Origin of the sequence: Dokdonia genika (genome assembly GCF_042652845.1) — a bacterium.
Taxonomy (GTDB): Bacteria; Bacteroidota; Bacteroidia; order Flavobacteriales; family Flavobacteriaceae; genus Dokdonia; species Dokdonia donghaensis.
The window spans coordinates 402,679-460,349 of sequence record NZ_JBHSHB010000007.1 but is presented as its reverse complement, the minus strand read 5'-3'; the positions used below and the strand labels follow the sequence as shown (position 1 = coordinate 460,349).

Annotated in this window: 59 protein-coding genes and 1 tRNA gene (2 of these 60 only partly in view); 17 read left to right on the top strand and 43 right to left on the bottom strand. The window is 38.7% G+C overall.

Features of this window, described 5'->3' with window-relative positions:
* Together ACFO5T_RS03065 and ACFO5T_RS03060 are read right to left on the bottom strand one after the other, a co-directional pair.
* Positions 1-374, bottom strand: partial view of a methionine aminotransferase gene (locus tag ACFO5T_RS03065; protein WP_380031934.1) — the 5' end (the start) only. The gene continues 769 nt to the left of window position 1, outside the view; only the first 374 of its 1,143 coding nucleotides appear in the window; it begins with the start codon at positions 372-374; the stop codon falls past the left edge of the window.
* A gap of 74 nt (positions 375-448) precedes the next feature.
* On the bottom strand, positions 449-1,015 hold the full coding sequence (locus ACFO5T_RS03060) for a DUF3109 family protein (RefSeq protein ID WP_380032204.1): 567 nt from the start codon (positions 1,013-1,015) through the stop codon (positions 449-451).
* A gap of 197 nt (positions 1,016-1,212) precedes the next feature.
* Here ACFO5T_RS03060 and ACFO5T_RS03055 point away from each other — a divergent pair, with 197 nt between their 5' ends.
* Complete coding sequence (locus ACFO5T_RS03055; RefSeq protein WP_380031932.1) at positions 1,213-2,712, top strand: M20/M25/M40 family metallo-hydrolase; 1,500 nt, start codon at positions 1,213-1,215, stop codon at positions 2,710-2,712.
* A gap of 83 nt (positions 2,713-2,795) precedes the next feature.
* Here the strand turns inward: ACFO5T_RS03055 and katG are convergent, their stop codons facing one another.
* Positions 2,796-5,012, bottom strand: a complete 2,217-nt coding sequence (katG, locus tag ACFO5T_RS03050) for a catalase/peroxidase HPI (protein WP_380031929.1) — start codon at positions 5,010-5,012, stop codon at positions 2,796-2,798.
* Positions 5,013-5,338: 326 nt separating this feature from the next.
* Here katG and ACFO5T_RS03045 point away from each other — a divergent pair, with 326 nt between their 5' ends.
* Both ACFO5T_RS03045 and ACFO5T_RS03040 read left to right on the top strand, forming a co-directional pair.
* Positions 5,339-5,923, top strand: coding sequence for a MarC family protein (locus ACFO5T_RS03045; protein WP_035325940.1), 585 nt, complete (start codon positions 5,339-5,341; stop codon positions 5,921-5,923).
* 4 nt (positions 5,924-5,927) lie between these two features.
* Positions 5,928-6,125, top strand: coding sequence for a hypothetical protein (locus ACFO5T_RS03040; RefSeq protein WP_375252737.1), 198 nt, complete (start codon positions 5,928-5,930; stop codon positions 6,123-6,125).
* Here ACFO5T_RS03040 and ACFO5T_RS03035 read toward each other — a convergent pair whose 3' ends face one another.
* The 4 genes from ACFO5T_RS03035 to ACFO5T_RS03020 form a co-directional block, all read right to left on the bottom strand.
* A complete protein-coding gene (locus ACFO5T_RS03035; protein WP_038597800.1) occupies positions 6,126-6,419 on the bottom strand; it encodes a hypothetical protein in 294 nt (97 codons plus the stop codon).
* 3 nt (positions 6,420-6,422) lie between these two features.
* Complete coding sequence (locus ACFO5T_RS03030; protein WP_380031925.1) at positions 6,423-8,009, bottom strand: S41 family peptidase; 1,587 nt, start codon at positions 8,007-8,009, stop codon at positions 6,423-6,425.
* On the bottom strand, positions 8,009-8,437 hold the full coding sequence (locus tag ACFO5T_RS03025; protein ID WP_035325946.1) for a deoxycytidylate deaminase: 429 nt from the start codon (positions 8,435-8,437) through the stop codon (positions 8,009-8,011). Before ACFO5T_RS03025 ends, ACFO5T_RS03030 begins: the two co-directional genes overlap by 1 nt.
* A 77-nt stretch (positions 8,438-8,514) precedes the next feature.
* Entirely contained in the window at positions 8,515-9,108 is a 594-nt protein-coding gene (locus ACFO5T_RS03020; RefSeq protein ID WP_380031922.1) for a HupE/UreJ family protein, read from the bottom strand.
* 91 nt (positions 9,109-9,199) lie between these two features.
* On the opposite strand from ACFO5T_RS03020, the gene ACFO5T_RS03015 reads away from it, so the two are divergent.
* A complete protein-coding gene (locus tag ACFO5T_RS03015) occupies positions 9,200-9,628 on the top strand; it encodes a tellurite resistance TerB family protein (protein WP_375252739.1) in 429 nt (142 codons plus the stop codon).
* Between the two features lie 76 nt (positions 9,629-9,704).
* Here the strand turns inward: ACFO5T_RS03015 and ACFO5T_RS03010 are convergent, their stop codons facing one another.
* The 5 genes from ACFO5T_RS03010 to fbp form a co-directional block, all read right to left on the bottom strand.
* On the bottom strand, positions 9,705-11,279 hold the full coding sequence (locus ACFO5T_RS03010) for an ATP-binding protein (RefSeq protein WP_380031919.1): 1,575 nt from the start codon (positions 11,277-11,279) through the stop codon (positions 9,705-9,707).
* A complete protein-coding gene (locus ACFO5T_RS03005) occupies positions 11,272-11,769 on the bottom strand; it encodes a Rab family GTPase (RefSeq protein ID WP_380031917.1) in 498 nt (165 codons plus the stop codon). The genes ACFO5T_RS03010 and ACFO5T_RS03005 overlap by 8 nt, the downstream gene beginning before the upstream one ends.
* Positions 11,756-12,556: a cell envelope biogenesis protein OmpA gene (locus ACFO5T_RS03000; RefSeq protein WP_380031914.1), complete on the bottom strand. Its 801-nt coding sequence runs from the start codon at positions 12,554-12,556 to the stop codon at positions 11,756-11,758. Before ACFO5T_RS03000 ends, ACFO5T_RS03005 begins: the two co-directional genes overlap by 14 nt.
* Positions 12,557-12,577: 21 nt before the next feature.
* Positions 12,578-12,928: a fructose 1,6-bisphosphatase gene (locus ACFO5T_RS02995; protein WP_375252743.1), complete on the bottom strand. Its 351-nt coding sequence runs from the start codon at positions 12,926-12,928 to the stop codon at positions 12,578-12,580.
* Positions 12,929-13,011: 83 nt separating this feature from the next.
* Positions 13,012-14,016 carry a class 1 fructose-bisphosphatase gene (gene fbp, locus ACFO5T_RS02990; protein ID WP_380031911.1) on the bottom strand — a complete coding sequence of 335 codons (1,005 nt, stop codon included), beginning with the start codon at positions 14,014-14,016 and terminating at the stop codon, positions 13,012-13,014.
* 118 nt (positions 14,017-14,134) lie between these two features.
* On the opposite strand from fbp, the gene ACFO5T_RS02985 reads away from it, so the two are divergent.
* The 3 genes from ACFO5T_RS02985 to ACFO5T_RS02975 all read left to right on the top strand — a co-directional run bounded on the left by ACFO5T_RS02985 (position 14,135) and on the right by ACFO5T_RS02975 (position 17,840).
* Positions 14,135-14,623 (top strand): GNAT family N-acetyltransferase, encoded by a 489-nt coding sequence (locus ACFO5T_RS02985; protein WP_035325956.1) that lies wholly within the window; start codon positions 14,135-14,137, stop codon positions 14,621-14,623.
* A gap of 64 nt (positions 14,624-14,687) precedes the next feature.
* A complete protein-coding gene (locus ACFO5T_RS02980) occupies positions 14,688-15,938 on the top strand; it encodes an aspartate kinase (RefSeq protein ID WP_380031909.1) in 1,251 nt (416 codons plus the stop codon).
* 87 nt (positions 15,939-16,025) lie between these two features.
* The gene (locus ACFO5T_RS02975) at positions 16,026-17,840 is read left to right on the top strand and encodes a GNAT family N-acyltransferase (protein WP_380031907.1); all 1,815 of its coding nucleotides are present in this window, start codon (positions 16,026-16,028) and stop codon (positions 17,838-17,840) included.
* Between the two features lie 16 nt (positions 17,841-17,856).
* Here the strand turns inward: ACFO5T_RS02975 and ACFO5T_RS02970 are convergent, their stop codons facing one another.
* The 16 genes from ACFO5T_RS02970 to serS form a co-directional block, all read right to left on the bottom strand.
* A complete protein-coding gene (locus ACFO5T_RS02970; RefSeq protein ID WP_380031905.1) occupies positions 17,857-18,570 on the bottom strand; it encodes a flavodoxin family protein in 714 nt (237 codons plus the stop codon).
* A 102-nt stretch (positions 18,571-18,672) separates the two neighbouring features.
* Positions 18,673-19,164 (bottom strand): GNAT family N-acetyltransferase, encoded by a 492-nt coding sequence (locus ACFO5T_RS02965; protein WP_380031902.1) that lies wholly within the window; start codon positions 19,162-19,164, stop codon positions 18,673-18,675.
* A gap of 43 nt (positions 19,165-19,207) precedes the next feature.
* Entirely contained in the window at positions 19,208-20,632 is a 1,425-nt protein-coding gene (locus tag ACFO5T_RS02960; protein WP_380031900.1) for a pyridoxal phosphate-dependent decarboxylase family protein, read from the bottom strand.
* The gene (locus ACFO5T_RS02955) at positions 20,632-20,961 is read right to left on the bottom strand and encodes an ArsR/SmtB family transcription factor (RefSeq protein ID WP_035325968.1); all 330 of its coding nucleotides are present in this window, start codon (positions 20,959-20,961) and stop codon (positions 20,632-20,634) included. The genes ACFO5T_RS02960 and ACFO5T_RS02955 overlap by 1 nt, the downstream gene beginning before the upstream one ends.
* Positions 20,962-21,052: 91 nt before the next feature.
* Positions 21,053-21,487 (bottom strand): NINE protein, encoded by a 435-nt coding sequence (locus ACFO5T_RS02950; RefSeq protein ID WP_375253537.1) that lies wholly within the window; start codon positions 21,485-21,487, stop codon positions 21,053-21,055.
* A 60-nt stretch (positions 21,488-21,547) separates the two neighbouring features.
* Entirely contained in the window at positions 21,548-21,943 is a 396-nt protein-coding gene (locus tag ACFO5T_RS02945; RefSeq protein WP_380032202.1) for a VOC family protein, read from the bottom strand.
* A gap of 22 nt (positions 21,944-21,965) precedes the next feature.
* The gene (locus ACFO5T_RS02940; RefSeq protein WP_380031898.1) at positions 21,966-22,478 is read right to left on the bottom strand and encodes a DUF4199 domain-containing protein; all 513 of its coding nucleotides are present in this window, start codon (positions 22,476-22,478) and stop codon (positions 21,966-21,968) included.
* A 24-nt stretch (positions 22,479-22,502) separates the two neighbouring features.
* The gene (locus tag ACFO5T_RS02935; RefSeq protein ID WP_380031896.1) at positions 22,503-23,450 is read right to left on the bottom strand and encodes a 2-hydroxyacid dehydrogenase; all 948 of its coding nucleotides are present in this window, start codon (positions 23,448-23,450) and stop codon (positions 22,503-22,505) included.
* Entirely contained in the window at positions 23,450-23,620 is a 171-nt protein-coding gene (locus ACFO5T_RS02930) for a hypothetical protein (protein ID WP_380031894.1), read from the bottom strand. The genes ACFO5T_RS02935 and ACFO5T_RS02930 overlap by 1 nt, the downstream gene beginning before the upstream one ends.
* A gap of 9 nt (positions 23,621-23,629) precedes the next feature.
* Positions 23,630-24,016, bottom strand: coding sequence for a cupin domain-containing protein (locus tag ACFO5T_RS02925; RefSeq protein ID WP_380031892.1), 387 nt, complete (start codon positions 24,014-24,016; stop codon positions 23,630-23,632).
* Between the two features lie 45 nt (positions 24,017-24,061).
* Complete coding sequence (locus tag ACFO5T_RS02920) at positions 24,062-24,490, bottom strand: acyl-CoA thioesterase (protein ID WP_380031890.1); 429 nt, start codon at positions 24,488-24,490, stop codon at positions 24,062-24,064.
* The gene (gene mgtE / locus ACFO5T_RS02915) at positions 24,487-25,836 is read right to left on the bottom strand and encodes a magnesium transporter (RefSeq protein ID WP_380031887.1); all 1,350 of its coding nucleotides are present in this window, start codon (positions 25,834-25,836) and stop codon (positions 24,487-24,489) included. The genes ACFO5T_RS02920 and mgtE overlap by 4 nt, the downstream gene beginning before the upstream one ends.
* 71 nt (positions 25,837-25,907) lie before the next feature.
* Positions 25,908-26,774: a 16S rRNA (adenine(1518)-N(6)/adenine(1519)-N(6))-dimethyltransferase RsmA gene (rsmA, locus tag ACFO5T_RS02910; RefSeq protein ID WP_298349329.1), complete on the bottom strand. Its 867-nt coding sequence runs from the start codon at positions 26,772-26,774 to the stop codon at positions 25,908-25,910.
* A gap of 49 nt (positions 26,775-26,823) precedes the next feature.
* Positions 26,824-27,132, bottom strand: a complete 309-nt coding sequence (locus ACFO5T_RS02905; protein WP_298349332.1) for a DUF4286 family protein — start codon at positions 27,130-27,132, stop codon at positions 26,824-26,826.
* Positions 27,133-27,144: 12 nt separating this feature from the next.
* Positions 27,145-28,938, bottom strand: a complete 1,794-nt coding sequence (locus tag ACFO5T_RS02900) for a tetratricopeptide repeat protein (RefSeq protein ID WP_380031884.1) — start codon at positions 28,936-28,938, stop codon at positions 27,145-27,147.
* 128 nt (positions 28,939-29,066) lie between these two features.
* The gene (gene serS / locus ACFO5T_RS02895; RefSeq protein WP_375252621.1) at positions 29,067-30,338 is read right to left on the bottom strand and encodes a serine--tRNA ligase; all 1,272 of its coding nucleotides are present in this window, start codon (positions 30,336-30,338) and stop codon (positions 29,067-29,069) included.
* Positions 30,339-30,677: 339 nt separating this feature from the next.
* On the opposite strand from serS, the gene ACFO5T_RS02890 reads away from it, so the two are divergent.
* The 3 genes from ACFO5T_RS02890 (at position 30,678) to ACFO5T_RS02880 (ending at position 32,298) form a co-directional block, all read left to right on the top strand.
* A complete protein-coding gene (locus ACFO5T_RS02890; protein WP_380031882.1) occupies positions 30,678-31,280 on the top strand; it encodes a DUF6705 family protein in 603 nt (200 codons plus the stop codon).
* 349 nt (positions 31,281-31,629) lie between these two features.
* On the top strand, positions 31,630-31,764 hold the full coding sequence (locus tag ACFO5T_RS02885; protein ID WP_380031880.1) for a hypothetical protein: 135 nt from the start codon (positions 31,630-31,632) through the stop codon (positions 31,762-31,764).
* Positions 31,765-31,959: 195 nt separating this feature from the next.
* A complete protein-coding gene (locus tag ACFO5T_RS02880; RefSeq protein WP_380031878.1) occupies positions 31,960-32,298 on the top strand; it encodes a hypothetical protein in 339 nt (112 codons plus the stop codon).
* Here ACFO5T_RS02880 and ACFO5T_RS02875 read toward each other — a convergent pair.
* The 5 genes from ACFO5T_RS02875 to ACFO5T_RS02855 all read right to left on the bottom strand — a co-directional run bounded on the left by ACFO5T_RS02875 (position 32,228) and on the right by ACFO5T_RS02855 (position 36,968).
* Positions 32,228-33,652 carry an HTTM domain-containing protein gene (locus tag ACFO5T_RS02875; RefSeq protein ID WP_380031876.1) on the bottom strand — a complete coding sequence of 475 codons (1,425 nt, stop codon included), beginning with the start codon at positions 33,650-33,652 and terminating at the stop codon, positions 32,228-32,230. The genes ACFO5T_RS02880 and ACFO5T_RS02875 overlap by 71 nt on opposite strands.
* A 3-nt stretch (positions 33,653-33,655) precedes the next feature.
* Positions 33,656-34,609: a bifunctional riboflavin kinase/FAD synthetase gene (locus ACFO5T_RS02870; RefSeq protein WP_380031874.1), complete on the bottom strand. Its 954-nt coding sequence runs from the start codon at positions 34,607-34,609 to the stop codon at positions 33,656-33,658.
* Between the two features lie 2 nt (positions 34,610-34,611).
* The gene (gene pth / locus ACFO5T_RS02865) at positions 34,612-35,241 is read right to left on the bottom strand and encodes an aminoacyl-tRNA hydrolase (RefSeq protein WP_298349358.1); all 630 of its coding nucleotides are present in this window, start codon (positions 35,239-35,241) and stop codon (positions 34,612-34,614) included.
* Between the two features lie 129 nt (positions 35,242-35,370).
* Positions 35,371-35,997 carry a 50S ribosomal protein L25/general stress protein Ctc gene (locus ACFO5T_RS02860; protein ID WP_038597859.1) on the bottom strand — a complete coding sequence of 209 codons (627 nt, stop codon included), beginning with the start codon at positions 35,995-35,997 and terminating at the stop codon, positions 35,371-35,373.
* 29 nt (positions 35,998-36,026) lie between these two features.
* Positions 36,027-36,968, bottom strand: coding sequence for a ribose-phosphate pyrophosphokinase (locus ACFO5T_RS02855; RefSeq protein ID WP_038597861.1), 942 nt, complete (start codon positions 36,966-36,968; stop codon positions 36,027-36,029).
* 158 nt (positions 36,969-37,126) lie between these two features.
* Here ACFO5T_RS02855 and ACFO5T_RS02850 point away from each other — a divergent pair.
* Positions 37,127-37,207: transfer RNA gene (locus ACFO5T_RS02850), tRNA-Leu, on the top strand.
* A 34-nt stretch (positions 37,208-37,241) separates the two neighbouring features.
* Here ACFO5T_RS02850 and ACFO5T_RS02845 read toward each other — a convergent pair.
* Both ACFO5T_RS02845 and ACFO5T_RS02840 read right to left on the bottom strand, forming a co-directional pair.
* Positions 37,242-37,631, bottom strand: coding sequence for a DUF2721 domain-containing protein (locus ACFO5T_RS02845; RefSeq protein ID WP_038597911.1), 390 nt, complete (start codon positions 37,629-37,631; stop codon positions 37,242-37,244).
* A gap of 103 nt (positions 37,632-37,734) precedes the next feature.
* Positions 37,735-37,875, bottom strand: a complete 141-nt coding sequence (locus tag ACFO5T_RS02840) for a hypothetical protein (RefSeq protein WP_157496174.1) — start codon at positions 37,873-37,875, stop codon at positions 37,735-37,737.
* A 254-nt stretch (positions 37,876-38,129) separates the two neighbouring features.
* Here ACFO5T_RS02840 and ACFO5T_RS02835 point away from each other — a divergent pair, with 254 nt between their 5' ends.
* The 4 genes from ACFO5T_RS02835 to ACFO5T_RS02820 are packed head-to-tail and all read left to right on the top strand — an operon-like array spanning position 38,130 to position 43,583.
* The gene (locus ACFO5T_RS02835; protein WP_380031870.1) at positions 38,130-38,441 is read left to right on the top strand and encodes a hypothetical protein; all 312 of its coding nucleotides are present in this window, start codon (positions 38,130-38,132) and stop codon (positions 38,439-38,441) included.
* Between the two features lie 41 nt (positions 38,442-38,482).
* Positions 38,483-39,511 carry a ligase-associated DNA damage response exonuclease gene (locus ACFO5T_RS02830; protein ID WP_380031868.1) on the top strand — a complete coding sequence of 343 codons (1,029 nt, stop codon included), beginning with the start codon at positions 38,483-38,485 and terminating at the stop codon, positions 39,509-39,511.
* A complete protein-coding gene (locus tag ACFO5T_RS02825) occupies positions 39,508-41,103 on the top strand; it encodes an ATP-dependent DNA ligase (RefSeq protein WP_375252612.1) in 1,596 nt (531 codons plus the stop codon). The genes ACFO5T_RS02830 and ACFO5T_RS02825 overlap by 4 nt, the downstream gene beginning before the upstream one ends.
* An 8-nt stretch (positions 41,104-41,111) precedes the next feature.
* A complete protein-coding gene (locus ACFO5T_RS02820) occupies positions 41,112-43,583 on the top strand; it encodes a ligase-associated DNA damage response DEXH box helicase (protein WP_380031866.1) in 2,472 nt (823 codons plus the stop codon).
* Between the two features lie 20 nt (positions 43,584-43,603).
* On the opposite strand, the gene ACFO5T_RS02815 is transcribed toward ACFO5T_RS02820, so the two are convergent.
* From ACFO5T_RS02815 to ACFO5T_RS02780, 8 genes are all read right to left on the bottom strand, one after another.
* Positions 43,604-44,506, bottom strand: a complete 903-nt coding sequence (locus tag ACFO5T_RS02815) for a histone deacetylase family protein (protein ID WP_380032200.1) — start codon at positions 44,504-44,506, stop codon at positions 43,604-43,606.
* 73 nt (positions 44,507-44,579) lie between these two features.
* Positions 44,580-46,034 (bottom strand): hypothetical protein, encoded by a 1,455-nt coding sequence (locus ACFO5T_RS02810; protein WP_380031864.1) that lies wholly within the window; start codon positions 46,032-46,034, stop codon positions 44,580-44,582.
* Positions 46,035-46,075: 41 nt separating this feature from the next.
* Positions 46,076-48,199: a Tex family protein gene (locus ACFO5T_RS02805; RefSeq protein ID WP_380031862.1), complete on the bottom strand. Its 2,124-nt coding sequence runs from the start codon at positions 48,197-48,199 to the stop codon at positions 46,076-46,078.
* A gap of 71 nt (positions 48,200-48,270) precedes the next feature.
* The gene (locus tag ACFO5T_RS02800; RefSeq protein WP_380031860.1) at positions 48,271-49,734 is read right to left on the bottom strand and encodes a hypothetical protein; all 1,464 of its coding nucleotides are present in this window, start codon (positions 49,732-49,734) and stop codon (positions 48,271-48,273) included.
* A 2-nt stretch (positions 49,735-49,736) separates the two neighbouring features.
* Positions 49,737-51,167, bottom strand: a complete 1,431-nt coding sequence (locus ACFO5T_RS02795) for a hypothetical protein (RefSeq protein WP_380031858.1) — start codon at positions 51,165-51,167, stop codon at positions 49,737-49,739.
* A 21-nt stretch (positions 51,168-51,188) separates the two neighbouring features.
* Entirely contained in the window at positions 51,189-53,321 is a 2,133-nt protein-coding gene (gene metG / locus ACFO5T_RS02790) for a methionine--tRNA ligase (RefSeq protein WP_380031856.1), read from the bottom strand.
* A 157-nt stretch (positions 53,322-53,478) separates the two neighbouring features.
* Positions 53,479-55,131, bottom strand: coding sequence for a DUF1501 domain-containing protein (locus tag ACFO5T_RS02785; RefSeq protein WP_380031854.1), 1,653 nt, complete (start codon positions 55,129-55,131; stop codon positions 53,479-53,481).
* A 9-nt stretch (positions 55,132-55,140) separates the two neighbouring features.
* Positions 55,141-56,598 carry a DUF1800 domain-containing protein gene (locus tag ACFO5T_RS02780; protein WP_380031852.1) on the bottom strand — a complete coding sequence of 486 codons (1,458 nt, stop codon included), beginning with the start codon at positions 56,596-56,598 and terminating at the stop codon, positions 55,141-55,143.
* A gap of 113 nt (positions 56,599-56,711) precedes the next feature.
* Here ACFO5T_RS02780 and ACFO5T_RS02775 point away from each other — a divergent pair, with 113 nt between their 5' ends.
* Together ACFO5T_RS02775 and ACFO5T_RS02770 are read left to right on the top strand one after the other, a co-directional pair.
* Positions 56,712-57,611 carry a S66 peptidase family protein gene (locus tag ACFO5T_RS02775; protein ID WP_380031850.1) on the top strand — a complete coding sequence of 300 codons (900 nt, stop codon included), beginning with the start codon at positions 56,712-56,714 and terminating at the stop codon, positions 57,609-57,611.
* 7 nt (positions 57,612-57,618) lie between these two features.
* A protein-coding gene (locus tag ACFO5T_RS02770) for a YraN family protein (protein ID WP_013750503.1) crosses the window boundary here: on the top strand, positions 57,619-57,671 show its 5' portion. It continues 307 nt past the right edge of the window; the window shows 53 of its 360 coding nt (coding positions 1-53); its start codon is at positions 57,619-57,621; its stop codon lies beyond the right edge, outside the window.

Genomic DNA, 57,671 nt, shown 5'->3' with positions numbered 1-57,671 from the left:
GGCTCATAACAATCATATGCTGGTTTAAGAACAATTACCTCATCTTCTGGTCTTATAAAAGCAGATACAATGGTATAAATAGCTTGTGTGGCCCCAGCGGTCACAGTTACCTCACTCTCTGGATGATAATCACTGCCGTATAATGTGTTTATCTTATTGGCTATTTGCTCGCGTAGACCATATACACCAGGCATAGGTGCATACTGGTTATACCCATCACTCATAGCCTTAGTTACCAGTTGTTGTAACTTGGGATCACTATCAAACCCAGGAAAACCTTGAGCAAGATTAATAGCTCCTTCTTGATGAGCAAGCTTACTCATCACTGTAAAAATGGTGGTACCTACATCTGGTAGTTTTGAAGTAAAGTGCATTGCAGTCTTTTTTTCTTTATGATGACTAAAGATAAGACAACTATACTACAGATAAGGATACAGGAACCTTACTCTTATTTACCCATTTCTGCAGCAGTAGTTTCTAGCTCTGCATACCATTCTTGGCCAAATTTACGTACGAGCGCATCCTTAGTAAACTTGTAAACAGGTACTTTAAGTTCTTGCCCTAGTGTACAGGCGTCATCACAAATAGGCCAGCGATGATAATTTACTGCCGAAAATGAGCTATACTTTTGTACCCTCACAGGGTATAAATGACAAGAAATAGGTTTTTTCCAGTCTACTTTACCAGCATTATATGCATCTTCTATACCGCAACTTGCCCAGCCTTTATCATTAAAAGTCACATATGCACACTCTGCACCATTTACAAGCGGGGTCTCAAGCTCACCATCACGCACGATTGATGTACCCTGTGCTTCAATAGCGGCGATACCTTCTGGGCGTAAAAAAGGTTTTACCTCCTCATAGATGTCTGCCATAATCTTCACCTCATCTTCCTCCAGTGGTGCGCCAGCCTCTCCAGCTATACAGCACTCACCCTTGCAGGCATTAAGATTACAGACAAAATCTTTTTCGATGATGTCTTCAGAAACGATGGTTTTTTTGAGTTGAAACATAGATGGCAAAGATACTGCCTTGTGCTTAAAACTATAAGACATTTTTCACCCCACCTTCGGTATTTGTCATATGGTTTAATTTGCACTTAGTTTTAGAAACCACACTTTTTACACATTGTCCTATTGTGTATCTTTCTAGAGTGATAAGTACGCTTTCGCGAAAGCGTAAACCTAATGCCAACATATAATTTAAGCCTATGAAAAAGCTCTTGTACATATTATGTCTAGTCCCACTTTTTGCACTATCCCAAAGTAATTATGATGCGGTTATAGATGAACGTCTTAGAGCAACCTTATTACAGCACAAAGATTTTGTAAGCATTCCTAATCTCCCAGAAAGTCCAGAGCTTATGCTCGAAAACATTGCTTGGGTAGAAAAGAAATATGAAGCACTAGGCTTTACAACTACGCGTCTTAAAAGCGAGACATTGCCTATACTACTTGCAGAAAAAGTATACGACCCTGCGCTTAAAACAATTCTCTTTTATGTGCACATAGACGGGCAACCGGTAAATCCCGCAGTCTGGGATCAAGAAGATCCTTTTACCCCTATGTTAAAAAAACAAGACCCATCTGGAACGTGGACATCAATGGGCTGGGAAGCATTAAACCAAAAAATAAATGATGAATGGTGCATATACGGAAGAGCCGCAGCAGATGATAAAGCACCTATCCTTATGTTCATAACCGCATTAGAAATATTACAGGAGCAAGGCAAAACACCAAATTTTAATATCAAAGTAATTTTTGACCCTCAAGAAGAGTATGGCTCTACTGCTCTACTGGGCACTCTTGACACCTATAAAAGCCGCTATGCGGCAGACTATTTTATAGTGATGGATGGCCCTGCGCATAGTTCTAATAAGCCTACACTCACCTTTGGCTGTCGTGGTATAGCCACTTGTGAGATTACGACCTATGGCGCAGCTTTACCACAACATAGTGGTCACTATGGTAATTATGTGCCTAACCCAGTTTTTAGACTATCCCATTTACTCTCAAGTATGAAAGATGATGATGGTAAGGTACTTATAGACGGTTATTATGACGGTATTACCATAAGCCCAGAAGAAGCACTTGTTATGCAGTCTGTGCCATTTACCGCTGCTAGCTTTAATAAAAAACTAGGCTTACACAGTGCCGAAACTGTGGGTAAAAATTATCAAGAAACGCTACAATATCCTACACTTAATGTGAGACAGCTCAACACCTCTTGGACGGGTAAAGGGCTCAAGACCGTAGTACCTAGCACGGCAACGGCACACCTTGATGTGCGTCTTGTACCAGAAATAAATGGGGATGACCAGCTAGATAAAATTAAAAAGCACATAAGCAATGAGGGGTATTTTGTACTAGACAGAATCCCCACCGCTCAGGAGCGACTTACTCACAAGCGCATAGCAACAGTTAAGACCAAAACTCTTGTAAATGCTTTTAGAACAAGTCCGCAGGGAGATTTTGGTATAAAAATGAGGCAGCGATTAACACAAGTTTTTAATGAAGAGCCCGTAACGATACGTATGATGGGTGGCACGGTGCCTATTGTACCGCTTATTAACACCTTAAATCTTCCTACCGTTATCCTGCCTCTTGTTAATATGGATAATAATCAACATAACCCTAATGAGAATATACGCATAGGTAATATGAGACAAGGTATTAAAGTGTGTCTTGGCCTTTTTGAAACCAATTTCTAGCTTGCAAAAAATTCAATAAAAAAGCCGACTTATAATAAGTCGGCTTTTGTTTTTTGTTTCGCTTTCGCGAAAGCGAAATTATATTACTTCACATCAAAACGATCTGCATCCATCACTTTTGCAAAGGCGCTTACAAAGGTGTTTACAAAACGTTCTTCACCATCATTTGCTCCATATACTTCTGCAATAGCTCTTAGCTCTGTGTTTGATCCAAAAATAAGATCTACTCTTGAACCTGTAAACTTCATATCTCCTGTACGTCTATCTGTTCCAGAAAATAATGTATCGTCTGATGATAGTGCTTTCCAAGTATAGGTAAAGTCTAATAGGTTCTCAAAGAAATCATTAGTAAGGGCTCCTACTTTATCTGTAAACACTCCTACTTTAGACCCATCATAATTACAACCTATCACACGCATACCTCCTACTAAGGCAGTCATCTCTGGTATAGAAAGTTCCATAAGATTTGCTCTATCTATAAGAAGCTCTTCTGCAGCTGTTTCCATACCACCTTTCTGGTAATTTCTAAAACCATCTGCTCTAGGCTCTAGGTAACCAAAAGAGTCAATATCTGTTTGTTCTTGACTTGCATCAGTTCGTCCTGGGGTAAAAGGCACCGTTACTTTATGGCCAGCATTGTGAGCAGCACGCTCAACACCTACTCCACCTGCAAGCACAATAAGGTCTGCCATAGATACATCAAACCCGGCATTATCTTGTACATCTTTAAGAGCATTAAGTACTTTTCTTAATTGTTCTGGGTTATTTACTTCCCAGTTATTTTGTGGTGCTAGACGTATACGAGCACCATTTGCTCCACCACGTTTATCACTATTTCTAAATGTAGAAGCTGATGCCCAGGCTACGCTTACCATATCTGAAGCAGATAAATCTGTTGCGTCGATAGCCGTTTTAAGTGTTGCTACTTGGCTATCTGATAAAGTATATCCGTTTGCTTCTGGGATAGGGTCTTGCCATAATAATTCTTCTTTTGGCAATTCTGGTCCTAAGTAACGTGATAATGGTCCCATATCACGGTGTGTCAATTTATACCAAGCTCTTGCAAATGCATCTTCAAATGCTTTATGATCTTTATGGAACTTCTCTGAAATCTTACGATATTCTGGATCCATTTTAAGAGCCATATCTGCTGTAGACATCATTATGCCTTGAGTACCATTTCCTCCTGCAGCTGGTGCTTGTGGTGCATCTGGATTAGATGGTTTCCACTGGTGTGCCCCTGCTGGACTTGTAGTAAGCTCCCAGTCTAAATTAAGTAATACGTCAAAGTACTCTGCATCCCAACGTGTAGGATTAGGTGTCCAGGCTCCTTCAAGACCAGAAGTAATAGTATCATCTAGTACCCCGCTCTTGTATGTATTTTTCCACCCAGTACTCATCTCTTCTAGAGTTGCTCCGTGTGGCTCTGCGCCTACATACTTCTCTGGGTCTGCCGCTCCGTGTGCTTTTCCGAAGGTATGCCCTCCAGCAACGAGTGCCACTGTTTCTTCATCATTCATTGCCATACGGCCAAAGGTCTCTCTGATATCATATGCACTTCCTATAGGGTCTGGCTTACCGCTAGGTCCTTCTGGATTTACATAAATAAGTCCCATATGAGTAGCACCTAGAAATCCTTTGAGCTCTCTATCTCCCTCGTGACGCTCTTTTTCTCCTAGCCACTCATCTTCATAACCCCAGTTAATATCTTGTTCTGGCTCCCATACATCTTCTCTTCCTCCTGAAAAACCAAATGTTTTAAAGCCCATAGACTCTAAAGCTGCATTACCTGCAAGGATAAATAAATCTGCCCAAGAGATGTTTTTACCATATTTCTTTTTAATAGGCCATAAAAGTAAACGTGCCTTATCTAAGTTACCGTTATCTGGCCAACTGTTAAGTGGTGCAAAACGTTGCGATCCAGAGCTAGAACCTCCACGGCCATCACCTATTCTATAAGTACCAGCACTGTGCCAAGCCATACGTATCATAAATGGCCCGTAGTGACCATAATCTGCCGGCCACCAGTCTTGTGAATCTGTCATTAAATCTATAACCTCTTGCTTTAAAGTTGGAAAATCAAGACTATTAAAAGCTGCGGCATAATCAAAATCTTTATCCATAGGGTCGCTACTTGTACCGTTTTGACGCAGGATATTTAATTTTAACTCATTAGGCCACCAGTCTCTATTTGTGGTACCCTTACCGGCTACTAACTGATCAGGATTACCAAGAAATGGACATTTTGCTGCTGCACTGGGATCATTTATGTCCCATACGTTTGTGTGTTTACTACTCATTATTAGGTGTTTTAAGACTTTTACTTTTACCAAAGATATTTAAAGACTTTCTTGACAACTATAGTTTATGATTAATTTATAAAAACAAACTATCAATAATATTTATAGCTAGACAACAAAGTTACTGTCTGATAGGTATTAAAGATAAACCATATAAACTCAACACAAAACTAGTATGTGGTTGGTTTTAAATATCTTGCATAAAAATAATTAAGAATTACGCTTTCGCGAAAGCGTAATTAAAACTTTACAATTTATTCACACCAAAAGTGAAAGATGCAGGCTCTAATATGAAGTATCTTTGCGCCGTCTTAAAAAAAGCACAAATGAAAATAGATTTAAAAGAAATTCTTACGGCTACAATGGTCCTTTTTGCAGTTATCGACATTGTAGGAAGTATCCCTATTGTTTTAAAACTACGTAAGAAAGCAGGTCACATACAGAGTGAGAAAGCGGCGCTAGTTGCTCTTATTGTAATGACCTTATTTGTTTTTGTAGGTGAAAGTATACTAGGCGTTATAGGTATTAATGTATATGAATTTGCTGTTGCGGGATCATTTATTCTCTTTTTTATTGCACTAGAGATGATACTAGGTGTAAGCCTTTTTAAAGATGACGATACGCTTAGTAAAAAGACGGTTTCTGTTTTTCCGCTAGCTTTCCCGCTTATTGCTGGTCCTGGTACTCTTACTTCTCTTCTAGCACTAAGAGCAGAGTATGACCTTATGAACATTCTTATAGCTGTCGTTCTTAACATCTTGCTTGTTTATCTAGTACTTAAAACGTCAAGACACATTGAGCGATTTTTAGGAAAGAACGGTATTGCTATCATACATAAAGTTTTTGGTGTAATTTTGTTAGCCATTGCTGTAAAGTTATTTACTGCAAACATTCAAGAACTTTTCAAATAGACGTATGAAATTTATTATCCCTATAGGTATTTTACTAGCACTAGGTCTTCTTATTTACAATCTCACCTTGCTTGATTTTTCTAACCCTTTACAGGGAGATAGTAGCATTGCACTTATAGGCATAATAGCCTGTGCTTGTGCAATTTTATTACTCTTAATATTGCGTACCTCTCGTAAGATAGCCGAAAAGCACGGTAAGTAATTACATTAGGTAAATGATGTATGGGTTATATATCTCGTATATAATTCCAACTATTAAAGTTAATATAGCTAAGACCGTAAAAGCTATGTGCAACTTTTGATACCATAAATTACGATGTAATTTACGTATGAGTTTTTTATCTTCTAGCTGCTCTATTTGCTCTAGAATGACTGGTGGCTTTAAATAGAAAGGACTTACAGATATGCCGTGACGTATGAGTAGCCCAGCACTATTATCCATCAACCTAAAGATGATGGCAATTATATATACAAAAACGGCTACTACCATTAACATAGTTTATTCTTCTTTTGAAAGAGCAATGACCTTTTTGATCACATCGTCTTCTTGATTAACCATCATCTCAAAAGCATTGTTACCAAAGAGTTGTCCAGCCATAGTAGCTTTGAGATATCTTCTATACAATTCTTTATAATTACTAGCCTTTAACGTAATTTTTCTAAAACGAGCGAAAGATATAAAATCTTCTATTACAGCATCTGTAATGGTAACTTCATTTTTAAACTGCTCCATAGATAGTGAGTTATAGTAAGGCCTATCTTTTTCTAATTGTTCAAAAATAAAGAGGCGCATATAACCAGACCTCAGTACGTAGTTAAGATGTTCAACTTCATAGTCTGTGTTTTTAGGCACAAATACATCTGGAATAATACCACCGCCACCATAAACTATCTTACCCTTTGGGGTTCTAAATTTTAATGAGTCTGCCACTTTAATACTATCTGCACTGCGCAACTCTCCGTTTTCATACCTGTTAAGGTAATCTTCATAATAATCTTTATCTCCTAGCTCATACGGTTTTTGTATTGATCTACCTGTAGGTGTATAATAGCGAGCTATTGTAAGCCTTACCGCACTTCCATCACCCAAATCCATCTCACGCTGTACAAGGCCTTTTCCAAAGGACCTGCGCCCCACTATAATGCCTTTGTCATTATCTTGAAGTGCTCCCGCAACGATTTCACTCGCACTTGCCGAATTTTCATTAATAAGTACAAAAACTTCACCTTCTTCAAAAAGGCCACCGTTATCTGTATAACTATTAGATATCTTACCCGATTTATTTTTAGTAAATAATATGAGCTTATCTTCTTCTAAAAATTCATCTACTACCCCCTCTGCGCTCGAGATATAGCCTCCTGGATTATCTCTTAAATCTAGAGCAATACTAGTTGCACCTTGATTTTTTAAAACCGTAAGTGCATCTACAAACTCTTTATGAGTAGACTCTGCAAAACGATTAATTTTTACATATCCTAAATCATCAGTAAGCATATAACTACCTATAACGCTAGAGATAGGTACACGGTCTCTGTTAAAATTAAAGGTAAGCAAGTCTTCTTCTCCTGGTCTTTTTATCTTAATCTCAATAGGTGTGCGTACTTTTCCTTTAAGAATACGAGATAATGAATCATCTGTAATAGTGTTTTGAGATAAATCTATTCCATCTGCATATACAATACGATCACCTCCTTTTACTCCAGCTCTAGCACTTGGACCTCCCTTTATAGCTTGTATGACTGCAATAGAGTCATTATATGGATAAAAACTAACCCCTATACCTACAAAATCGCCTTTCATATTTTCTTCTACAGCTCGGTACTCATCTGGTGGTATATAACTTGAGTGAGGATCTAGATTATCTAAAATACCGTTTACAGTAACATCTACTATACTATCTGTATTTATGGCATCTACATACTCATAATCTATGTAATCAATAAGTTTATTAAGTTTTTCTTTTTTTGAGTTTGATGCAAAGAGCGCAGTATCGTTATAACCAAAGTCTAACATACTCCCTAGTAAAATCCCTAGAGCAATGCCTAAACCAAATAGTATGGGTATGTACTTGCGCTTTATTTTCATTATGAGTCTATATCTTGAAGGTGCACTATCTCAACGCCAGCTTTTTCTAAAAATTTTACTCCTGTAAGATCTTTATAAGCGCTATGGTAAACCACACGTTTTATACCTGCTTGATGAACTAATTTACTACAATCTTTACAAGGGCTCAGTGTGATATATAAAGTTGCACCGTGGCAAGATTGAGTTGAGCTTGCTACCTTTAGTATAGCATTTGCCTCAGCGTGTAAAACGTACCACTTTGTATTATTTTCTTCATCTTCACATACATTTTCAAACCCTGTGGGTGTGCCATTATAACCGTCTGAGATAATCATCTTATCCTTAACGATTATTGCCCCTACTTGCTTGCGATTACAATACGATAGTTTTCCCCACTCCCGAGCCATTCTTAGGTATGCTATATCGTATTTATGCTGTTTTGACCCCATTGTATATTTTGTAATTATGAGTGCGCTTTCGCGAAAGCGTACTAAAAACCCTTTACGCTCCTAAAGTACTATTTTTACTAGAAATTAATACTTGATAATGCATTTTGAAATACTGGTATGGTAACCCCTATTACAATAGAAGATATAACCATCACCCAGTCACGTAATGAAAACCTAAAAATAGATTGTCCTATAAAACTTACTATTAATACAACGAGTACTATAATAATCTGAGCACTCTCTATACCTAAAGTGTACTCTAGTAACGGAAGTAACTTGCTATCTGAACTTGCGGTCATCATCTTAAAATAGGTAGAAAACCCGAGGCCGTGTATAAGCCCAAAGAATAATGCTGCAAAGAGATGTATCCCTAATTTAAGATTTCTATTTTTCTTACCAGCTGTAAAAATATTATATAACGCAGTAATGAGTATAGTTACGGGTATGAGTACCTCTACCAGGGAGCTATTTACACGTATAATCCCATAGGCAGACATTGCTAGTGTGAGCGTATGCCCTATAGTAAATATGGTGACTAGGGTAAAGAGTTTTTTCCAGTTTGAAATGAGGTAGGGTACAGTGAGTACAATTAAAAAGAGAATGTGGTCGTAAGCTTTCCAATCTAACACGTGGAAGAGGCCTTCTTTAAAATAAAACAAGAATGAATCCATCTAAAAAAATTAGGGGTTTTTATCAAATGTACAAATTATAAATCTTGATTAAATGGCTATCTTTGAGTCTTACTTTTAATACATAAGAAATATGTCTTTTGCAGATTTATATGATAGCGGTTTCCGCCAAAGAAATGAAGATCACTTTGCAGCTATAGTGCGTGTCGCTATGGATGACGGTGTTATCTCAGATAAAGAAAAAGCGTTTTTAGATAGACTTGCTCGTAACCTCTCTATCTCTGCAGAGGATTATGAAATCATTCTTAAAGATTATATGTCTCACCCTATCAATCCCCCTACAACTTATGATAGAAGATTAGAGCGCTTATATGATCTTACTCGTATGGTACACATAGATCACGAGTTTGAAGAAGAAGAGCCTTTACTAGAACGTCTTGCTATAGGTTTAGGATTTTCAACAAATAATGCTAGCTACGTTGTACATAAAGCACTTACTCTTGTTAAGGAACAAGCAGATCTTGAAACTTTTCAAGAGGAGATTAAAAATATGAATCGCTAATACTAGCTTTTCCAAATTAAAAAAGGTCAAGATGTAAATTATCTTAACCTTTTTTAATTTATTGCTTACTGCAATTCTACTCCTCTTCTTCAGAGAGTTCTAGTACTTTATCCTTACGCTTATACCTACTTAAAAGTCGTTCTATCGTAGTAAACAACAAATCTGGATCTACAGGTTTTGTAAGATAAGCATTCATACCAGCCTCCTTTGCAGCGTCTTGCTCCTCTTGAGAAGTTCTTGCAGTAAGAGCTATAATAGGTAGTTTACTAATTTTTTTATTACTACTATTTCTAATTTGTACAGCGGCATCAAGACCATCCATAATAGGCATAGTTAAGTCAAGTATAACCAAGTCATATGGAAATCTATCTAGGTACTCTAAGACCCTTTCTCCATTTTTTGCAATGTCAATACTATAGGCTCCATAGTCAGAAAATAACCTTAACATTAATAATTGGTTTACTTCTACATCCTCTCCTAGTAGTACACGCGGTCTTTTTGCGCTTTTGAAGTCTTTTTTCTTTCTCTTTACTTTCTTCTCTTTGTTCTCTTTCTTCTGATTATGAGAAACTCCCATATTTACTGTAAAACTAAAGGTTGACCCTTCTCCTTCTGCACTCTTAACCTCTAGATCACTCTCTAACAAGTCTGTGAGTTGTTTTACAATACTGAGACCCAAACCAGACCCTCCAAAAAGACCTCGCTTTTCTAACTGCGTAAAGCTGTCAAAAATACTATCTAACTTTTCTTTGGGTATACCTATACCTGTATCTGTAACCTCAAACGTAACTGGAATACGACGTGCATTTAATGAGGACGTAGTAACCCTAAACTTAATTCCACCTTGATGCGTGTATTTTAACGCATTCTCTAAAAGATTTACAATAACTTGATTTATACGTAAATGATCTCCCACTAAGAAACGTGGTATCTTAGAACTTAATTCAAAATCAAATGACAGTCTTTTATCATCTGTACGTATTTCATATGTTTTTGCAAGCTTTTCTACAAACTCTCTAAAATCAAAACGTCGATTTTTAATATCTAACTTTCCAGCTTCAATTTTTGAGATGTCCATTAGGTCATCTAGTATAGTCACAAGATTTTTTGAACTATCTTTTATAATATGTAATACATCAAGTTGCTCTCTTGTGATCTCAGTATTTTCTAATACAGATATAAAGCCCACAATACTATTAAGAGGCGTACGTATCTCGTGGCTTACATTTGCCAAGAATTTATTTTTAAAACTGCGTTGTATCTCTAGTTGCTGGTTAAGTTCTTGAGATATATTAAAGTTTATGATAGACTCATTGCGCACCTGCTTTATTTGATGCACCGTCTTATAATGATCTGTAAGATCGTTTAAAATGAGAACAAGACTCTCATCATCTTCTTGTAGATAGGTTTTTATATCTATAAAGTAATGGCGACTTAACACTTCCATCTGTACACAGAAGAAAGTTTCTTTTTGAAGGTTTTCTTCAAAAACAGTACTTAATGCATAAAAGAACGGATGAAAATCCGTGATATTAGAATTTTTTTTTAAGTCAAAAAGATTATTGTCAGAGTCTATAACCTCTAGTTCCTTATTGACTACGACTACTTGCGTAGTTCTATTTATAAAATCTTGTCTGAGGTTATCAAGCATTTTCTAACAATTGGGCTGCCACGTCCTTAAACAGCTGTTCAACATTTTCGCCAGTTTTGGCACTTGAAAGATAACTATGTTGAACTTCTTGCTCCTTTAGAGCTTGCTTTATTTCTTCAGCATCGACTAAATCCACTTTATTCCCGATTATGTGCACAGGAACATTAGGGTGCTTTTCTTTTAGGTGGGCTAGATTATATTTTAAGTCACTGTAAGTAACAGGCCTTGATGCATCAAAAACATATACAAAGCTAGAAGCTCCCATAAGGTATGATGGCCTGTACTTAGTAAAATCATCTGTACCCTCAACATCCCATATAATAAGGGTAACCTTGTTACTTGTATCAACAACTACTTCCTTTTTCATTATGTGAACACCTATGGTCACGACATAATTATCTGAGAAAGTATTTTCTACAAACCTGCGAAGAAGTGACGATTTACCCACACCAAAATGTCCTAACAATACAATTTTTTTAGATACGCTCATCAGTAAAAAATTCTTTTAATTTTTTTGCAAATATAATATTATCATCAAGGTCTTCCTTATTTACTACGTATTGAGCAAAGTCTAGCAAGACATCTTCCAGTTTATCTTTAAACTTATCATCATATATACCACTTATAATCACGGCAATATAATAGTTTGAAAAATTTTGAAGGTGTATAGTAAATAGTTGGTAATCTATACGCTCTAGCTCCATCTCACCCTTTTCAAAAGCATCTTCTGCAAAGCTTTTTATTGCAGTGAGCATACCAGCCATCATATCTTCATCCATAGTCTGGCTCTTAGCATAATTTGCTTTGAGTATTCCAGAACCTTTTTCAACTACAAGTACTTGTTCAATATACGCCTTATATTCTTCTTTAAGCATCATTGCAGCCGTTGGCCTTTCTTTTGACTTAGACTTAAAAAAATTTTTGAAAGAAAATGTTGCGTTTATTTTTTCACTTATCGAGTCGTTTAGCCGAGCAATCTCTGCTTGAACATACTTTTTTATCATTTTCCCCATTACTGGGAAAAGAGCCTCAGCCACGGCATCTTGAGATTTTTTAATCTCAGTCTTTAAGGTTTCAGTAATTACTGGCCCGAGAGTCTCTGGCATTGTGGTAACAAATTGCTGCAAACGTTCGTCCAGTAAAGGATCTATACGGTCAGATAAGTTTTTCTGACTATTTTCTAATGCTTTAATCTTCTTATAAACGTCTTTTTCAGGCTCTTTCTCATTTGTGAGTAAAAGTTCCTTTAAAATTTCGAGACGTTCATCTGTTGTCATTTAAAGATGTTACCTATTCTATTACTCTTTAATATTTTCGCCTAAGCGTATAAGAAGATCTCCTAGACTAGCACGGCTCACCTTTTTATTATCTAGATCTTCTGTTTTATCATTAAGTGACTGTTCAAGATCAGATATGCGTATGTTAACATCAGTACTGAGGTTATCTACAGCTGTCATAATCTCCTTACGAGCCTCATCTACATAAGCAAGCATCTCTTCTCGCTTTTGTGCGATATCAGATTTTAATGCTTCAAACTCGTGATTATACTCTTGTATATTCTCTCCAAAAATAAGGTTCTTAATTGCCTCAATTTTTGAGTTTGCCACATCTTCTGTTTGCTGGTTTTCTGCTTTTGTATTTTTAGCCATAATAGGGTTAAGCCTTATTGTTGTATATCAAATATAAAAAAAATACACTTTGTTTAACCCTTAATAATGCCTTATGTTAACTTTTAGTCGTTATTCATAAAACTTTCGGCTTTTTCGACCATTAATCTGCTCCCGCAAAAGAAGGGAACACGCTCGTGTAGCTCTGTAGGCTTTAAGTCTAAAATACGTGTGTAACCATCACTAGCTTTACCTCCTGCCTGCTCTGCTATAAAAGCCATAGGATTGCACTCATAAAGAAGGCGCAATTTTCCATTTGTAGCTTTTGAACTTTTTGGGTACATATATATACCACCTTTTATCATATTTCTATGTATATCAGACACTAATGACCCTATATATCGTGATGTATAGGGGCGTCCCTCGGCTTCTTCTTGACAGTATTTTATATACTTCTTCACACCATCCGGAAAGTGTACATAGTTACCCTCATTTACAGAATAGATATTACCCATCTCTGGAAACTGCATATTAGGGTGCGATAAGTAAAAAGTACCTATTGCAGGGTTGAGAGTAAATCCATTTACTCCGTGACCTGTTGTGTAGACAATCATAGTAGAGGTACCATATACAATATAACCAGCAGCTACTTGCTCTCTCCCTGGTTGTAAAAAATCTTCTATAGTCACAGGAGTACCTGGTGGCGTCACCCTTCTATATATTGAAAAAATAGTTCCTACAGACACATTTACATCTATGTTTGAAGATCCGTCTAGGGGATCCATAAGTAAGATATATTTATTGTTATTGTCACCATTTTGACCTTCTAGGGAGATAAAATCATCATTTTCTTCGCTGGCGATACCACATAAAATATTACGATTAGTAAGCGTTCTTATGAAGGTGTCATTTGCCATTACATCCAGCTTTTGCTGGTCTTCACCCTGTATGTTAGTCTCTCCTACGGCACCTACTATATCTACTAGTCCTGCCTTATTCACCTCGTGGTTTACAACCTTTGCTGCCAGCCTTATTGAGTTTATTAAGCGAGATAGCTCTCCAGATGAGTACTGAAATTCTGCTTGGTTTTCAATTATAAATTCGCCTAGAGTTTGATTTTTACGTGACACTTTAGTGTTTTTAAAATTTATGTAAATGTAATTCTAAAATGCACTTACGACAACGTTTTCGCACAAGAATAGTTACGGTAATTATATACCTTAGCTTTTTAAGAATAACAAGAAGCTTATGAACCTCGCTATCAAAAAGGCAACTCCAGAAGATATGCCCGCTGTATTATCTCTCATTAATGAACTGGCAGTTTTTGAGAAAGAACCAGATGCTGTAAAGATTAACGAAGACATTTTAATAGAAAATGGATTTGGTGACAACCCCCTTTTTTATTGTTTTGTAGCCAAAGAAAATGACACCGTTATCGGTATGGCGCTATGTTATTATCGCTTTTCTACCTGGGACGGAAAATCACTACACCTAGAAGACCTTGTGGTAAGAGAGGAATATCGAGGCAAAGGAGTAGGTAAAAAATTATATGACCAAGTAATGACTTTTGGTAAAGAAAATGGAGTTAAAAGGGTTGAATGGGTCGTACTAGACTGGAATAAAAACGCCATTGCCTTTTATGAAAAAAGTGGCGCTCAATTCCTCAAAGACTGGTATCTAGTACAGATGGACGAAGGGCGTTTACATAAATACATTAAAACCATAACGCCATCTTAGTAATGTAATGTGGTAATCACGCTTTCGCGAAAGCGCACTTAAACACAACACAACACTTTTTAATATGCAGGTATTTAAATTTGGGGGAGCCTCTGTAAAGGATGCAGCTGGGATAAAGAATATTGCCACCGTTCTTAATGAAACTGGAGTGACAGAAAAACTTGTAGTCATCTCTGCAATGGGGAAAACCACAAATGCGATGGAGGCAATTGTAAATGCCTATTTTAACGATAAAACTTTACTGCCTGAACATCTCAAAGCCACAGTAGACTATCACACGCAGATAGCCAGCGACCTATTTACACCTGGGCATACTATTTTTACATCTATAAAAGCATTATTTGAAGAGTTAAAAGGCTTTCTCGCTTGGAACAAATCTCCAAAATATGATTTTGTATACGACCAGATTGTTTCTTATGGTGAATTACTGTCTACCACAATTGTAAGTACATTTCTCACAGATCAAGGAGTAAGAAACACTTGGCTAGATGCTAGAACTATTTTAAAAACAGATAATAGTTACCGAGACGGGCGCATAGACTGGGACAAAACGCAACTTGCCATAAAAGAATCTGTAGACCCCACAGCGCTATCCATCACTCAGGGGTTTATAGCCTCAGACAGTAATAACTTCACCACCACTTTGGGCAGGGAAGGGTCTGACTATACGGGAGGTATTTTTGCCTACTGCCTCAATGCTCGTAGTCTTACCATTTGGAAAGATGTCCCTGGAGTTTTAAATGGTGATCCTCGTGTGTTTAACAATACAGAGCTCTTGCACCAGATACCCTATGAGGAAGCGATAGAGCTTGCTTTTTATGGCGCATCAGTTATTCACCCTAAAACCCTACAACCACTACAGCGCAAAGAGATACCATTATATGTGAAGTCTTTTTTAAATCCAAAAAACCCAGGCACAATGGTAAGCGCAGTCGCATCGCTAGTACCAGAAGTACCCTGCTATATTGTAAAGAAAAGCCAGGTATTAATATCATTATCATCTCTTGACTTTTCATTTATGGTAGAAGATAATATTGCAGAGATATTTCAACTATTAGCATTATACAAGCTTAAAGTAGATCTTATACAGAACTCTGCCATAAGCTTCTCTCTTTGTGTAGATAATAAGTTTAACGGCTTAGAAAAGCTTGTAAATCAACTCAAAGGAAAATTTAAAGTAACCGTTACGCCTAATGTACATCTTTACACTATTAGGCATTTTAACCAGAACGCTTTAGATAACTTTCAAGAAGGTAAAGAGGTACTTCTCAAGCAAGTGACACAAAATACAGTGCAACTTGTGACACAAAACTAATGTGGTCTTGTCCATAGGTTAAACAAAATTTAATTACAGCACCCCTATTTGTTATATTTGCCTTCTTAATAAACTACCAATAATTGTATGGGTCTAGTCACCGCAAAAGAAGTTGCTCGCGCTATCAATGTCGATAAATTCGGTTTTGTAGGCACTTTTATTGGGTGGTCATTAATGAAGGTTCTAAAAATCTCTACGGCAAATAAAATCTATGATCGCAATAAGCACCTAGGCGATCTCGAGTTTCTCAATGCACTACTAGACGAGTTTAAGATTAAATTTGAAATCCCAGAAGAAGACCTTAAGAGACTCCCAAAGAGTGGCGCTTACATTACGATATCAAATCACCCACTAGGGGGCATAGACGGAATATTACTGCTCAAACTTATGCTTGAGCAGCGTCCAGATTTTAAAATCATAGCAAATTTTTTATTACACCGTATCGAGCCACTTAAGCCTTATGTGATGCCTGTAAATCCTTTTGAAAATAAAAAGGACGTAAAATCTAGTATTGCAGGTTTTAAAAGCGCCATCTCACACCTGCGAGACGGTCACCCTCTAGGTGTATTTCCTGCAGGAGAGGTATCTACCTATAAAGATGATAAGCTCATTATAGACAAGCCGTGGGAAGAAGCAGCAATGAAGCTTATTAAAAAAGCAGAGGTTCCGGTTGTCCCTATTTATTTTCACGCAAAAAACAGCAGGCTTTTTTATCAACTATCACGACTAAGCGACACACTACGTACCGCAAAGTTGCCTAGCGAACTTCTAACTCAAAAGCATAGAGTCATAAAAGTACGTATAGGTAATCCTATTAAAGTTGCTGCACAAAAGGAGCACGAGTCACTGGCAGATTTTACAGAGTTCTTACGCAAGAAAACATATATGCTTGCAAACTCTTTTGAAAAAAACAGCTTACTTAAAGATATCCCGCAAAAGCTTAAGGTCACAAAAGAACCTAAAAAGATCGTAACCGAAATAAGTAGTGATCTCATAGAAGATGAAATTTTACGCTTGCGCGAAAAAGACCGTCGTTTACTACAAAGTAAAAACTACGAAGTCTACCTAGCCCCTGCTCAAGAGATACCTAACATCTTACGTGAGATAGGCCGTTTGAGAGAGATCACATTTAGAGCCATTGGTGAAGGAACAAATGAAGCCATAGACCTCGATAAATTTGACAGGTATTATTACCATATGTTTTTATGGGATAATAAAGAAAACACTCTTGCCGGAGCATACAGAATGGGGCTAGGGTCAAAAATTTATAAAGAATATGGAATTGATGGTTTTTACCTTCAAGATCTTTTTCGTTTTGAACCTGAGCTTCACAAAATGATGAGCGAGAGTATAGAGATGGGACGCGCTTTTATCACAAAAGAGTATCAACAAAAGCCTATGCCACTTTTTCTATTGTGGAAAGGTATTGTACACACCACACTTCGCTTTCCAGAACACAAATATCTCATAGGTGGTGTAAGTATCTCAAACCAGTTTTCTAACTTCTCAAAATCTCTTATGATAGAGTTTATGAAGTCCCATTATTATGATCCTTACGTGGCACAGTATATACGCCCAAAAAAGGAGTGGAAAGTAAAACTTAAAGATGCAGATAAAGAATTTGTTTTTGATGAAAGTAAAGCAGATCTCAACAAGTTTGATAAGCTTATAGAAGAGGTAGAACCAGGTTCTTTACGTCTCCCTGTTCTTATTAAAAAATATATAAAACAAAATGCAAAGGTTATAGCCTTTAATGTAGACCCCCTCTTTAACAATGCTATAGATGGCTTGATGTACATACGCATATCAGATCTTCCAGAAAACACTGTAAAACCTGTTATGGAAGAGTTTCAAGCAGAGCTAGAAAAAAAGTACGGGCAACGCACCCCAGAAGAGGAGTAGGCCCGTACAAGAGTCTCTATCTATATTCTGGATTTTCAAAATTCCATCTTGTCCCATCATCCCAATCACCTCTAGAATTACCATAAGCAGGGTATCCACCCTGATCCTTAAGCATTTTTGCAAGATGCAGTAAGTTATATGTCATAAAGGTGGTATTACGATTTGTAAAGTCATTATTCTTTGCACCACTTTCCTCATCATTATAGCTAGCACCTGGTCCTGCCTCACCTATCCACCCACAATCTGCTTGAGGAGGAATACTGTAACCTATATGTTGCAAAGCATAGAGTGTTCCCATAGCAACGTGCTTTATACCATCCTCATTACCAGTAATAATACAACCACCTACTTTACCGTAAAAATAGTATTGCCCTTTTTCATTACGGTTACCACTCTCTCCATACAAGCGTTCAATCAGTTTTGTCGCTACAGAAGATTTTTCTCCCAGCCATATAGGGCTACCTATTACAAGAATATCTGCTTCTTCTATTTTTTTTAAAATAGCCGGCCACTCATCTTTATGCTCACCGTGTTCTGTCATATCGTGATATACACCATAAGCAACGTCGTGATCTACAAAGCGTAGATGCTCTACAGCGACCCCTTTAGATTTCATAATATCCATTGATACATCCATAAGAGCTCGAGTATGGCTCATACGTGGTGTCTTTTTAAGAGTACAGTTAATGTACAAAGCTTTTAATGCCGAGAAGTCGTTTGTATTTTTCATATGGTAGATTTTGTCCTATAAGTTACTCATTACTTACAAATCCATTGATAATGAATTCTTAACCCCTCACCAAAACACCATTCTAGAGAATCTCCTATTCCCTTATACTACATAAAACAGCTCACTCCTCCTCTCAAAAAGCACATTGTCGTGCCATATACCATCTCTCATCGCTAACTTCTCACGTACACCCACTATTCTAAAACCACATTTTTGAAATAAAGCGATACTAGCTTCATTTCGAGCAAAGATTTTGGCTTGTAAAGTCCAGAATCCCGCTCGCTCACTTTCCTTTATTATGGCCATAAGTAATGCTCGTCCTATCCCTTTGCCCCTGGCAATTTTAGAAATATATAAGGTAACCTCTGCTACACCCTTATAAACTTCACGGGTAGAAAATGGAGTGAGTGCTACCCAACCTAGTATAACCTCTTCTTTAATTGCTACAAATCTACACTGCTTTAAAAACTTAACATCCCAACTTACCCAGTCTGGGACTATAGTCTCAAAAGTTGCCATACCTGTATCTAACCCATCTTGATAAATCTGAGCGCAATGGGTGTAATCCTCTTTTAATAATGGTCTAATGATCACTGTATAAAACTTTTCAACATCTCAATCTCTTATAAAGATGCTCTTAAAAACTGGCAGCTGCAATAGCTCGTATTTTTTTTAGTAAACCATCCGTATGCGCTCCTGTAGTAAAAGGATTCATAAACGTAGTGCGTAAGTAATACTCACCACGTAGCGTGGTAGCTACTATATAAAACTCTCCATCTTCTAGAAGAACTCTTCTTATACGCTTATTTACTTCATTAACACCCTCTTGATTAGAAGGTTTATATCTAAAGCAAACAATATTTGACACCGGTTCAAGAGCAATTTCAAAATCTTGCTGGCCAGCTATGAGATCGCTAAATTGCTGTGCAGCATCATAAAGTGTCGTTACAAAATCGTCAAAAAACTGTAAACCATATGCATTTATAATAGCATAAAAGCGCACACTCATCATACTCTTTGTGCACTCAAAGGTTCTCTTTGCCATATTAAACCAGTCTGCATCATCATTTTTCTCCCATAGGTATTGCGCTTTTTGCTCAAAGGTGGCATAGCTATCTGTGCTATTTTTAAAAATAACGGCTGTAGTGATGGCGCTAGTTCCCATCATTTTGTGACCATCTATAATAATAGAATCTGCGTTATGGGCTCCATTAAGAAGGTGCTTATACTTTTTAGAAAATATGGCCGCACCGCCGTGTGCAGCATCTATATGAAACCATATTTTTTTTGCTTTCGCGAAAGCGTAAACCTCATCCAAATCATCATAAACTCCCGTACTCGTACTTGGCGCACTGCCTACAATTGCAATTACCTCAAAACCATTTTTTATCGCCGAAGTATAATACGACTCTAAAGCATCTGTCTGTATCTGGTAATTATCGCCTGCTGGTACTTTTATGATTCCGTCACTTCCTAGTCCCATTATACGAGCGGCTCTATCTACACAATAATGTGCCTCTTCTGAAACCATAATGGCTAGTTTCTTACTGTGACCTTCATTCCACACATCATCTGTAGCCTTAGCCCTGCGTGCTGCAAGAAGCGCAGTGAGGTTTGCAAGGGTACCTCCAGAGGTGAGAAATCCATCTCCGTTTGTGTAGCCTATGGCCCTACAAAAGGTGTCTATAACGAGGCGCTCTATTGCCGTGGCAGCAGCTCCCATCTCATATACTGCCATCCCATTATTAAGTTGTGCGCTCAATAATGTTGCAAGAGCAGACACTGGTACAGTGGGTGCAACTTGATGGCCAATATATTTAGGGTGATGCGTGTGTATAGATCGCTCTAGTACTTCTTTAAAAAAGTCTGAAGTGCTATGTGATGTTGAGAGATACTGTTGCCAAAATGTGTACTCATCTTTTGGCTCTGTCCATCTAAGCACTTTATCTGAACCATCCGTTGTTGTAGTATGTAGATAGTTTGCTAGCAAACTAACAAGTTGCTCTCCTTCACTTTTAAAGAGCGCACTATCATAAGCTTTATGCAATAGTGAAGTGCTCATTACTTATCTGCCATTTTTGATTTTGTAAGCTCAAAAAAGTCATTAAACAAGGTCTGTAGTTGCCCCCATTTACGTGCATCTATACTGTAGTATTGCGCTTTCCCTTTAAACTGACTTTTTAAAACTCCGGTTCTCTTTATAACCTGCAGGTGTTGAGAGGTTGTAGGCTGTGATAATCGTATCTTATCTGATATATCTTGACACAAACAGCCATCACAATCTCCTATGTATTCTATAATAGCCACTCTTGCAGGATTAGAAAGAATCTTTGCAACATCTGCAATTTGATTTGCTCTCATAGAGTGTATATGTCTCTTTGTAACTCCCATAATACGTTTTATTTGAATATGTAATATCGCAATATTACATTAAAACAGAAAATAAAAAAAGCTCAGTCTTAAACTGAGCTTTTAAATTATACTAGAACCAAGGTTTTCTACCCACTTGGTATGTGTTATAAAATTCTTCGTCAGATTTTGTGAGATAAATAATCCCCTCTATAAGTCCTACTAGGCCTACAGCCCAAACTAAAAGCACGCCTATACCTACACAAGAAAGTACTATTCCCACAACACTTAGTACAAGCATTATGATACCCTCTTTCTGGTATCCTAAGATAAATTTATGTACTCCAAATGCTCCAAGAAAAATTGCTAAAATTCCTGCAAGTATTTTTTTACTTTCTGTACTTCCTGTCACTTTATCCCACTCTTCTTTTGCGCTTTGGCCAAACTCTTTTGCAGTCTCCTTAGCATCTTCTGCAAAGTCATTTACAGCATCTTTTGCATCGTCTGCCATACGTTTGCCATCATTTTCGGGCTTGTCGCCTGGTATTTTGTTGTCTTCTGTACTCATATTATTGGTTGTTAGTTTGTTGCCCTTAAAACTACAAAAAAGATGTACGTGATTATCGTGCTAATTATCTTTTTCAAAAACGCTGTCTATAGGCTCCCAGAGTTCAATTTTATTTCCTTCTGGATCTAGTATCCAGCCAAATTTACCATAGCTATACTCCTCTACCTCTCCTACTACAGTGACACCTTCTGCCTTAAGTACTTTAAGTAACTCTATCAGATTATCTACCCTAAAATTAAACATAAACTGTTTCTTGCTGGGAGAGAAGTATTCTGTATCCGCATTCATAGGGCTCCATTGTGTAGAGCACTTATTACCATTTTCATCACGCCACCAGAATGTCCAGCCGTATTGATCTGTAGGAATGCCTAAATGCTTTTTATACCAACTCTTTTGAGCATCTGGATCTTCACTCTTAAAAAACATCCCGCCTATGCCTGTTACTCTTTTCATAATTAAAGTATTATCGTATGATGAACTATTTTTTCTTTAAAATCACAGCGGCAAGTAAGCTCACCACAAAACCAAGCATAAACGTCATTACAAACATCATTAATCCAGCTATAAATGACATTTGAGTACCACTATAATCCTCATACATCTCTCGCTGGCGAGCAAGTTGATCTATCGCAGCTTGATTATTAGACTGCTCTGCTAGATCTCTAGCATAGTCATTATACTCAAGAAAAAAAGATGGATTTACAAATAAAGTATACAATATATCTGCAAGTGCTACACCTAAACCGCCTAAAGCAGCAATAATAATTCCCGTTTTCAAAGCGCTACCAAAAGAGATTTTACCCGCATTAACCGTGTCACGCTGGTAAGCCACCCCAAAATACACCATCGCTGCTGTCATACCCATAACTCCCCAACCTACGAGTTCTTGCGTACCGTAATCTAGGCTCTTACCTAAATAAAGCGCGAGTGTAAACCCTAGGAGACCTAAAAAGAATGCAATCGCACCAAATTTCTTTATCACTAAACTCATATACTTATCTTTTAAAACATCAATTTAAGAAAAACGCTGCAGTATCTTATCTACTATGGTTTGCGCTAGCTTTATTTTACTCTCAACCGTCCACCCTGCAATGTGTGGCGTGAGGAGTACATTATCTTGCTCTATAAGATATTGTAAGGGTTCTGGTAAGTTTGAATTTCCGTCTGTGGTAAATAAATTCTCAAAAGATAATTTTTCATACTCAAGCACATCCAGTCCAGCTCCTAGTACTTTTTTTGCTTTCATAGCTGCTACAAGATCCTTTGTCACAACAGATTTCCCTCTTGCGGTATTTATGAGATAAAATGGTTTTGCAAAAGTATCTATAAAAGCAGCATCTACCATTTTATCTGTTTGTGGAGTCCAAGGCGTGTGTAAACTCACAACATCAACCTCTTTTTGAAATTGGCTCAGTGACACCTGCGTAGCATTGCTATCACCCACCTTTTCTTTTATATCATAACAAAGCACTTTACAGTCAAAACCCTGCAGTTTTCTAGCAAAAGCTTTCCCCATATTACCATAGCCTATGATCCCCACGGTCTTTCCTTCTAGCTCAACACCCCGATTAGGTTCCCGGTTCCAGTGACCCACTTTTACCTGTGCATCTGCTCTATTTAAATTATTAAAAAGACTGAGCAGCATCCCTAGAGATTGCTCCCCTACGGCATTGCGGTTACCCTCTGGCGCACTAATGAGATAAATGCCCTTACTCTCAGCATAAGGGATATCTATACTCTCTAGGCCTGCGCCTACGCGAGCAATAAATTTAAGGTGAGGAGCAGCATCTATAAACTGCTTATCTATTTTAAAACGACTGCGTATTACAATACCCTCATAATCTGCGATGATCGCCTCTGTCTCTTCTTTTGAGATAGTAACATTTTCAACATTAGTATGGCCTGCTTCTTCAAGTTGCTTTACCAGTAGCGGGTGGTTATTATCTAGGTGGAGTATTTTCATTACTTAATTTTATTTTTTCTCACAGGAATCCAACCTAAAAAGAGACCTAATCCTATTGCCATCATTAAACCAGTTACAAAACCTATGCCTCCAGATGTGTCATCAAATGCATATAATATTATCCCCGCAATGGCCATAACAATAATTCCTACTATCTTGGTCTTATTCATATTTCTCTTTTAAATTTTAGGATAATCTGTTTGAGTTTTGGCGTCTATTACTTCTCCTGTGTGAGCCGTACTTAATTTTTCAAAAAGCAGTAGGTGTACTTCTTCTCCATCTTTGGTAGTTGGGCAATGTTCTACGCCTTTAGGTACAACTATGATTTCACCTTGATGTACCGTTTCAGACCATTCTTTATCTGAGTTTCCGCTTTCGCGAAAGCGCATTTCTAACACCCCTTTTTGCACAAAAAACAACTCGTCTTCATCCTTATGACTGTGCCATACAAACTCACCCGAAACCTTTGCTAAAAGTACTTGCATATCATCTACCGTAGCAACCTGGTGCGGATGCCATTGCTTATCAAATTTGGTGAATATCTCGTGGATATTAATGGGTTTCATATGTGTTTCTTATGATATAAAGATACACATAAGGACCTCTTTATACTACGCAAATAATTGGGCTACCTCCACCGGTACTCGCATAGGTCGTCCTTGGGGCATTTTGAGCAAGCACCAGTTTGTAACTGCATTCACCAGTACTTTTTCTTCTCCCTTGCGTTTTATAGTGGTATGTCGCTGCGAGGTCACGCCAGAGATTTGAACCACCGTAGTTGTTACGACAATCTCGTCATCTTTAAATGCCTGGCCGTGATACTTTATATGGTGATCCATCACCACCCAAGCCATTTTATTGATGCCTAGTCGCTCTTCGGCTGGGTCTTCGTCTTTAAAATAGTCTCTCGTTACGTGGTTCCAATGTTTTGATGCAGCAATTTGCACCCAGTCTAAGTAAACGACATTGTTTACGTGATTGAGCACATCTATAGCAGATGCTGGTACGGTGAGGTGATATTCATAGCTTTTCTGGCTCAAATACCTAGTATAAGTTTTGCGATATAGAGGTAAATAAGTATTCCAAATATATCATTACTTGTAGTAATAAACGGCCCAGTTGCAATCGCAGGATCAATCCCTCTTTTATGTAAAAACAACGGAATAAACGTACCTATAATCCCGGCAACAATGATTACAACAAATAGCGAAATTGATATAGACGTCGCATAGTCTACCGCACTTTCTGATATCCACACGTAAAAGAACAATACAATGGCCAGCGCAGCACCGTTAAGCATTGCGAGCAGCATTTCCTTAATTAATCTGTTACCTATGCTTCCTTTTACATCATCATTTGCAAGACCTTGTACAATAATCGCACTAGATTGCACCCCTACATTTCCAGCCATTGCAGCAATAAGCGGTGTAAATAGTAAAAGAATAACGTGATCATTTAACACCTCTTCAAAACCGCCCATAATAGCCGCAGCTCCTACACCACCTAGTAATCCTAAAAATAGCCAAGGCAATCTCGCACGAGTGAGTTGTAGTATGCTATCATCTGCCTCTACATCTTGAGAGATACCTGCTGCCATCTGGTAATCTTTTTCGGCCTCTTCTTTTATAAAATCTACAATATCATCTATTGTAATACGTCCTTGCAGCACACGCTTATCATCTACAACAGGTATAGCCTCTAGGTCATACTTTTGCATCACCTTTGCAACATCTTCTGCTGGGTCATTTACATTTACAGAGTCTACTTTAGGTATATAGATTTCAGATATTTTTGTTCTCGTATCTGAGGTAAGAAGGTCTTTGAGCGATAGTCTCCCTATGAGTTCATTTTCTTTTGTTACCACGTAGATAGAGTGTACTCGAGTCACCTCTTCTGCCTGGCGGCGCATCTCACGCACACACCCTGCCACTGTCCAGGTTTCTTTTACCTTGATAAGCTCCTTTGCCATAAGACCACCAGCACTATTCTCATCATATTGCAGCATCTCACGTATGTCTGCTCTATGTTCTTCATCTTCTATCTGGTTTATGACTGCTAGCTGTATATCATCATCTAGCTCACCTATCATATCTACCGCATCATCGGTATCCATTTCTTCTACCTCATCTGCAATTTCGGCAGGAGTTAGGTTTTCTAGAAGTTTTTCTCGCACATCTTCATCTAGCTCCATAAGAGCTTCAGAAGTTTGCTCACTATCTAAGAGAAGTACTAGGTAGGCAGCCTCATCTGCATCTACCTCATCAAGGATCTCTGCAATATCTGCGTGGTGAAGATCTGTAAGCAATTCTTTGAGGGCTACCTCATCTTGAACAGCTACGTGTGCTTGTATCTGGTCTATGAGATTGCTTGTGAGTTGAAATTGCATAGGTTTGTTTTTACTAGTAGTACAAATATAGGAAAACCCCTTGCGCAGAGTAATTACAATGCCTAGAGATTTTACTGCTCTTGTATATCTTTTGTGATTGCTGCTGTAAGTTCTATAAAGCCTTGTACAGAGATTTGCTCTGGGCGTTTATTGAGAATTTCGCTTTCGCGAAAGCGGTCACTTAACCCCATACCCTTAAGACTGTTTCTCAACGTCTTTCGGCGCTGCTGAAATGCCATTTTTACAACCTTAAATAACATCTCTTCTGTGCAACCTATGTCTTTAAAGTTTTCTTTTCGCTTTAAGCGCAAAACTCCACTATCTACTTTAGGTGGCGGAATAAAAACAGTGGGAGGTACCGTAAATAAGTATTCTGCATCATAAAATGCTTGTGCTAGCACAGATAAAATGCCGTAGGTCTTGCTCCCGTGATCTGCACAAATGCGCGCAGCAACTTCTTTTTGAAACATACCTGTAAACTCTGGGATGCGCTCTTTATGCTCAATAGTTTTAAAAACTATTTGCGTACTAATGTTATATGGAAAGTTTCCCGTAATTGCTAGTGGCTCGCCAGGGTAAATAGTGTCTAGGTCGTACTTTAAAAAATCGGCTTCTAGTACGGTAAATTTCTCATCATTGAGCTTATGCTCTAGCGTAAACGAGCTTCTTAAATACTCAATAGACTCCGTATCTAGATCCATCACCGTGAGTTGTGCAGGTTTTGCGAGAATATACTTGGTGAGTACTCCCGTACCAGGCCCTATCTCTAAGATGTGTTTATAGCCTTCTAATGTGAGCGTGTCCCCAATATCTCTTGCCACAGACTCGTCACCTAAGAAGTGTTGCCCCAAGTGCTTTTTTGCCTTCACCCCTTGATCGCGATGACCACGGTTTGCGTGCGGCTTTTCAAATTTTCTCTTCTTTTGTTGTTTTGACATCGTAGTGGGGCTAGTGAGTAAGCGTTACTTGTATTTCCTTGCCTGAAAACTAGTGCTGCGAGATTACCTCAAGCTCTGTTCTAAAAGCGACAAATTTACCCGCAAACTTGTTAATAGACGCTTGCATTCTTTCTTGATCCTCGGCATAGTAGGCATCAAGGTGCTGCTGGCTAGGGCAACCATATTGTACAGAGTAGGTTACTCCACCCATCTCTTCTTCGGCGCGTACTTTTGTCATAAGTGCTTTTTCAAACTTTCCGGTTGCAATTACTTCTGGTATGTGTACTTCTTGCATCCAGGTAAGCCATTCTTTCTCAACAGACTCTTCTATGTTTATGGTAACGTTATATATAAGCATTTTCTATGTTTTCTAATTAATTGCATCTCCTCTCAAATTCCTAAATCGCTTCTGCGCCTCTACATAATAGATACTATCTGCAAGGTCAAAAATGATGCGCTCATAATTATTTTTTGCCTTTTCTGGCTCATTGAGTGGTCCTTCGTATAATCTTGCTAGACGATAATAAGCATCATCTGCCAGTACGCCATCGCTATAATACTCAATGATGGTGAGGTAATTTTTTTCGGCTTTTTTGAAATCTTTCTTAGCTTCAAGAAGTTTTGCTTGAGATAGTAGTGCCTCATCTTCTATCTTTTCTCCCTTATGAACCTCTAGTATATCATCATATAGCGTGATTGCCTCTTCGGTCTTGTTTTGATATGCACGCAGGCTTGCCGTAGCATACTTTTTGAGCGCCGTTTGCAAGCTATCATCCATAGAGTTATCGCGTATCACGAGTAGCAACTCTAAGGCATCATTTGCAATGAGTTGTGTGGCTCCTGCTTTAAGTACATTGAGCTGAGCCTCTGCCCAGTCAAAATCTGCCTTATAGTAACTCGTCTGTGCCACTTTAAATCGTGCCTCTTGTGAGATGACATTATTTTTAATCTTGTTCTGGATCTGTGAGTAATAGATAAGTGCCTGGTTAAACTTCTCTTTGAGCACGAGTACATCTGCAAGCTCCATCTTGAGTCGCGCTTCGTCAAATCTTCTTAACGGTGACTTAAGTGATTTTTTAAGATACGTAATCGCGGCATCTGGCTGCTCCATATTAAAAGCTAAATAATGCGCATAATCTATCTGTAGCGGTATGGTAAATGGTGTTTGACCATACTCTTCAAGAATTGCTTCATACCTGTTTTTTATAGCCTCTTGCGCAGCTGCAGTGCTAGCACTAGCGATGTCTATCTTTATAAGTTTCTGTTCGGCTTCTAGCTTTACATCTTCATTTGCGATGTTTTCTTTTAAAAATAGTAAGATCTCTCTAGCATCTTCTAGCTCACCTTCTTCTATCGCAATATCTGCAAGGTTTTCTAAACCTTCATACCTACCGTCTGTACGGCGGTAAATAGCTTTTTCTTGAGCAAAGGCTTTGTTATACTGCTTTTGCTGGATAAATAGCCAACTAAGCAAATCATTATAAAGTACGTTTTGCTCAGACTGTAATCGCTTTAGTAATGTTTTTCTAAAAATGATATTTGCATCATTAAGCGGGTCATCATTTATATAAATTGAGAAATTGCGTTGTGCCACCTGCACATACTTCCCACTTCTATTTATAAGATCTAGATACGCATCAAACATCTTTTGCACTTCGCCTAGCTCCCCATATAGTTTTGCTAGCTGTATATTAAAATTTGCACTAGGGTTACTCTCCATACCCACCTCATAGGTACGCACGGCTTCTTCTAGCAAGCTATGTTGTTGCAAGGTGCGAGCGGCGCGATAAGGATTCATTGTACCTTTTGCTACGCCTTCAATTACCTGATCATAATAACTTCTGGCTATAGAGTCTTGCTCTTGCAGCTGGTGGTTATACCCTAACTCTACTAGTAAAAACCCTTTATCTCTCGTGGTTTTAAGATTTTGACTTATCACCTCTTCGGCTTTATTATACTGCTCTAGTTGCTGGTAACTTTTTATGAGCCCAGCGAGTAGCACACTGTTTCCGCGTTGTTTTACTAGGGCTTTTTTGTAAGAGATAATGGCTTTTTGATACTCGCCTTGGTCTGCATAATTGCGCGCTAGCTGTTCTGATTGCGCTTTCGCGAAAGCGGAAACCAGCAACACCATAACAACTTGTAGTAACAAACTCTTCTTCATAGCCTAAAGATAACGAAAAACGTGCCATAGCATTGCTGCAGCACGTTTCTATATTATAATAGTGTTCCATTACAAAGGCTACACTCCTTCTCATTAAAGAAATGGCTTTGCGTGGAAAGTGATTTTTTTTAATCTATCATATCAAAACCACAGTACGGCACAAGTGCCTTAGGGATTTTTATCCCTTCTGGAGTTTGGCAATTTTCTAAAATCCCTGCGAGTACACGTGGTAATGCAAGGGCACTACCGTTAAGTGTGTGTGCAAGCTTGTTTTGTCCATCTTGGTCTTTAAAACGAAGTTTTAAACGATTTGCCTGAAAGGTCAAAAAATTAGACACAGAGCTTATCTCTAGCCAGCGATCTTGTGCTGTACTAAATAGTTCAAAATCATACGTAAGGTGACTGGTAAACCCAAGATCACCACCACAAAGACGTAAGATTCTGTATGGCAATTCTAGTTCTTGCAAGATTGTCTTTACGTGATCTACCATCCCGTCTAGCGCCGCAGCACTCTTATCTGGGTGCTCGATACGCACAATCTCTACTTTATCAAACTGGTGCAACCTGTTAAGCCCACGTACGTGCGCCCCATAAGACCCTGCCTCTCTTCTAAAACAAGGTGTGTACCCAGTACAAGTAATAGGCAACTCACTATGACTGCGCAAATCACCGCGGAACATATTAGTCACCGGCACCTCTGCCGTAGGGATTAAATATAAGTCGTCTTCTGTCACGTGATACATTTGCCCTTCCTTATCTGGAAGTTGCCCTGTACCAAAACCAGAAGCCTCATTTACAAGGTGTGGCACCTGGTACTCTGTATAGCCTGCTGCTGTATTTTTATCTAAAAAATAAGAGATAAGCGCGCGCTGTAAGCGAGCTCCTTTACCTTTATATACCGGAAAACCTGCTCCTGTAATTTTTGTACCTAGCTCAAAGTCTATAATGTCATACTTTTTTGCAAGCTCCCAGTGTGGTAGCGCCGCATCGTGTAGTACTGGGATGTCTCCTTCTCTAAAGATCTCCTCATTATCCTCATCACTATTACCTTCTGGCACGCTATCGTGAGGCACGTTAGGTAGTTGATATAGTAAATTTTGAAGCTCTTCTGTAGCCGTATTAAGCTGCTCCTGTAGTGTTTTAGACTGCTCTTTGAGACCGGCTGTTTTCTCCTTTAAGAGATTTGCCTTTTGAGCCTCTCCGCTCTTAAAAAGCATCCCAATTTCTTTAGAAAACTTATTACTATCTGCAAGTACTTCATCTAACTGTGACTGGGAATTACGACGTAACTCATCTGCAGCAATTACTTGATCTAGCAAGGTTGCGGCGTCTATGTTTCTTTTAGATAACGCTTTCGCGAAAGCTTCTTTGTTTTCTCTAATGTGTGCTACTTCTAGCATAGTAAATGGGTTTTAAAAACGAAAGGGTAAATTTAAGGAAATGCCCGCAAGTAAAAGGAAAGCCACCACCTAGTTTTTACAAGCAGCTAGAGAAATTTTAAAAATATAGCCCGTTTTACGGAAATCCGTAAAATTGTAGCCGCGAGTGGTTGTAATTTTACAGTCATTCATCAATCAAAAAACCGAGCAGTATTTCTTACTCCCGTTATCTATAGTTGGGTATAGAGCTACTCGCATCTACAAACGAGTCTTGTGAATAGTCTGAAAACCACAGCTACTTTTTTAATATTTACAATACTATCATCTTGCCAAGAAGGAAGAAAATAGGAAATCTCAATTATGGATATTGGTAAACACCTCTCATATATCATTGCATTTGCTTGCTTAGCATTAAGCTGTAAAGCACAAATTACGCCCTTGTGGCAGGCAAATCCAGATGCTCCTGACGGTTCATATTTTAAAGATCTAGATAATGATTTAGATAATTTTGAAGGAGTGTGGGAATCAGATAACAATGGCACTATCTTAACTTTAGATTTACGAAAGGTAGAAAACATTGAAAATGGAACTTTCAATAAATCTGAGGATATTCTTGTTGGAGAATATAAATACGTTGAAGATGGTCAAACTATAATGGATTACCTCCCTTTACTTGACGATCCAACTATTATCGGACATAAGCACTATGTATCAGGTAATACATTAATGGCAAATTACCACAGACCTCCTTGCAATAATTGCCAGCCAGATGATAGAAGATTGATGCTTTTCTGGATTGATCCAGAAAAACGTAATCTTAGAAGTTCATCTGTATTAAGACGTTTTCAAGAAAATGGGGTTGAAAAATTAGAAATGCGGCATTATCTTACCTATGGCGAGGGGAGTGACCAAGATTTAATTCCTAGAATACCGTATCAAACCTACATTATGACCTTGCAATAACAAATATGTCTTATAAAACAAAAAAAATAAACCTTTTGTTTTATGCTTGCTCACTTTTATCATTCATAATATTCTGTTTACCAATAGAATATAAAATGAGTGTCTACACGCCTAACATATTAGGCTGGATTCTCGTGATTTTATTTATTCCATTTTCAATAATCACTTTTTTCTTTTTATTAGTAAAAGATTTGAGGAGTAACAACATTAAAAGAATTATTCTAAGGTTACTTTTCACAGTAACTATAATAATTCTAGTTTTTCTTTATTGGGAATATAAAAGTTAAACAACTGATAATCAAAACCGCTCTGGGGAGCGGTTTTGATTATTTTTATAAAAAAGACTCAAATGAAATTAATACTAGTACTACTCCTCATTACCACTACGTTTACAAATGCTCAAAACCAACCTGTAAAAATAGAAGCAACAGAGCAGGATCAAAAGCTAGTGTTTATTAGGAATTACAAGAGTTTATCGCAATAATGCCTAGGGCATACATCTTAAACCAATAACTCTGCTATAACACAAGAGGTAACACTTACACTCACGCAGCGAAAAGGTTTACGTGGCTATACCAGACCAATCACAAAAAAGGTTGCTCCTGGAGACAAAATAAAACTTGCATCATTTAGCATCGCAGGCGCTTACAATTATAAATATGGCACGAGCTGGAAGGAAGTGCCTAACATCAAAGAACAACAGGTCAAAAAAGAGATCATTGCTGCCAGAACTAAAGGCAAAGTATTAAGAGATCTCTCAAAGATTAATACAGGTATTGTGATTTTTGATAATACAGATTGCCCTCGCTGCCAGCGATCTACCGCATATTTACTAGATAATGATGTGCCATTTAAGCTTCTCAATATAACAGACAATAAAAAGAACCATAAATTAATGTGGGACCTGCTAGAGGCACAAGGTGTAACTGGTACGATTAACACTCCTGTTATCTTAGTGGAGGGCGAACTCTCGTGGAGTCACGAAGATCTTCCTGCTTTTCTAAAGAGCCTACATTAGGAAAAAATGGTTTGTCATTGAGATAATCCTCACTATCTAGCACCCAGCTATTATGCTCAAACCATTGCCAGCTCACGCTCGCAATGTCTACCTTAGGGTCAATCAATAATTTAGAACGGCGTCCATTAATGCGCACTCTACAACGCACATAGATAGCCACATCTTCTCCTTGAGCAGCCCTAAGACGTTTTATGTGCTGTGCAAATTGCCAAATCACATCTGGCTTAGAGCGTATGTTGCGCTGTTGGTTTTTAGTAAGATATTCTTTGTGGTCTAGCGGAGTACGTTTTCCTGTTACCTTGTCTTCTATCGTAAACTTTACGGTACCGCTTTTAGAACGCAACATCATACGCCAGCTTAAGCGATGTCCTTCTTCACTCCACAACACATTATCTGATATAAAATGCTGGCGCAATGGCAAACCTATTTGAAAGATAAAATACACGGCAAACACCGCTAGAAGGGCTCCTTTATACTTAGGTACTACAACCTCATTACCTGTGTTTTCATAATAGGGTTTCCACCTTTTTAAGAAAATACGGTGTATGGTTTTTGGCTCAAAAAAGAACACGGTAAATGCCAGTGACATATAAGGGAAAATCCCAATTTGAAACACAAACGAGTTAAAGAGATGAAAGAAAATAGAGATAAAAAATGCCCACTTGCGCGTCTTTTTCCAAAGCAATGCTGGGATGATTAATCCGTCAAAAAGAATTCCTACGTAGGCAATCACCCAGTGTGTCCACTTTTGTTGCAATACGGCACCCACGAGCCAGTAATCTTTCTTACCGCGCATTAATATTTCTGGCACCGTAGCATCTAGCCAGTCTGGATATATTTTGGCAATAGAGGCGTAAGTATAGACAATCCACAGCTGTAATATTATAAATAGTGTGACCCATCGTGGCATAGAGATGTCTCTTACGCTTTCGCGAAAGCGTGCATCTAGTGAGAAAGATCTGTGCGCAGGCAGTATAGCCATAATCCAGAGCAATAACATCAAGAGATAGTAGTGGTTATTATATGCTGTTTTTTGCATAAAATATACCGTGCTCCACATAATCGCATAGCCTACAATCGCCACACGATATTTAAAGCCTAGCATTACCATCACCCCAAAAATGCCCATTAACCCAAACCAAGCATACATTTGTGGTCCAGGGCCCGGAAAGGTTTGTAAAAAGTCAAAGCCTATGAAGTTAAATGTAAAATCTGGCGCAACAAGTATGCGACGTACCCAGCCAGTAATGAGTGCTCCCCAAGCCTCACAAGTAATAAGAAAACCAAAAAACACTCTAAAAACTATGAGTGCGCTGTTATCTATTCTTGTAAAGAGTAGCTTGTTAATTCCCATTTGTTAAGCGTTTTGAGAATTTGATTCTTCTAGTGATGCTATAAATTTACGAGAAAACGCTTCGTCAGTTTTCATCGCTGCGACAAGTTCATCTATAGTGTCAAAGGTTTTTTCTTCTCTTATACGTTCTAGTAGTTGTATCTCCAGCTGTTGCCCATAAAGGTCTTCATCAAAATCAAAGAAGTAGGTCTCTATAGTTTGCTTCTTTCCTCCTACCGTAGGGTTTGTACCTATATTCATCATCCCATATACTGGTTTACCGTTTATGATTGCTTTTGCTACATAAACGCCTTGTGCAGGGATGAGTTTATAATCTTCGGCTATTTCTAGGTTTGCAGTGGGGTAGCCTATGGTTCTACCTAGGCTTTTACCTTTTACCACAACTCCATTAAGCATAAAAGGCGCACTGAGGTAACTGTTTGCTAGCGCCACATTACCACTTACTAGTGCCTTGCGCACTTTAGTAGAGCTTATGGCTACATCTTCTAGTTCTTGTTTTGAGATTTCCTCTACCTCAAAGCCCAGCGTTTTTCCAAAAAGCTTGAGATCTTCAATATTTGCATTACGATTACGGCCAAAACGGTGGTCATACCCTATAATCACTTTTTTTGCATTAAGGCTGTTTACCAGTATTTCTTCTACAAAAGTCTCTGCGTGATAACGAGAGAAATCTAGTGTAAAAGGGTGTATTACCAGGTGATCAAGGTCTAAACTCTCAAGCAGTTGCTCACGCTCTGCAATGGTGTTTATAAGCTTGAGCGAAGTGTCTTTTTGTAACACCATACGCGGGTGCGGAAAAAAAGTAAGTACGCACGACTCCCATCCATTTGCGCGGGCGCTCTCATTTATTCTGTTTATAATCTTTCTGTGACCTAGGTGCAAGCCATCAAAGGTGCCTATGGTCACCACGGTTCCTTTTTGAGAGGTAAATGTATGTGCGCTGTTATGAGTTTTCACTACTATTTTCCGTTGTACGCGTTCATTGTATTATTTATCCCAGCTTTCACAAACGAGGCTATGACCTCGCTGGCTTTGTCTAGTCGTTCTGGTAGTGCTGCATTCTCATCTGCCGTCCACTCACCTAGCACATAATCTACCTGTCTTCCTTTTGAAAACTGATCACTTATCCCAAAACGGAATCTATTATACTTAGTGGTATTGAGTTGTGCCTGCGTATCTTTGAGACCGTTGTGCCCTCCGTCTGAGCCTTTGGTTTTTACACGTATGGTTCCAAACTCTAGGTTAAGATCATCTGTGATAACTAGTAGGTTTTCTACAGGGACTTTTTCTTGTTGTAGCCAGTAGCGTATGGCTTTACCACTTAGATTCATAAAGGTATTAGGCTTCAGCAGTATAACTGTTTTACCTTTTACTCTAGTGCGTGCGATGTCACCTAGCTTTTCGGTTTCAAAGGTGGTTTCTTGCGCTTTCGCGAAAGCGTCTACTACTTTAAAACCTATATTGTGACGTGTGTTTTCATATTTGGGACCAATGTTACCCAAACCAACGATGAGAAATTTTTTCATAGGGTCTACTGCTGCTTCATCTTCTTTAGATTTATTAAAAAGTCTTCCAAAAAAAGCGAGCATAGTTAGGAGTTTTAATGGGTGTATCGTAGAGATTGTTACACAAAGTACCACTCATTTTAATACTGTATAAAAATAAAAAAAGCATCTCGAAGAACGAGATGCTTTTGTATTTATAATTTATGAGATAAATTAATCTTCCTTAACAGCAGCTACATCGCTAGTCTCTGTTGCAGGAACATCATCCTCATCCTCATCCTCATCGTCAACAACGGCAGTACGTGAAGTTCTCACTTGACATACAACTGTGTTGTCTGGGTGCATTATTGTAATGTTTTCTTGTGGAAGCTCTCCTATGTAAAGCTTGTTTCCAATCTTAAGGTTTGTAATATCTGCCTCAAGAAAATCTGGAAGATCTTTAGGAAGTGCTTTCACACGTAGTACACGGTTTGTTTTACGTAAAACACCACCATTACGAACACCTTTAGAGTTACCTGTAAAGTGTACTGGGATGTTCATAGTTACTTCTTTACCTTCAAAAATCTGGTAGAAGTCTATGTGTAAGATACGATCAGTTACCGGGTGAAACTGTATGTCTTGTAAGATAGCTTGTACGGTTACACCGTCTAGCTCTATCTCTACAGTGTGCGCGTCTGGAGTGTAAACCAAATTTTTAAACGCTAGTTCTGGTGCGCTGAAATGTATTGGCTCGTCCCCTCCGTATACTACGCAAGGTACCAGTCCAGCATTACGTAAGGCTTTTGTAGCTTTCTTGCCTACGCTTTCTCTTTTAGATCCTTGGATCGAAACTGATTTCATTGTTAAATAATTATAGTTAAAAAAATATATTACATAATAAACTTAGATGCGATACTTGTGTTACTGTTAACACGGTGCATTACATCTGCAAAAAGTGGGGCGCAAGTTAATACCTTTACCTTATCACTTTTATGGTCTCTCGGGATTGAATCTGTTACGATCAATTCTGCCAGTTGACTATTTTCTATTTTATCATAAGCGTTACCACTTAAGATGGCGTGTGTACATATTGCACGTACGCTTAATGCTCCTTTTTCCATCATTAGGTCTGCAGCCTTTGTAAGTGTTCCGGCAGTATCTACCATATCATCTACAAGTACTACGTGCTGTCCTTCTACACTACCTATGAGCTCCATATGTGAGATAACATTTGCCTTTGCACGTTGCTTGTAACAAATAACTACGTCACTCTCCATTGCTTTACTATATGCATAAGCTCTCTTACTACCTCCCATATCTGGAGATGCGATGGTAAGATTTTCTAATCCTAACCCTTTTAAATAAGGAAGGAAAATTGTACTTGCAAATAGATGATCTACTGGCTTCTCAAAAAATCCTTGTATTTGATCTGCGTGTAAATCCATTGTGATAATACGTGTAGCACCTGCTGTTTCTAGTAGGCTTGCCATAAGCTTTGCAGCAATAGGCACACGTGGCTTATCCTTACGATCTTGTCGCGCCCACCCAAAATAAGGTATCACGGCAGTAATGTGTCTTGCACTTGCACGCTTTGCAGCGTCTAGCATCAATAACATTTCCATCATATTATCTGATGATGGCATCGTACTCCCTATAATAAAAACACGTGATCCACGTACAGACTCTTCAAAAGAAGGCTGAAACTCACCGTCGCTATATGTTGATGTGATTACGTTTCCTAATGGTTGCCCAAAAGCTTTTGCAATCTTTTCAGCCAGTGGCTTGCTTTGTTGACAAGCAAAAATCTTCGGTTGCGGTGCGGTAGCAGTCATTTATAATGAGTTACGGTTGTTATGTTTCCTCTAAGGAGGTGCAAAAATAGTAATTAAAAATGAGTGCAGCAGTACAAAAAGCGTGCTTTTGTGGTGGGTAGATAAAAATATTCTTTAATTTTGTGCTCTCTAAACAACTCAAGCGGTTGTTTCCACTAGCCGAAATGGCGGAATTGGTAGACGCGCGCGACTCAAACTCGCGTTCCTTTGGAGTGTGGGTTCGATTCCCACTTTCGGTACAAGAAAGCCTTTATCTCACAGATAGGGGCTTTTTTATTGCTCCATATCTTTAAGTTGTATACTTAACGCCTTTGTAGACAACTGCACCTCTACAAGTGACAAAATAAGGGAGGTCATAAGAGCAACCAGACTTACAGCAAACACTAAGTTTGCCCAGAAGGTGACACCTATATAAATAAGAAACATCGTTATCACCGCTAGTAAAAAGCTTACAATCGCCACCGCCTGCATATTTTTAATGATAGATAGACGCTTTCTTAGCTTAGTTACTTGAAGCCGCACGTCTTCAGAGCCTGTCTCTTGGTAAGAGGCGTGCAAGTTTCTAATAAGTGCAGCAATAGCGAGATAGCGAGCGTTATATGCAAGCATTGTTAAAGAGATTGCAGGAAACAGAAGAGCCGGTATACTTAAGGTAAGATTCATATAGAAGTTGCTTATCGTAAAGCTACGAGATTGCACTACAACATAAAAACCCTAGACTTCTTAAAAATCTAGGGCTTTTAAAGCTAATTCAAATAATATATATCTAGTGACGGTCTGCAAATGTGAAAGCAGGATTTCTGAACTTTTTCATATGCAGTAATCTACCGTATCTTTCAAGATTGCGCTTTATATTTTCGGTTGCCTGGTCATAATTAGACGGGCGATTTTTTACTGATGTGTTCATACTGTTTTGCTTTTTGATTTACATAAGAGACACGTTCTTTTTTTGAATGTTACAAATCTGATGCCAAAAGTTATTTATGTAATAAAAAAGAAGCACCTACAGTCACTTGCCTTTCACAAACCATTAACTAGCAGTCACAAAACCAGGTTAATAAAGAAAAGAAAAGCTATGCGCCTTCCTATCTTTATGATAGAAGAAGAGCAACTTCTTCAAAACAATTGATAAAGAAAAGCTTATAACATAACACTACTATTATGAAAACCATCATATTATTACTTACAACAGTCATCTCTTTTACAATGCTCTCACCAGAGATTAGTATAGCCAAAAAAGAAGTACTTACAGAAACGCTCACTTTTGATGCTTACGAGGGAGGTTACTTCTTCTTTACAAACGAGCAACAAGAACCTCTCATTCTTGTGAGCGATTCACAAGCAAGCATCTCACTTAAAAAGCTACGGACAAATGAAGTAACAGGCGAGAAGTTTAAAGTTAAGTACAAGAGCACTGCGACAGAAGGTGAGACCTCAAACCAAGGACTGCTTCTACACGTGATACTTGACTAATACATCATCTCCCTTATCTTTACTAAAAACCCAACAAACTGTTGAAAAAGCCACTTCTAGAATTTACAGATAAGGGCATCTATTGCCCGCCCGCAAAGGTCTATCTGGACCCGTGGAAACCTGTAGATAAAGCCCTCATCACGCACGGCCACGCAGACCATAGTCGGTGGGGACATAAACAGTACATCACTCACGAGAGCAATGTGCCTATTATTTCTCATAGGTTGGGAGATATCAATGTTTCTGGGGTACGCTTTCGCGAAAGCGTAAACATCAACAATGTAAAATTTACCTTTCATCCCGCTGGTCACATTCCTGGGTCTAGTCAGATACGTGTAGAACACAAGGGCGAAGTGTGGGTATTTACAGGAGATTATAAGACTGAAGTAGATGGTATCTCTCAACCCTACGAACCCGTAAAATGCAACACTTTCATTACCGAATGTACCTTTGGACTCCCAGCATTCAAGTGGACTCCACAAGCCGAAGTAATGCACGACATAAATACTTGGTGGGCGCAAAACAAAGCCGACGGAAAGTGTTCTGTACTTTTTGCTTACAGCTTAGGTAAAGCACAACGATTATTAAAGCACCTTGACCCGAGTATAGGAAAGATACTCACACACGGCGCTATCGAAAAAATGACCGAAGTACTGCGCCCTATGATCGATATGCCAGCAACAGAATTAATCACTAGAGATACCAAAAAAGAAGATTTTAAAGGAAGTATCGTCCTAGCACCACCAGCCACTCACGGCAGTACGTGGATACGCAAGATGGTGCCATATGTAACTGCAAGTGCTAGCGGCTGGATGGCTTTTAGAGGAGCACGTAGACGTAGGGCAATAGACAAAGGTTTTGTATTAAGCGATCACTGTGACTGGCCTAGTTTACTAGAAAGTATAGAAGCTACAGGTGCAGAAAAAATTATCTGTACACACGGATATACAGATATATTCTCGCGCTATTTACGCGGTCTGGGTTATGATGCTCGTACAGAAGAAACGCAATATGAAGGCGAACTAGCAGAAGGAGATGCAAAAAAAGAGGAGGAGGAAACTAGCGTATGAAACTATTTGCAACACTCATAAAGACACTCGATTCCACAAATAAGACCAACGAAAAGGTTAAAGCACTTGCGCATTATTTTAAAGAAGCGCCAGATAAAGACAAGGTCTGGACGATTGCCATCTTATCGCACCGTCGCCCTCCAAGACCCGTAAACACAACCTTACTTAGGGAATGGGCGAGCGAACTATCAAACATCCCATTATGGCTTTTTGAAGAAAGTTATCACATCGTGGGCGACCTCGCAGAAACGATTGCACTTGTAGTTCCCGCAGCAACAGCATCTTCAGAGAAGTCGCTTACTCAGTTTCTGGAAGAGATGATTTCGCTTAAGCGAAAAACGGATGAAGAGAAAAAGGAATACCTATTTGATAACTGGGCAAATCTCAACTATTATGAACGTTTTGTATTTACAAAGCTTATTACCGGAGGATTTAGAATAGGCGTGAGTCAGAAGTTGATGACTCGTGCATTATCACAAGCAACAGATATTGAAGAAGACGTGCTTGCTTATAAACTAATGGGCGACTGGAAACCGCAGACGGTCACCTTTCACGATCTGGTTATCGAAGAAGATGCAAGTCAAGAATTTTCAAGGCCGTATCCATTTTACCTTGCCTATGCAGTTGAAAATGAACCTTCGTCGCTGGGTGATGTGACAGACTTTCTTGCCGAACATAAATGGGACGGTATACGCTCACAAACCATCTTTCGTAATGGAGAGATTTTTATCTGGAGTCGCGGTGAAGAGCTAGTGACAGATAAGTACCCAGAACTAGAGATTCTCAAAGAACACATACCAGACGGAACCGTCATCGATGGTGAGTTACTGCCTTTTTATGATGGGCAGATTGGTACATTTAATGATTTGCAAGCACGTATAGGGCGTAAGACGGTGAGCAAGAAAATGCTCAAAGAAGTGCCTGTGATTATCAAGGCTTATGACATTTTAGAATGGGAAGGAAAAGACTTGCGTGAGACCGCTTTCGCGAAAAGGAGAATAATACTCGAATCGTTATATCGCAATATCACAGATAAAGGTCTGCCTATAGGTATTTCTGAGACAATGGAGTTTGATAGTTGGGATGCGATGGCACAAGAAAGAGACCGCAGTAGAGAGATGCGCTCTGAAGGATTAATGATTAAGCGCAAAGACAGCCCCTATCGCGTAGGTAGAAAAAAAGGCGACTGGTGGAAATGGAAAGTAGATCCGCTCACCATTGATGCTGTGCTCACCTATGCAATGCGTGGTCACGGTAGACGAAGTAATTTATTTACAGATTACACCTTTGGTTTATGGAATGAAGATAAAACCGAGCTCGTTACTTTTGCAAAAGCCTACTCGGGTCTCACAGATGCCGAGTTTAGAAAAGTAGATAACTGGATTAAAAAAAACACGTTAGAACGTTTTGGCCCAGTGAGATCTGTAACGCCTCATCACGTGTTTGAGATTGCCTTTGAAGGTATAGCGTTATCCAAAAGACATAAAAGTGGTATAGCCACGCGTTTTCCAAGGATGCTACGCTGGCGACACGATAAGAAGATAGAAGATGCAAATACACTGGAGGATTTGAAAGGGATGATTCCTAAATAATATATTTATTGAATAATAAAGAACTACTCGATATCGCAAATAACTGGTTCCAGTCACAAGACTGGAACCCTTTTCCTTTTCAAAAACAAACGTGGAAGGCGTTTCTTGCGGGTAAAAATGGATTGCTTAATGCGCCTACGGGTAGTGGTAAGACGTATGCACTTTGGTTTCCGGTGGTTCTTAATTACATCAAACGAAATCCTGATTACAAAACCAAACATAAAAAAGGACTAAAGGCTATTTGGATCACTCCGCTGCGCTCGCTTTCTAATGAGATTGAACTTTCGGCTTCTCGTATCACACAAGATCTCGGCACACAGATGACGGTGGATATACGCAATGGAGATACTTCACAATCTGAGCGTGCTAAACAAAAACGTTCTATGCCAGACTTGCTCATCACCACACCCGAGAGCTTGATGCTTTTGATTGCTTCCAAAGGATATCAAAAGGTTTTTAAAAATTGTTCGGCTATAATTATTGATGAGTGGCACGAATTACTGGGCACAAAAAGAGGTGTACAAATGGAACTCGCCTTGAGCCGATTGAAAACTGTCGCTTCAGATATGCGTATCTGGGGAATTTCGGCAACGATAGGTAATCTTGAGCAAGCGCGAGAAGTACTGCTGGGTTATGAGAGTGACGCTTTTCGCGAAAGCGTAATTATCAAAGCAAACATCAACAAAAAAATTACTGTCAAGTCTATCATTCCAGACGAGATGGAAACCTTTCCTTGGCGTGGTCATTTGGGATTGCACTTGCTAGAGTACGTAGTGCCAATTATCAACAACAGCAAGACGACCTTACTGTTTACAAACACGCGCAGCCAGTGTGAAATCTGGTTTCAGCGTATTCTTGCGGCACATCCTGAGTATGCGGGAGAGATTGCAATGCACCACGGGAGTATTAATAAAGAGACGCGTACGTGGGTTGAGGGCGCCATTCGGAACGGCTCTCTCAAGGCGGTAGTTTGTACTTCTAGCCTTGATCTCGGAGTAGACTTTGCGCCTGTTGAAACCATCATCCAAATAGGCGGCCCGAAGGGTGTCGCTCGCTTTTTGCAACGTGCTGGGCGATCTGGTCACAGCCCTGGCAAGGAGAGTGTGATTTACTTTTTGCCTACACACGCCATTGAACTGGTAGAAGCCTCTGCCTTGCAACGCGCTGTAAAGGAAAACACGGTAGAAGATAGAATTCCGTATCTCAATAGTTTTGACGTACTCGTACAATATCTCGTGACGCTAGCCGTGTCTGATGGATTTTTACCCGAAGATATATGGCCCGAGATACAGACTACGTTTTGCTTTCAAGCAATGACAAAAGAGCAATGGGAATGGTGCCTTAATTTTATGACAATGGGTGCGCAATCCCTGCAAGCTTATGATGAGTACAAGAAGGTTGAGATTCTTGAGGACGGCAAATTTAAAGTGAATTCTCGTATGGTGGCAATGCGTCATCGCCTGCAAATAGGGACGATTGTGAGCGATGCAAATCTTGTAGTCAAATATCATAAAGGCGGTTACATAGGCACTATTGAGGAGTTTTTCATCAGTAAGTTAACGCGTGGTGATGTGTTTACTTTTGCAGGTCGCAACCTCGAGTTTATCCGTATTAAAAATATGGAAGTACACGTGCGTAACAGCTCAAAGAAAACTAATAAAGTCCCCTCGTGGATGGGCGGTAGGCTCACTTTAAGCAGCCAGATGTCGCAGCTGCTACGAGAGGAACTTTATACTGGGAATTCGCTTTCGCGAAAGCGGTCTCTAGAGATTAATGCGCTAGAGCACATTTTTAGACAGCAAAAGGTAGAGAGCATCATCCCAAGTGATGAGCAACTGCTCATTGAGACCTTTAAAACACGCGATGGTTATCATCACGTTTTTTACCCTTTTGAAGGTCGTTTTGTGCACGAGGCTATGGGAAGTTTACTTGGGTATCGCCTTAGTTTGCTAGACCCTATCACCTTCTCTCTCGCCTTTAACGACTACGGTTTTGAGCTACTTTCAGACCAACCTATAGACATACAGCAGCTACTAGATAACGACCTATTTACGACGGCATATATGCACGCCGACTTGCAAAACAGCCTCAATGCTACAGAGATGGCTAGGCGAAAATTTAGAGACATCGCAGTGATCTCTGGGCTTGTTTTTACAGGCTTCCCAAACAAGCAAATCAAGCAAAAACACCTACAAAGTAGTAGTCAGCTGTTTTTTGATGTGTTCCGTGATTATGAGGCCGATAATTTATTATTTCAGCAAGCATTTACAGAGACTTTTGAGCATCAACTAGAAGAAGGTCGATTGCAGCAAGCGCTTGAGCGTATAGAGACGCAAGAAATTGTCTGGATGGATTGCGAGCAACCTACGCCTTTATCTTTTCCAATAATTACAGACCGCTTACGCGAAAAATTGAGCAGCGAAAAACTAGCCGACAGGATCAAGAAAATGACTGCAAAGTTGATGCGGAAAAAGAAATAATAGCCTTATGAAAGATTGTACTAGAAGTAAATATCTTGTGCTGTTCTAAAAGTATTTGCGTGTGCGTCAATTATCACTTTTATGTCTGGAGAATAGCCACCGCCCATACTACATTGTACGGGAATTTTTAAATCGTGACAGGTTTGCAAAACAAACCGATCGCGCTCTTTACAGCCATCTATGCTACACCCCAATTTACCCAATTTATCACTCGCCAAAATATCGACTCCGCATAGGTAGAAGATAAAATCTGGTTGTTGTTCTTTAATCAGAGTTGGTAATGTTTTTTTGAGTATAGTGAGGTACTCCGCATCGCCTGTATCGGTCTCTAATGCAATATCAAAATCTGAGATTTCTTTTCTAAAAGGATAGTTTGCCTTACCGTGCATAGAAAACGTAAACACCGAATCGTCACCCGCAAAAATCTCTGCCGTTCCGTTACCTTGATGAACATCGAGGTCTACAATAAGAATCTTTTTTGCAAACTCATTTGCTTGTAAATACCGCGCAGCAATCGCCTGATCATTGAGAAGACAAAACGCCTCTCCGTGATCTGTATAAGCGTGGTGTGTACCGCCAGCAATATTCATTGCAATACCATTTTCTAGCGCGTAGTGACACCCATCAATGGTGCCTTGAGTGATGATTAATTCGCGATCAACAAGTTCTTGTGAGAGCGGAAAACCCGTTTTTCGCTGTGCTCTTGGGTCAATATTAAGTGCTTTGAGATTATCTACATATTCTGTAGTATGACATCGTACTATATGCTCGTGAGCTACCTGTGCAGGCTCAAAAAAGTTATCCTCTTTACACGTCCCTTCATACACTAACTGCTTAGGAAGCAAATCATACTTCTCCATTGGGAAGCGGTGACCTTCTGGAAGTGGGTGTTTGTAGATGGGGTGGTGGGCGATTTTGAGCATCTCCTGCAGATCCGGTTTAGGCAAATTAGGTTTTAGTAAACTTTAATCTGAATTGATTTAAAACAGTCTACGACTATTTATTTTCAAACTTATAAAGTGTGTATAATTTCTTATTGGTCTCATAATTTCCAAAAAGTACAAAGTCTTCGACGAGATATACGTCATCTGCTCTTTTAAGCCAATCCTCAGAAAGAATTTCTATTTCGTCAAATACATTGAAAGGCAACTCACCTTCTATATGTTGAAACTCGATATCAAAAAGACTTTCAATACGAGTGGAACCAGTAGATCCATAAGACCCATAGGCAAGAGACGCAGGATTAAAGCTCATTACAACTCCTCCAGCAGAAGCAATAGCGATACCACCCATAGCTCCCATCATACCAAAACCACCCCCACCGCCTTGAGAACGTACACCGCCTATAATCGCCCTATATCCATTATTTGATTTAAAAAGGGCAATACCGTTCTTATCTGATGCTATTTTCCTCAAAAATTTAGAAGCTTTTTCAAGTTTTCTAGTGGAGCCAAAATTATAAACAGAACCTTCTTGTAAAATTGGCCCGTTTTTAAAGGTTATCTCTTCATCTTTAGATAGACTATACTCATTGAATACTTCTTGTGTTTCTAAATCTTTAAAAACAAGGTTCATATTTTTACGATTTGAAACAATTTGCGCGAGGATATTGCCAGAAATAAAAGAGTTTGTTTTTACAGAATTAGCGTCACCAATTACAGCTTTTCTTACGATTGTTACCTTAGGTAAGAGGTCAGGTAGTTGGAAGTCAAGGATGGCAGTATATTGATGATTTTCGTCTAGTGTCCAGTAAAAGCCATTCTCGTGAGCAAACATTTTATTTTGTTCAGTCGCAACATCGAGTGTATTAGGAAGTTTATTTTCTACTTTACTTACATTTATAAAGCTGTCCATCCCACCGCCTTCTTCGATCAATTTATAAAGATTGAATGTTCTTAATTTATTGCGCTTCATTTCATCTTCCAGAGTCATTTCTTCTGAAGTAACTTTACCATCAAGTGTGAATGTCCATTTATTTAAGATACTGGTATTCTTAAAAATGCTAAATACATAGCATATCCCGTCGCGATTATACGATTGAAGATATTTTTGGTCAGACATATCCAAGTCATACTCCATCTCCTCAGTTTTCTCATTGTCAAAATCATAGAGTATGCTTGCAAATTTATTTCCTCTGGTATTTTTCTGGATGAGACGCACTTTACCTCCTGCCGAGGCTTGACCAATAATTTCTTTATACTTTCTTTTTACGCCTTTAGACGTTAATTGGGCAATTTGCTTAAGATCCTCATCATATTGAAAGCCATAGGTTGTTTTTGGCTCTTCCATAAAGAGTGATAGAACTCCTGATTCATCATTTTTTATGAGATGAACATTATTCATAAATCCAGAAGTGGTTTTAACACCATCAAGTGATATTTCAAGGTATTTTTCTTGAGCAAATGAAGAAAAGCAGAGCATACAAAGAACTGCGGAGAAAATTTTGTTCATAAAGAGCGGTTTTTATGTTTTAATATTTCTAATTGATAATTTTATTTTTCCAATTTGAGTTGTATCCGCTTCCGCGATATATCGACTTCCAGCACCTTTACAATCACCTGTTGTTGTAAACTCACGTGTGAATTAACGTCAGACACAAATCCATCGGCTAGATTTGAAATGTGAATGAGACCACTTTCTTTAATGCCTATATCTACAAAGGCTCCAAAAGCAGTTACATTATTTACAATCCCCGGTAATAATTGTCCAGATTGTACATCTTCTATCGTTCGAATATTTTGATTGAAGGTAAATACTTTTGCTTTTTCTCGTATATCAAGACCCGGTTTTTCGAGTTCGCTTACGATGTCTGTGAGTGTTGGGAGCCCTACCTCATTGGTCACATATCTCTCAAGGTCTACAGACTTCAAAAGGGTTGTGTTTCCTATCATTGCGGCGACAGATACTTTTTGATCTTTGGCTATGCTTGCAACCAACTTATATCTTTCTGGATGTACAGACGAATTATCCAGCGGATTTTCGGCACCTGTGATTCTTAAAAAGCCTGCGGCTTGTACAAATGCTTTTCCTCCCAAACGTGGTACCTTTTTAATCTCCTGACGTGTTTTGAAGGGTCCTTCGCTTTCGCGAAAGCGTACTACACCTTCAGCCAGTTTTGGTCCAATACCTGACACATAGCTCAACAGCGGAGCACTTGCTGTATTTATATTCACACCCACGGCATTTACACAGTTTTCTACCGTCTGATCTAGTGATTTTTGAAGTGCAGTCTGGTCTACATCGTGCTGATATTGCCCTACGCCAATTGACTTTGCATCTATCTTCACCAGCTCTGCCAACGGATCTTGCAACCTACGACCGATAGAAACCGCGCCACGAACTGTCACATCATAATTAGGGAACTCATCACGGGCAATCTTGCTTGCACTGTAAATAGAAGCTCCTGCCTCGCTCACTACAAAAACCTCCATCGCATTCTTAAAATGGATGCGCTTTACGAGTCTTTCGGTCTCGCGGGAAGCGGTACCATTCCCGATGGCGATTGCTTCAATTTTATAAGCATCTGTAAGACTTGAGATCTTTTTTATAGCGCCTTTGTCATCGTTTTTTGGAGCGTGTGGATAGATGGTTTCATTATGTAACAACTGTCCCTGTGCATCTAGGCACACCAGTTTACAACCTGTTCTAAAACCTGGGTCTAGCGCAAGAATACGCTTCTCACCTAGCGGCGAACCAAGGAGTAATTGCTTTAAGTTTTTTGCAAAAACCTGAATAGCAGTTTCGTCAGCTGTTTTCTTTGCTTCAGATAGCGTTTCATTTGAAAGTGCAGGGAATAATAATCGCTTGTAAGCATCTTTTATAGCAAGCTCAATTTGTGTGGCGCTGTCGCCACGAGAGCGTATGAGTCTGCTTTCTATTTTATCAAGCGCTCGCTCATCGTCAATGACAACTTTCACACGGATGTAACCTTCATTTTCGGCTCTTAAAATGGCAAGTAGTCTGTGTGACGGACAGCGACTTAAAGACTCAGACCAATCAAAATAATCACGGAATTTCTGAGCTTTCTCATCGTTTGCCATTTTTTTAACCACCTTCGTCTCTATGGTGGCAAAACGTTTTAACTGCTCACGTATATTATTACGTATATCTGCACGCTCGTTAATCCACTCGGCTATAATGTGACGTGCTCCTTCTAGTGCACTTTGTGCATCTAGTACTTCGCTATTGGTATATCGATGCGCTAGTCCTTCTGGGTCTTGCGCATTTTGAGACATAATGATTTTGGCTAGTGGTTCTAGTCCGTTTACACGTGCTGTCTCGGCCTTCGTTTTACGCTTTTTCTTGTAAGGCAAATACAAGTCTTCTAGGGTAGTAAGATCTTGCGTTTTTTCAATCTTATCTTGGAGTTCGCTGCTAAGGACGTCTTGCTCTTCTAGTGATTTAAGAATTGATTTTTTACGCTTTTCTAAAGTCTCAAACTGCTCTTTAAGCTCGATAATCTTCCCAATCTCTACCTCATCTAGCCCACCCGTCGCTTCCTTACGGTAGCGCGCTATAAATGGGAGTGTGCAGTCTTCAGAAAGAAGTTGTAAAGTTGCTTTTACTACTTTTTCTGGAAGTTTCGATTGTTGAATTATGAATTGAAATTTACTCATTACTGCTGGACTTAGAATACGAACTTTACCACTTACACTTCTATTTTAAAAAATAAATCACTTCAAAACATCTAAAAATCAAAACTGGTTACAACAAGTTTTTTCGATTCATTATCTAACCAGCCGTAAAAAATCTCCCTATCTTTTGCAAATAGTAATGACCCTTCTTGATCGCTCCGTTCATCTATGAATTTTTTAATTTTTTCAAAAACATCGACATTCGCCGACTGCTCTAGAAAATTTAAATCACCGTCCAGAAATACTTCTGCATAAAGGGATTTCGTAGTCAGCCAACTATTAAAAGTAACATCTAGTAAGCTACCAGAAGAGGAAAAGCCTCGGCTAGTATTAGATATGCTCGCATTTGTTATGAAACCCTTTGGATCAATACCGCCTATTTTTATTTCAAAAACACCTTTATTTTCGAATACACTTATTCCATTTTTTATTGCCGATATTTTTTTTAGAAATTTCGGAAAAGATTTAATTGATTCTTTGATTCTTCCACTGGAATCGTAAGCATCTTCAAACATAAACTTTTCAATGGGTTTCAAATCATCGCCTATACCAAACTTAACTTTTTTGAGATCTGCACCTGTTTTTAAGTCCTTCACTGAAACCACAAACTCCTCTTTTGACGAATTAAATTGGAAAAGCCTGTCTCCAGAAATAAAGGAGTTACTTTTTGAGAAAATATCATCCTCTTTTAACTTAGGCTTTTCAATCATTCGAATATTGCATTCAAGGGCAGAAAAGTTTAAATCAATCAAATAAGTGTAGTTTTTATTTTTATCTAAACTTATAACAAATCCATTCTCATTCGAATAAAGTTTATTAGTAAGAGAAGCAATTGCAATAGCATTTGGCACATTGCTGTTTATAGGTCTTACTTTTACATAAGAGCTATTAAAAGAGCTAAAGTCTGATGCATTTGACATTATGTTGTAAAGTCTTGTTTTAGTACCTCTATCATTTTGAAAATCTCCTTCTAACTCAAAAGACTGAGCAATAAATTCTCCGCTTGAGTCAGACCTATAAATCTTCAATAAATTACTATTCTTTTTAATGGTGACGAGAAAGAACTTATCCTTTTGAGAATATGAACCTATATAGTCTTCGTTCTTAAAAATTTGCTCTGATTCATACTGAGAAGTTATGCCTCGTTCAAAATCATAGAGTACACTTGCTATATTGAACTTTTTAGAACTTTTATAATAGATCCTTGCTTTCTTTTCTTCAATGGTGTGCCCTATAATTTTTGTATATTTCCTAGGTAAATTTATACTCGATATTGAAGTTAATAAGTTGGATTTTTCATCTAATAAAATTCCATCACTAGTCTTCCCTTTATTTAAGACTAGAACCGCTCCATCATCCTGATCAATGTAGTGAGAATTTTCGATATTAACTTTCTCCACATCATCTTCCAAAGGAATTTCAAATAGAACTTCCTGACCAACACAGAAATTGGATACTAGTATAAATAAAATTAGTATCAAATTGATCTTCAAGTCTTTATAAGTAATACATCCCATAATTAATTTTTAAATACTCGTATTTCTAGTCTTTTAGTGTCGGGATTTATACGACTCAAATAAAACTCTCTATTGATGATATTTAGAACTTCTAAACCATTGTAATTATTTGTATTGAGATAATTTCTAATCCTTTTTAACAAACCACTTTCTTCGCGTGCCTCAGATATGTGATTAAAAGATGGATCTAAAACCATTTTAGAATATACTCTTTCTATTCTTGAAAAGTCTAAAAAATCATTATCAAAAGTATTGGACTTAGGTATTTTTCTTATTGTTGCTCCAAAACCCAAACCAGTAGGTACAGTTATACATTCCATTCTGTATTCTCCAGAATCACCTTTTAAGGACCCAATAGAAGCTGTGTAATTATCACCACTACGCTCAACATAAATTGCGGGTTTAGAATTGACAATTTCTTTTAAATATTCTTTTCTTGAAATAATCTCCTGCTGATTTTTATTTCTCTTATTCTTACTAATTAATTGTACATTATTAAAAAATATATCCTTTGTTTTATAAGTTCCTATCTTTTGAGAATTTGTGAGATTAACTATTGAAAAATTAATTTCTTTAAATGAAGATTTGATAAATAGATTATTTTCAAATAGAAAAGAGTTTGAATCCGTGAATGAAGATTCTTCATTGAGACTATTTTTTGATATTATCTTATAACTAGTCTTTTCTTTCTCTTTATTTAATTCGAGTATGTATGTGAAATTTGTTGAATTATCAACAGTAATTATTAATGTGCCATTTTTTCTATAAATTTTTACTTTGTCATTAGATGACCGCATCGACATAGGGTAATCTTGACTTATTATATCTGTTTGAAAGGTTCCAGCACCAGCTTTAATGAACTGGTATAAGTTACTAATAGAACGAAGTCCTTCGGAAAAATCAATCGATGAGAAATCGTAATAATTCGATTCTTGTGTTCCATCAGTATTTAGCTTGTGCAAGATAAGTGTTGAAGAATTCTTTTTAATTGTTAAAATGTAGTGCGAGTGATCGTTAGAAAAGCTGTTAAGTATTACTTCAGATTTTAATCTTAGGTCAAATTGCTCTAGTGATACATTTTGATCATTAAAATTAAAGTACAAATAAAACCATTTTTCGTTATAAGAATTTAAAAATAAAGTATGTCCGTTTTTATGGGGTGCGTGACCCACAATTTGTCCATACTTATTCTTAAGCTTCTCATAAACAAATGGTTTTCCAAATGCAGTTGAAGTTAATTCATAGTTATACGCAAATAGGTCATTTTTAATTAGAAAAATACTCACTAAACTAGAGTCCTTTTTAATATTGTAAGTATCGAAATAGCGAACATCATCTATTTCAAAATCATTTATATCAAGCGTGTTTATAATTTCTTGAGATTGTACTAAACTTGAAATTAAAAGGACAAACGTGAGAATTATTTTTTTCATAATCTGATTTATCAAGACCTCCTAACTTATCATATTCCCATTCCCAACTCCGCCAGAATTGTCAGGATTCACAAACACTAACTTCCCACTAGTATCCTCTGTCATTAAAATCATCCCTTGACTCTCTACGCCACGTAGTGCTCTAGGAGCTAGGTTTACGAGTACGGTTACTTGTTTCCCTATTACTTCTTCTGGAGTAAAGCTTTCTGCGATACCAGAAACGATGGTACGCACATCAATACCTGTATCTACTTTTAAGATGAGGAGTTTCTTCGTTTTCTTCATCTTCTCTGCTTCGATAATGGTACCTACTCGCATATCGAGTTTTGTAAAATCGTCAAAGGTAATTGTGTCCTTTTGTGGCTCTACGACTGCGTTTTCGGCAGCGGCTTCTGCTTCATTTGCAGCTTTGCTTGCTTCTAGCTTATCTAGCTGTACTTGTATCTGACTATCTTCTATTTTTGAGAAGAGTAATTGAGATTTATTAATGGTATGACCTGCAGATAAAGGCATCTCACTTGTAGTTTTACGTACATTCATAGATACCTCATCTCCTTCGATGCTGTCGAAAGGTTCTTCTGACTTTTTATAAAGGTTTAAATCTTTATCAAGATTTAAAATCCCTTTAAGCTTTGAACTCGTAAAAGGTAAGAAAGGCTCACTAAGACTTGCTAGTGCAGCTGCAATTTGTAAGGCTACATACATTACTGTTTTAGTGCGTTCTACATCTGTTTTGATTGTCTTCCACGGCTCTTCGTCTGCTAAGTATTTGTTTCCTAGACGAGCGAGGTTCATAAATTCTGTTTGACTTTCGCGAAAGCGGTATTTTTCTATACTGCTACCTATCACTGCTGGATATGCAGCCATCTCTGCAAGAGTCTGTTTATCAAGCTCATTAAGTACTCCTGGGGTAGGGACAACACCATCATAATATTTGTGCGTAAGTACGGTAACTCTGTTAATGAAGTTTCCGAAAATTGCTACGAGTTCGCTATTATTTCTAGTCTGGAAATCCTTCCAAGTAAAGTCGTTGTCCTTAGATTCTGGTGCGTTTGCAGTAAGTACATAACGCAACACATCCTGCTGATCTGGAAATTCTTCAAGATACTCGTGTAACCATACTGCCCAGTTTTTTGAAGTAGAAAGCTTGCGCCCTTCAAGATTCAAGAACTCGTTTGCAGGCACGTTATCTGGTAAAATATACTCGCCGTGACCTTTGAGCATCGCCGGGAAAATCAAACAGTGAAAAACGATATTATCCTTCCCAATAAAGTGAAGTAGCTTTGTGTTTTCATCCTTCCAGTACGGCTCCCAGTCTTTGCCTTCACGTGCTGCCCACTCCTTTGTAGAAGAGATGTAACCTATAGGCGCATCAAACCAAACGTACAATACCTTGCCCTCTGCTCCTTCTACGGGTACTGGAATTCCCCAGTCTAGATCACGAGTTACGGCACGTGGACGTAGTCCATCATCTATCCAAGATTTACACTGCCCGTACACATTAGTTTTCCAGTCTTTTTTATGTCCTTTTATGATCCACTCCTTAAAGAAGTCATTGTATTGATCTAGTGGTAAAAACCAGTGCTTTGTTTCCTTAAGTGTAGGTACAGCTCCTGTTATGGCACTCTTTGGGTTGATAAGATCTGTTGCGTTGTGGGAGGTACCACAGTTTTCACACTGGTCTCCGTAAGCCTCCTCATAACCGCACTTAGGGCAAGTACCCGTCACAAAACGGTCTGCAAGAAACTGGTTTGCCTCTGCATCATACAGTTGCTCGTTTGTTTCTTCTATAAACTTATCTTGGTCGTACATATTCTTAAAAAACTCAGATGCTGTATCGTGGTGAATTTTTGCAGAGGTACGTGAGTAGTTATCAAAGGTGATCCCAAAATCTTCAAAAGATTTTTTGATTATCGCATTGTACTTATCTACCACATCTTGAGGAGTTACACCCTCTTTTTTTGCTTTGATGGTGATAGGCACACCGTGCTCATCACTTCCACATATAAAAGCAACATCTGCTCCTTGCATACGCTGGTAACGCGCATAAATATCTGCCGGAACATACACTCCTGCAAGGTGGCCTATGTGTATAGGTCCGTTAGTATACGGCAATGCCGCTGTAATTGTATATCGTTGTGGATTCTGAGACATATTGTGTTCTTTAAGAAGCGACAAAAATAAAGAAAAACAAGCTAGTACCTACAGCTTTTACAAGCCAGGTAACAATAGCTGCAACTTGAGATGATGCAAAGTAGAGAGGGATTTATTACGCTTTCGCGAATGCGGACTCACAACTACATAAAACTGCTTATTTTACAAGAATACTCTTACTGTATTTTTTACCCGAAAACTGAATCTGATAGATGTATTGTCCCGTAAACAATCGCTTATTAATGCGTTCTTTAACATTAAACTTTTGTGGTCCTTCGTACATAAAGTCATTTACCACTGTACCCACTTCTTGCCCTAGTAAATTGTATAAGGTAACGGTCACCTTTGCCGTGCTGTTCATCGTAAACTCTATAAAAGTGTCATTACCCTGCACACTGCTCCAGTGCTGAAAAGTATCTGCTATATCAAAACTTCCAGAAGAGAGAGACTCACAGTCAAAACCTAGGTCTACACTCTCAAAAGATTGCCCGAGCAACACCTCATCTACCAGCCCGCCATCTATACATAGCCATTGCTTAAGCATTGTAGCATATACTTGTCTAAAATCTGTACCATATTTTAAATTTCCTACTTGATCTGGATCTTGTAAATCTGGATGCGTACCCACAAAACCATTGCCCTGCATCGCTGGGCCAAAAACCATAACAGGCGATGCCGCCCCGTGGTCTGTTCCATTTGATCCATTTTCTTCTATACGACGCCCAAATTCTGAAAAAGTCATTGCCACCACATTAGTATGCATACCGCTTGCCTCAAGATCTGTAAAAAAGTCTTTCATACCACGAGCTACTTGCTCCATTCTATTATCGTGTGTTTGTTGCTGGTTTGCGTGGGTATCAAAACCGCCTAGCGTCACTAGATATACCTTGGTACCTAGACCTCCTTTAATCATTCTTGAGATAATAGCGAGTTGTCTCCCTAAGCTTTGCGTATCATACTCAACGGCATTTGTAGCATTTTCATAAGCCTCGTTTATGGTACTTGCGTAGGTAAATGTCGTGTTAGTCATACCACGCATAAATTCTAACTGCTCACCAAAGGTGCATCCCGGTACATCTAGCACATCGTGTAGCACCCCATTTTCGGCAATGCTAGAAAGTTGCGCAGGATTTGCTACAGAAAATGCATAGCTATTATCTACCCCATCAAAAATGAGATTACCTTGACTCCCTATCTGTATAGCCGCAGGAATCTCTGGCGGATTAATAAGAAAATCTGGATATAAATTTTCAAAATAACGCCCCAGCACGCCCGTCTCCTCATAGTTTACAGCATCTCCAGATGCCCAGATGTCTGAACTTCTAAAGTGTGACAGATTTTGATCTGGATAGCCTACACCGTGTACCACACGCATTGCACCATCTCCCCATAATGACTGTAAGTCTACCATAGATTGTGGTATCCCAAAATCTGCATTGAGGTTGTACAAACTGTTTTCTGTGTGTCTTATAGACGGTCTATTATTTGCATAAAAATCATAATCATAAACCGGCACAATCGTATTGAGACCATCATTACCACCTTTAAGACGTACTAGAACGAGTACGCGGTCTTCATTTTCGGCAGTGGTGAGCGCTGTTGTTAATCTTGAGGGTGCAGATGCTGTAAGATTTGTACCTCCTAGCATAATGCTTCCGCCACCTACTAGACCCAGAGCCTGCATAAAACTCCTTCTATTCCAAGTGCTGTGCTCATCATCGTGATGTGCGTCTTTAAGACTTGCTGTAGGTCCCGTTGCTGTTCTTTTTTTTGCTTTCGCGAAAGCGTGATTCTTATCGTGAGTACACATAGGGCGGGGTTATTTGAGTTGAAATTCTGGCATTCTGAAAATATGGTGAATAAGCAAGATGGTTTGATATGCCGCCGAATCAAAATTCCAGTTCCATATACCATCTTCCCAGTAATTTTCTGGTGTTTCCCATTTAAAAATAGCCTCTGCTATCTCATAATCTGCCTCTGTGTACAGTGGTCGTGATAAAAAGTAGTCTACTATTGTTTTTGTAATTACCACTGGGTCTGTACTTGAGTTTGTAAGGGCTTGCGCAAAATCTCGATATTGATACCCGGTCTCTAGCCAGAAATTCCAACTTAGGTTCTCAAGGCTTAGCCATCTCCCGGTAAGAGTGCTAGAGTTTATCCAGTCGTGGTTGCCCTGCCAGCCAGCTACATCTATAGGTTGAAATAAATTTTGACCCAGCATATCTGAGATATAATTTGCATAACTCGCAAAGCCATCATCTGTATCATTATAGGTAAAATCTAGCTCGTTATAAAAGGTCATTATAAGGTCATACGGACTTTTTACAATCATCCCTATCGCATCTTGATCAAAAAAATGCTCGCTCTTAAAAAGCATCTCTAGTACTGGCTCAATCTCCCAGTTTTGGTCCATAAATAGCGTTGCCATTTCTGCTACGATAGCATCATTTATGTCTGGGCTTACAAAGTATGTGTATAGTTTAGTACAAATTGTAGTGGCTATAATGCTCGCTTTTTGCTCAAAGAGAATATCTATCACATCATCATATCCCCAGGGACCTGTCTGTCCAAAAATTGTCTTTTCTGAACTGTCAAAGGTGCTCTCATCAAATGTGATGGCGGCACCGTACTCTACCCAGTGGTTATATCCCGTGAGCGCTCTAGAGGTCTCTTCTATATCTTGCTGTGTGTAGCCATTACCTTCACCTAGTGTAAAAAGCTCATAAAGTTCACGCGCATAGTTTTCGTTTGGGTTTTGGCTAGAGTTTTCAAAACCGTTGAGAAAAAGAAGCATCGCAGGGTTAAGCCCCATCTCTCTTACGAAGGTTTTAAAATTACCTAAGCAATGCGTTTGCAGTATATTCCAGTATTGAAAAGTATAAGGTGCGTAGAAGTAGGTTTCTATTTGCGTCACAAAATGATTGAGCCAAAAAAATGTGAGACGCCCTTTTAAGTTTTTATCTCTTATATCTTTTGCCGCTTGTCTATACCACTCGCTTATAAACTCGTTATTTTCTGTATCATAATCATTAAAGTCACTTAAATCCCAATAAGCCCAAGCAGGTGCAGGGGTGTTAGGCGTGGTTTGAGCTTCTAGTAACAGTGTGTCTACAACTTCTTGAGGCGTTTGTGACAAGGCCGCATCTAGCACTGTAGTCGTGGCACCATATGCGAGCCTTTTATACAAGTGTTTTACCTTCATAACATCCCAAGGGTTACCTGTGCTAGGTACATATGGGGTTATGGAAGCTGTGTTGCAAGAGGAGATAATTTCCATAAGGGGTTGATTTAGAGCACCTCAATATAACTAAAAGTGGGGACTTAGGTAAATGATCATTATAAACCCAAAAAGTTTAAATGTTAGTATATTGAGGTGTGAAAAATAAATCAATGGTTACACCTCCATATCTTAGATACGGCGATAAAGTCGGAATAGTTGCCACGGCACGTAAAATTTCTAAAAAAGAACTTGAAGAGGGCATCACACTTCTTAAAAATTGGGGTTTAGTTCCCGTGTTGGGTAACACCATAGGCCTAGAAGATAATCAGTATGCCGGGACAGACTTTGAGAGAGCACAAGACTTTCAGCAAATGATGGATAACACGGAGATTAAAGCTATCTGGTGCGCTCGCGGCGGCTACGGGACAGTGCGCATAGTAGATGATCTAGATTTTTACAAGTTTGTCAAATACCCAAAGTGGGTAGTGGGTTACTCAGATGTGACAGTTTTACATAGTCACATTCATAAAATAGGCTTCAAAACGATACACGCAACGATGCCGGTATCTCTTGAAGATAATACCGCTTTCGCGAAAGCGTCATTAAAACAATCGCTTTTTGGCGAGCAACCTAACTTTAGTTATGACACTACAAATAAACTCAACAGAGTAGGCGCTACAAAAGGCACACTAGTGGGCGGAAACCTGTCTATTCTTTACAGCCTGTGTGGCAGTAGCTCTGATCTTGATACGGCTGGTAAAATCTTATTTATAGAAGACCTCGATGAGTACCTCTATCACATAGATAGAATGGTAGTCAATCTAAAACGCAACGGGATGCTAGATCACTGTGCGGGTATGGTTGTGGGTGGTATGACGAAGATGCACGATAACAGAATCCCTTTTGGGAAAACGGCTCAAGAGATTGTGCTAGATGCTGTAAAAGAATGTGACTTTCCAGTAGCTTTTGACTTCCCAGCAGGTCACGTAGATAATAATAATGCGTTGAAGTTGGGGAGTGAGATTGAACTTGTTGTTACTCAAAATGACACTAAAATAACCTACCTCTAAACAGCTGATGACCCCAAAAGAACTAGGCGAATACGGCGAAGAACTAGCAACCCTGCATTT

Bases quoted from the DNA above. Each gene is read 5' to 3' on its own strand.
- ACFO5T_RS03015 (WP_375252739.1), top strand. From the start codon at position 9,200: ATGTCTTTTGCAGATTTATATGATAGCGGTTTCCGCCAAAGAAATGAA.
- ACFO5T_RS03045 (WP_035325940.1), top strand. From the start codon at position 5,339: ATGAAAATAGATTTAAAAGAAATTCTTACGGCTACAATGGTCCTTTTT.
- ACFO5T_RS02795 (WP_380031858.1), bottom strand. From the start codon at position 51,167: ATGAAAAAAATAATTCTCACGTTTGTCCTTTTAATTTCAAGTTTAGTA.
- ACFO5T_RS03005 (WP_380031917.1), bottom strand. From the start codon at position 11,769: ATGAGCGTATCTAAAAAAATTGTATTGTTAGGACATTTTGGTGTGGGT.
- katG (WP_380031929.1), bottom strand. From the start codon at position 5,012: ATGAGTAGTAAACACACAAACGTATGGGACATAAATGATCCCAGTGCA.
- ACFO5T_RS02780 (WP_380031852.1), bottom strand. From the start codon at position 56,598: ATGGAAATTATCTCCTCTTGCAACACAGCTTCCATAACCCCATATGTA.
- mgtE (WP_380031887.1), bottom strand. From the start codon at position 25,836: ATGCAATTTCAACTCACAAGCAATCTCATAGACCAGATACAAGCACAC.
- rsmA (WP_298349329.1), bottom strand. From the start codon at position 26,774: ATGTCAAAACAACAAAAGAAGAGAAAATTTGAAAAGCCGCACGCAAAC.
- ACFO5T_RS02900 (WP_380031884.1), bottom strand. From the start codon at position 28,938: ATGAAGAAGAGTTTGTTACTACAAGTTGTTATGGTGTTGCTGGTTTCC.
- ACFO5T_RS02950 (WP_375253537.1), bottom strand. From the start codon at position 21,487: ATGAGTACAGAAGACAACAAAATACCAGGCGACAAGCCCGAAAATGAT.
- ACFO5T_RS03000 (WP_380031914.1), bottom strand. From the start codon at position 12,556: ATGACAACAGATGAACGTCTCGAAATTTTAAAGGAACTTTTACTCACA.
- ACFO5T_RS02980 (WP_380031909.1), top strand. From the start codon at position 14,688: ATGCAGGTATTTAAATTTGGGGGAGCCTCTGTAAAGGATGCAGCTGGG.
- ACFO5T_RS02940 (WP_380031898.1), bottom strand. From the start codon at position 22,478: ATGAGTTTAGTGATAAAGAAATTTGGTGCGATTGCATTCTTTTTAGGT.
- ACFO5T_RS02800 (WP_380031860.1), bottom strand. From the start codon at position 49,734: ATGGGATGTATTACTTATAAAGACTTGAAGATCAATTTGATACTAATT.
- ACFO5T_RS03060 (WP_380032204.1), bottom strand. From the start codon at position 1,015: ATGTTTCAACTCAAAAAAACCATCGTTTCTGAAGACATCATCGAAAAA.
- ACFO5T_RS02930 (WP_380031894.1), bottom strand. From the start codon at position 23,620: ATGAATAAGACCAAGATAGTAGGAATTATTGTTATGGCCATTGCGGGG.
- ACFO5T_RS02825 (WP_375252612.1), top strand. From the start codon at position 39,508: ATGAAACTATTTGCAACACTCATAAAGACACTCGATTCCACAAATAAG.
- ACFO5T_RS02995 (WP_375252743.1), bottom strand. From the start codon at position 12,928: ATGGCTAAAAATACAAAAGCAGAAAACCAGCAAACAGAAGATGTGGCA.
- ACFO5T_RS03025 (WP_035325946.1), bottom strand. From the start codon at position 8,437: ATGGGGTCAAAACAGCATAAATACGATATAGCATACCTAAGAATGGCT.
- ACFO5T_RS03055 (WP_380031932.1), top strand. From the start codon at position 1,213: ATGAAAAAGCTCTTGTACATATTATGTCTAGTCCCACTTTTTGCACTA.
- ACFO5T_RS03040 (WP_375252737.1), top strand. From the start codon at position 5,928: ATGAAATTTATTATCCCTATAGGTATTTTACTAGCACTAGGTCTTCTT.
- ACFO5T_RS02905 (WP_298349332.1), bottom strand. From the start codon at position 27,132: ATGCTTATATATAACGTTACCATAAACATAGAAGAGTCTGTTGAGAAA.
- ACFO5T_RS02775 (WP_380031850.1), top strand. From the start codon at position 56,712: ATGGTTACACCTCCATATCTTAGATACGGCGATAAAGTCGGAATAGTT.
- ACFO5T_RS02885 (WP_380031880.1), top strand. From the start codon at position 31,630: ATGAAATTAATACTAGTACTACTCCTCATTACCACTACGTTTACAAAT.
- ACFO5T_RS02815 (WP_380032200.1), bottom strand. From the start codon at position 44,506: ATGCTCAAAATCGCCCACCACCCCATCTACAAACACCCACTTCCAGAA.
- metG (WP_380031856.1), bottom strand. From the start codon at position 53,321: ATGTCTCAGAATCCACAACGATATACAATTACAGCGGCATTGCCGTAT.
- ACFO5T_RS02985 (WP_035325956.1), top strand. From the start codon at position 14,135: ATGAACCTCGCTATCAAAAAGGCAACTCCAGAAGATATGCCCGCTGTA.
- ACFO5T_RS03035 (WP_038597800.1), bottom strand. From the start codon at position 6,419: ATGTTAATGGTAGTAGCCGTTTTTGTATATATAATTGCCATCATCTTT.
- serS (WP_375252621.1), bottom strand. From the start codon at position 30,338: ATGCTAGAAGTAGCACACATTAGAGAAAACAAAGAAGCTTTCGCGAAA.
- ACFO5T_RS02845 (WP_038597911.1), bottom strand. From the start codon at position 37,631: ATGAATCTTACCTTAAGTATACCGGCTCTTCTGTTTCCTGCAATCTCT.
- ACFO5T_RS03010 (WP_380031919.1), bottom strand. From the start codon at position 11,279: ATGCTTGATAACCTCAGACAAGATTTTATAAATAGAACTACGCAAGTA.
- ACFO5T_RS02890 (WP_380031882.1), top strand. From the start codon at position 30,678: ATGGATATTGGTAAACACCTCTCATATATCATTGCATTTGCTTGCTTA.
- ACFO5T_RS02805 (WP_380031862.1), bottom strand. From the start codon at position 48,199: ATGAGTAAATTTCAATTCATAATTCAACAATCGAAACTTCCAGAAAAA.
- ACFO5T_RS03030 (WP_380031925.1), bottom strand. From the start codon at position 8,009: ATGAAAATAAAGCGCAAGTACATACCCATACTATTTGGTTTAGGCATT.
- ACFO5T_RS02860 (WP_038597859.1), bottom strand. From the start codon at position 35,997: ATGAAATCAGTTTCGATCCAAGGATCTAAAAGAGAAAGCGTAGGCAAG.
- ACFO5T_RS02955 (WP_035325968.1), bottom strand. From the start codon at position 20,961: ATGGGAGTTACAAAGAGACATATACACTCTATGAGAGCAAATCAAATT.
- ACFO5T_RS02785 (WP_380031854.1), bottom strand. From the start codon at position 55,131: ATGTGTACTCACGATAAGAATCACGCTTTCGCGAAAGCAAAAAAAAGA.
- ACFO5T_RS02970 (WP_380031905.1), bottom strand. From the start codon at position 18,570: ATGAAAAATACAAACGACTTCTCGGCATTAAAAGCTTTGTACATTAAC.
- ACFO5T_RS02960 (WP_380031900.1), bottom strand. From the start codon at position 20,632: ATGAGCACTTCACTATTGCATAAAGCTTATGATAGTGCGCTCTTTAAA.
- ACFO5T_RS02840 (WP_157496174.1), bottom strand. From the start codon at position 37,875: ATGAACACATCAGTAAAAAATCGCCCGTCTAATTATGACCAGGCAACC.
- ACFO5T_RS02855 (WP_038597861.1), bottom strand. From the start codon at position 36,968: ATGACTGCTACCGCACCGCAACCGAAGATTTTTGCTTGTCAACAAAGC.
- ACFO5T_RS02835 (WP_380031870.1), top strand. From the start codon at position 38,130: ATGAAAACCATCATATTATTACTTACAACAGTCATCTCTTTTACAATG.
- ACFO5T_RS02810 (WP_380031864.1), bottom strand. From the start codon at position 46,034: ATGAACAAAATTTTCTCCGCAGTTCTTTGTATGCTCTGCTTTTCTTCA.
- ACFO5T_RS02935 (WP_380031896.1), bottom strand. From the start codon at position 23,450: ATGAAAATACTCCACCTAGATAATAACCACCCGCTACTGGTAAAGCAA.
- pth (WP_298349358.1), bottom strand. From the start codon at position 35,241: ATGCTCGCTTTTTTTGGAAGACTTTTTAATAAATCTAAAGAAGATGAA.
- ACFO5T_RS03020 (WP_380031922.1), bottom strand. From the start codon at position 9,108: ATGGATTCATTCTTGTTTTATTTTAAAGAAGGCCTCTTCCACGTGTTA.
- ACFO5T_RS02975 (WP_380031907.1), top strand. From the start codon at position 16,026: ATGGGTCTAGTCACCGCAAAAGAAGTTGCTCGCGCTATCAATGTCGAT.
- ACFO5T_RS02875 (WP_380031876.1), bottom strand. From the start codon at position 33,652: ATGGGAATTAACAAGCTACTCTTTACAAGAATAGATAACAGCGCACTC.
- ACFO5T_RS02925 (WP_380031892.1), bottom strand. From the start codon at position 24,016: ATGAAACCCATTAATATCCACGAGATATTCACCAAATTTGATAAGCAA.